The sequence below is a fragment of the Allobosea sp. NPDC055332 genome, from assembly GCF_053645455.1.
On record NZ_JBSHMO010000001.1, the window covers coordinates 1,103,394 to 1,158,422 of the forward strand.

Annotated in this window: 57 protein-coding genes (2 of these 57 running past the window's edge); 27 read left to right on the forward strand and 30 right to left on the reverse strand. The window is 66.7% G+C overall.

Annotated elements, in window-relative coordinates; translation table 11 throughout:
- Window positions 1–230, reverse strand: the 5' end (the start) of a protein-coding gene (locus ACWIGM_RS05710) for a peptide chain release factor 3 (RefSeq protein ID WP_454024935.1). Its footprint begins 1,393 nt before the window's first position; 230 of the gene's 1,623 nt are visible here — the first part of the coding sequence; its start codon is at window positions 228–230; its stop codon lies off the left edge, out of view.
- A 176-nt stretch (window positions 231–406) separates the two neighbouring features.
- Between ACWIGM_RS05710 and ACWIGM_RS05715 the strand changes: the two genes are divergently transcribed.
- The gene (locus tag ACWIGM_RS05715; protein ID WP_454024936.1) at window positions 407–2,089 is read left to right on the forward strand and encodes a methyl-accepting chemotaxis protein; all 1,683 of its coding nucleotides are present in this window, start codon (window positions 407–409) and stop codon (window positions 2,087–2,089) included.
- Between the two features lie 17 nt (window positions 2,090–2,106).
- Here ACWIGM_RS05715 and ACWIGM_RS05720 read toward each other — a convergent pair whose 3' ends face one another.
- From ACWIGM_RS05720 to ACWIGM_RS05745, 6 genes are all read right to left on the reverse strand, one after another.
- On the reverse strand, window positions 2,107–2,868 hold the full coding sequence (locus tag ACWIGM_RS05720) for an ABC transporter permease (RefSeq protein ID WP_454024937.1): 762 nt from the start codon (window positions 2,866–2,868) through the stop codon (window positions 2,107–2,109).
- Complete coding sequence (locus tag ACWIGM_RS05725) at window positions 2,865–3,791, reverse strand: ABC transporter ATP-binding protein (RefSeq protein ID WP_454024938.1); 927 nt, start codon at window positions 3,789–3,791, stop codon at window positions 2,865–2,867. Before ACWIGM_RS05725 ends, ACWIGM_RS05720 begins: the two co-directional genes overlap by 4 nt.
- Window positions 3,792–3,926: 135 nt before the next feature.
- Window positions 3,927–4,091 (reverse strand): hypothetical protein, encoded by a 165-nt coding sequence (locus ACWIGM_RS05730; RefSeq protein WP_454024939.1) that lies wholly within the window; start codon window positions 4,089–4,091, stop codon window positions 3,927–3,929.
- Complete coding sequence (locus tag ACWIGM_RS05735; protein ID WP_454024940.1) at window positions 4,088–4,588, reverse strand: hypothetical protein; 501 nt, start codon at window positions 4,586–4,588, stop codon at window positions 4,088–4,090. The genes ACWIGM_RS05730 and ACWIGM_RS05735 overlap by 4 nt, the downstream gene beginning before the upstream one ends.
- 111 nt (window positions 4,589–4,699) lie before the next feature.
- Window positions 4,700–5,326 carry a hypothetical protein gene (locus ACWIGM_RS05740; RefSeq protein WP_454024941.1) on the reverse strand — a complete coding sequence of 209 codons (627 nt, stop codon included), beginning with the start codon at window positions 5,324–5,326 and terminating at the stop codon, window positions 4,700–4,702.
- Window positions 5,327–5,400: 74 nt separating this feature from the next.
- A complete protein-coding gene (locus tag ACWIGM_RS05745) occupies window positions 5,401–7,485 on the reverse strand; it encodes a spermidine synthase (protein WP_454024942.1) in 2,085 nt (694 codons plus the stop codon).
- A gap of 185 nt (window positions 7,486–7,670) precedes the next feature.
- Between ACWIGM_RS05745 and ACWIGM_RS05750 the strand changes: the two genes are divergently transcribed.
- Together ACWIGM_RS05750 and ACWIGM_RS05755 are read left to right on the forward strand one after the other, a co-directional pair.
- On the forward strand, window positions 7,671–8,966 hold the full coding sequence (locus tag ACWIGM_RS05750) for a DUF3422 family protein (protein ID WP_454024943.1): 1,296 nt from the start codon (window positions 7,671–7,673) through the stop codon (window positions 8,964–8,966).
- Between the two features lie 226 nt (window positions 8,967–9,192).
- Window positions 9,193–10,746, forward strand: a complete 1,554-nt coding sequence (locus ACWIGM_RS05755) for an FAD-dependent monooxygenase (RefSeq protein ID WP_454025453.1) — start codon at window positions 9,193–9,195, stop codon at window positions 10,744–10,746.
- 20 nt (window positions 10,747–10,766) lie between these two features.
- Here ACWIGM_RS05755 and ACWIGM_RS05760 read toward each other — a convergent pair whose 3' ends face one another.
- The 4 genes from ACWIGM_RS05760 to ACWIGM_RS05775 all read right to left on the reverse strand — a co-directional run bounded on the left by ACWIGM_RS05760 (window position 10,767) and on the right by ACWIGM_RS05775 (window position 14,920).
- Window positions 10,767–12,002: an FtsX-like permease family protein gene (locus ACWIGM_RS05760; RefSeq protein ID WP_454024944.1), complete on the reverse strand. Its 1,236-nt coding sequence runs from the start codon at window positions 12,000–12,002 to the stop codon at window positions 10,767–10,769.
- The gene (locus ACWIGM_RS05765) at window positions 11,999–12,724 is read right to left on the reverse strand and encodes an ABC transporter ATP-binding protein (protein WP_454024945.1); all 726 of its coding nucleotides are present in this window, start codon (window positions 12,722–12,724) and stop codon (window positions 11,999–12,001) included. Before ACWIGM_RS05765 ends, ACWIGM_RS05760 begins: the two co-directional genes overlap by 4 nt.
- Complete coding sequence (locus ACWIGM_RS05770) at window positions 12,702–13,118, reverse strand: hypothetical protein (RefSeq protein WP_454024946.1); 417 nt, start codon at window positions 13,116–13,118, stop codon at window positions 12,702–12,704. Before ACWIGM_RS05770 ends, ACWIGM_RS05765 begins: the two co-directional genes overlap by 23 nt.
- Before the next feature lie 62 nt (window positions 13,119–13,180).
- Window positions 13,181–14,920: an alkaline phosphatase gene (locus ACWIGM_RS05775; RefSeq protein WP_454024947.1), complete on the reverse strand. Its 1,740-nt coding sequence runs from the start codon at window positions 14,918–14,920 to the stop codon at window positions 13,181–13,183.
- 212 nt (window positions 14,921–15,132) lie between these two features.
- On the opposite strand from ACWIGM_RS05775, the gene ACWIGM_RS05780 reads away from it, so the two are divergent.
- Entirely contained in the window at window positions 15,133–15,768 is a 636-nt protein-coding gene (locus ACWIGM_RS05780) for a class I SAM-dependent methyltransferase (RefSeq protein WP_454024948.1), read from the forward strand.
- A 154-nt stretch (window positions 15,769–15,922) separates the two neighbouring features.
- Entirely contained in the window at window positions 15,923–16,540 is a 618-nt protein-coding gene (locus ACWIGM_RS05785) for a glutathione S-transferase family protein (protein ID WP_454024949.1), read from the forward strand.
- Here the strand turns inward: ACWIGM_RS05785 and cynS are convergent, their stop codons facing one another.
- Window positions 16,541–17,029, reverse strand: a complete 489-nt coding sequence (gene cynS, locus ACWIGM_RS05790; protein ID WP_454024950.1) for a cyanase — start codon at window positions 17,027–17,029, stop codon at window positions 16,541–16,543.
- Between the two features lie 100 nt (window positions 17,030–17,129).
- Window positions 17,130–18,071, reverse strand: a complete 942-nt coding sequence (locus ACWIGM_RS05795; protein WP_454024951.1) for a pentapeptide repeat-containing protein — start codon at window positions 18,069–18,071, stop codon at window positions 17,130–17,132.
- A 242-nt stretch (window positions 18,072–18,313) separates the two neighbouring features.
- Between ACWIGM_RS05795 and ACWIGM_RS05800 the strand changes: the two genes are divergently transcribed.
- The 4 genes from ACWIGM_RS05800 to rnk all read left to right on the forward strand — a co-directional run bounded on the left by ACWIGM_RS05800 (window position 18,314) and on the right by rnk (window position 21,999).
- Window positions 18,314–18,682 (forward strand): DMT family transporter, encoded by a 369-nt coding sequence (locus tag ACWIGM_RS05800; RefSeq protein ID WP_454024952.1) that lies wholly within the window; start codon window positions 18,314–18,316, stop codon window positions 18,680–18,682.
- Window positions 18,683–18,804: 122 nt separating this feature from the next.
- Window positions 18,805–19,797 carry an NAD-dependent epimerase/dehydratase family protein gene (locus tag ACWIGM_RS05805; RefSeq protein WP_454024953.1) on the forward strand — a complete coding sequence of 331 codons (993 nt, stop codon included), beginning with the start codon at window positions 18,805–18,807 and terminating at the stop codon, window positions 19,795–19,797.
- Window positions 19,794–21,242, forward strand: coding sequence for an aspartate aminotransferase family protein (locus ACWIGM_RS05810; RefSeq protein WP_454024954.1), 1,449 nt, complete (start codon window positions 19,794–19,796; stop codon window positions 21,240–21,242). Before ACWIGM_RS05805 ends, ACWIGM_RS05810 begins: the two co-directional genes overlap by 4 nt.
- Window positions 21,243–21,573: 331 nt before the next feature.
- The gene (gene rnk, locus ACWIGM_RS05815) at window positions 21,574–21,999 is read left to right on the forward strand and encodes a nucleoside diphosphate kinase regulator (protein ID WP_126115764.1); all 426 of its coding nucleotides are present in this window, start codon (window positions 21,574–21,576) and stop codon (window positions 21,997–21,999) included.
- 6 nt (window positions 22,000–22,005) lie between these two features.
- Here the strand turns inward: rnk and ACWIGM_RS05820 are convergent, their stop codons facing one another.
- From ACWIGM_RS05820 to ACWIGM_RS05830, 3 genes are all read right to left on the reverse strand, one after another.
- Window positions 22,006–23,316, reverse strand: coding sequence for an FAD-binding oxidoreductase (locus ACWIGM_RS05820; RefSeq protein ID WP_454024955.1), 1,311 nt, complete (start codon window positions 23,314–23,316; stop codon window positions 22,006–22,008).
- Window positions 23,313–24,230 carry a UbiA family prenyltransferase gene (locus ACWIGM_RS05825; protein ID WP_454024956.1) on the reverse strand — a complete coding sequence of 306 codons (918 nt, stop codon included), beginning with the start codon at window positions 24,228–24,230 and terminating at the stop codon, window positions 23,313–23,315. Before ACWIGM_RS05825 ends, ACWIGM_RS05820 begins: the two co-directional genes overlap by 4 nt.
- Before the next feature lie 147 nt (window positions 24,231–24,377).
- On the reverse strand, window positions 24,378–25,424 hold the full coding sequence (locus tag ACWIGM_RS05830; protein WP_454024957.1) for an MBL fold metallo-hydrolase: 1,047 nt from the start codon (window positions 25,422–25,424) through the stop codon (window positions 24,378–24,380).
- A 93-nt stretch (window positions 25,425–25,517) separates the two neighbouring features.
- Here ACWIGM_RS05830 and ACWIGM_RS05835 point away from each other — a divergent pair, with 93 nt between their 5' ends.
- A complete protein-coding gene (locus ACWIGM_RS05835; RefSeq protein WP_454024958.1) occupies window positions 25,518–26,444 on the forward strand; it encodes a tyrosine recombinase XerC in 927 nt (308 codons plus the stop codon).
- Between the two features lie 80 nt (window positions 26,445–26,524).
- Window positions 26,525–27,106 (forward strand): DUF4337 domain-containing protein, encoded by a 582-nt coding sequence (locus ACWIGM_RS05840; RefSeq protein WP_454024959.1) that lies wholly within the window; start codon window positions 26,525–26,527, stop codon window positions 27,104–27,106.
- Between the two features lie 21 nt (window positions 27,107–27,127).
- Here ACWIGM_RS05840 and ACWIGM_RS05845 read toward each other — a convergent pair whose 3' ends face one another.
- Window positions 27,128–27,928: an SDR family NAD(P)-dependent oxidoreductase gene (locus ACWIGM_RS05845; RefSeq protein WP_454024960.1), complete on the reverse strand. Its 801-nt coding sequence runs from the start codon at window positions 27,926–27,928 to the stop codon at window positions 27,128–27,130.
- Window positions 27,929–28,128: 200 nt separating this feature from the next.
- Here ACWIGM_RS05845 and ACWIGM_RS05850 point away from each other — a divergent pair, with 200 nt between their 5' ends.
- From ACWIGM_RS05850 to ACWIGM_RS05870, 5 genes are read left to right on the forward strand one after another with little or no spacing between them, the layout of a single operon-like run.
- On the forward strand, window positions 28,129–28,452 hold the full coding sequence (locus tag ACWIGM_RS05850) for an ArsR/SmtB family transcription factor (RefSeq protein WP_454024961.1): 324 nt from the start codon (window positions 28,129–28,131) through the stop codon (window positions 28,450–28,452).
- Window positions 28,449–28,877 carry an SRPBCC family protein gene (locus tag ACWIGM_RS05855; RefSeq protein WP_454024962.1) on the forward strand — a complete coding sequence of 143 codons (429 nt, stop codon included), beginning with the start codon at window positions 28,449–28,451 and terminating at the stop codon, window positions 28,875–28,877. Before ACWIGM_RS05850 ends, ACWIGM_RS05855 begins: the two co-directional genes overlap by 4 nt.
- A gap of 44 nt (window positions 28,878–28,921) precedes the next feature.
- Window positions 28,922–29,137 (forward strand): hypothetical protein, encoded by a 216-nt coding sequence (locus ACWIGM_RS05860; RefSeq protein WP_454025454.1) that lies wholly within the window; start codon window positions 28,922–28,924, stop codon window positions 29,135–29,137.
- Between the two features lie 10 nt (window positions 29,138–29,147).
- Window positions 29,148–29,600, forward strand: a complete 453-nt coding sequence (locus ACWIGM_RS05865; protein WP_454024963.1) for a DUF1801 domain-containing protein — start codon at window positions 29,148–29,150, stop codon at window positions 29,598–29,600.
- Between the two features lie 16 nt (window positions 29,601–29,616).
- Window positions 29,617–30,021: a DUF1801 domain-containing protein gene (locus ACWIGM_RS05870; protein ID WP_454024964.1), complete on the forward strand. Its 405-nt coding sequence runs from the start codon at window positions 29,617–29,619 to the stop codon at window positions 30,019–30,021.
- A 79-nt stretch (window positions 30,022–30,100) separates the two neighbouring features.
- Here the strand turns inward: ACWIGM_RS05870 and ACWIGM_RS05875 are convergent, their stop codons facing one another.
- The 5 genes from ACWIGM_RS05875 to ACWIGM_RS05895 form a co-directional block, all read right to left on the reverse strand.
- Window positions 30,101–31,510 (reverse strand): amidase, encoded by a 1,410-nt coding sequence (locus ACWIGM_RS05875; RefSeq protein ID WP_454024965.1) that lies wholly within the window; start codon window positions 31,508–31,510, stop codon window positions 30,101–30,103.
- A 27-nt stretch (window positions 31,511–31,537) separates the two neighbouring features.
- Window positions 31,538–32,395 carry an ABC transporter permease gene (locus ACWIGM_RS05880; protein ID WP_454024966.1) on the reverse strand — a complete coding sequence of 286 codons (858 nt, stop codon included), beginning with the start codon at window positions 32,393–32,395 and terminating at the stop codon, window positions 31,538–31,540.
- The gene (locus tag ACWIGM_RS05885; RefSeq protein ID WP_454024967.1) at window positions 32,392–33,339 is read right to left on the reverse strand and encodes an ABC transporter permease; all 948 of its coding nucleotides are present in this window, start codon (window positions 33,337–33,339) and stop codon (window positions 32,392–32,394) included. Before ACWIGM_RS05885 ends, ACWIGM_RS05880 begins: the two co-directional genes overlap by 4 nt.
- 10 nt (window positions 33,340–33,349) lie before the next feature.
- Window positions 33,350–34,840 carry an ABC transporter substrate-binding protein gene (locus ACWIGM_RS05890; RefSeq protein ID WP_454025455.1) on the reverse strand — a complete coding sequence of 497 codons (1,491 nt, stop codon included), beginning with the start codon at window positions 34,838–34,840 and terminating at the stop codon, window positions 33,350–33,352.
- 78 nt (window positions 34,841–34,918) lie between these two features.
- Window positions 34,919–35,656, reverse strand: a complete 738-nt coding sequence (locus tag ACWIGM_RS05895; protein WP_454024968.1) for a GntR family transcriptional regulator — start codon at window positions 35,654–35,656, stop codon at window positions 34,919–34,921.
- Window positions 35,657–35,815: 159 nt separating this feature from the next.
- Here ACWIGM_RS05895 and uxaC point away from each other — a divergent pair, with 159 nt between their 5' ends.
- The 9 genes from uxaC (at window position 35,816) to ACWIGM_RS05940 (ending at window position 44,823) form a co-directional block, all read left to right on the forward strand.
- Window positions 35,816–37,219 (forward strand): glucuronate isomerase, encoded by a 1,404-nt coding sequence (gene uxaC / locus ACWIGM_RS05900; RefSeq protein ID WP_454024969.1) that lies wholly within the window; start codon window positions 35,816–35,818, stop codon window positions 37,217–37,219.
- Window positions 37,216–38,067: a 5-dehydro-4-deoxy-D-glucuronate isomerase gene (kduI, locus tag ACWIGM_RS05905; RefSeq protein WP_454024970.1), complete on the forward strand. Its 852-nt coding sequence runs from the start codon at window positions 37,216–37,218 to the stop codon at window positions 38,065–38,067. Before uxaC ends, kduI begins: the two co-directional genes overlap by 4 nt.
- Window positions 38,067–38,831: a 2-dehydro-3-deoxy-D-gluconate 5-dehydrogenase KduD gene (gene kduD, locus ACWIGM_RS05910; RefSeq protein ID WP_454024971.1), complete on the forward strand. Its 765-nt coding sequence runs from the start codon at window positions 38,067–38,069 to the stop codon at window positions 38,829–38,831. The genes kduI and kduD overlap by 1 nt, the downstream gene beginning before the upstream one ends.
- A complete protein-coding gene (locus ACWIGM_RS05915; RefSeq protein ID WP_454024972.1) occupies window positions 38,828–39,169 on the forward strand; it encodes a cupin domain-containing protein in 342 nt (113 codons plus the stop codon). The genes kduD and ACWIGM_RS05915 overlap by 4 nt, the downstream gene beginning before the upstream one ends.
- A 95-nt stretch (window positions 39,170–39,264) precedes the next feature.
- The gene (locus tag ACWIGM_RS05920) at window positions 39,265–40,248 is read left to right on the forward strand and encodes a TRAP transporter substrate-binding protein (RefSeq protein WP_454024973.1); all 984 of its coding nucleotides are present in this window, start codon (window positions 39,265–39,267) and stop codon (window positions 40,246–40,248) included.
- Between the two features lie 177 nt (window positions 40,249–40,425).
- Window positions 40,426–40,962, forward strand: coding sequence for a TRAP transporter small permease (locus ACWIGM_RS05925; RefSeq protein WP_454024974.1), 537 nt, complete (start codon window positions 40,426–40,428; stop codon window positions 40,960–40,962).
- A gap of 3 nt (window positions 40,963–40,965) precedes the next feature.
- A complete protein-coding gene (locus ACWIGM_RS05930) occupies window positions 40,966–42,246 on the forward strand; it encodes a TRAP transporter large permease (RefSeq protein WP_454024975.1) in 1,281 nt (426 codons plus the stop codon).
- A 13-nt stretch (window positions 42,247–42,259) separates the two neighbouring features.
- Window positions 42,260–43,729 carry a mannitol dehydrogenase family protein gene (locus tag ACWIGM_RS05935; RefSeq protein WP_454024976.1) on the forward strand — a complete coding sequence of 490 codons (1,470 nt, stop codon included), beginning with the start codon at window positions 42,260–42,262 and terminating at the stop codon, window positions 43,727–43,729.
- Between the two features lie 233 nt (window positions 43,730–43,962).
- Window positions 43,963–44,823, forward strand: coding sequence for a transporter substrate-binding domain-containing protein (locus ACWIGM_RS05940; protein WP_454024977.1), 861 nt, complete (start codon window positions 43,963–43,965; stop codon window positions 44,821–44,823).
- An 83-nt stretch (window positions 44,824–44,906) separates the two neighbouring features.
- On the opposite strand, the gene ACWIGM_RS05945 is transcribed toward ACWIGM_RS05940, so the two are convergent.
- Entirely contained in the window at window positions 44,907–45,335 is a 429-nt protein-coding gene (locus ACWIGM_RS05945; RefSeq protein ID WP_454024978.1) for a DUF983 domain-containing protein, read from the reverse strand.
- Window positions 45,336–45,723: 388 nt separating this feature from the next.
- Between ACWIGM_RS05945 and ACWIGM_RS05950 the strand changes: the two genes are divergently transcribed.
- Complete coding sequence (locus ACWIGM_RS05950) at window positions 45,724–46,749, forward strand: agmatine deiminase family protein (RefSeq protein ID WP_454024979.1); 1,026 nt, start codon at window positions 45,724–45,726, stop codon at window positions 46,747–46,749.
- Between the two features lie 31 nt (window positions 46,750–46,780).
- Here ACWIGM_RS05950 and ACWIGM_RS05955 read toward each other — a convergent pair whose 3' ends face one another.
- From ACWIGM_RS05955 to ACWIGM_RS05985, 7 genes are all read right to left on the reverse strand, one after another.
- Window positions 46,781–48,160, reverse strand: a complete 1,380-nt coding sequence (locus ACWIGM_RS05955; protein ID WP_454024980.1) for an aminotransferase-like domain-containing protein — start codon at window positions 48,158–48,160, stop codon at window positions 46,781–46,783.
- A 92-nt stretch (window positions 48,161–48,252) separates the two neighbouring features.
- Window positions 48,253–49,239 carry a biotin synthase BioB gene (bioB, locus tag ACWIGM_RS05960; RefSeq protein ID WP_454024981.1) on the reverse strand — a complete coding sequence of 329 codons (987 nt, stop codon included), beginning with the start codon at window positions 49,237–49,239 and terminating at the stop codon, window positions 48,253–48,255.
- On the reverse strand, window positions 49,236–49,814 hold the full coding sequence (locus ACWIGM_RS05965; RefSeq protein ID WP_454024982.1) for a biotin transporter BioY: 579 nt from the start codon (window positions 49,812–49,814) through the stop codon (window positions 49,236–49,238). Before ACWIGM_RS05965 ends, bioB begins: the two co-directional genes overlap by 4 nt.
- A gap of 388 nt (window positions 49,815–50,202) precedes the next feature.
- On the reverse strand, window positions 50,203–50,979 hold the full coding sequence (locus ACWIGM_RS05970) for an ABC transporter permease (RefSeq protein ID WP_454024983.1): 777 nt from the start codon (window positions 50,977–50,979) through the stop codon (window positions 50,203–50,205).
- 24 nt (window positions 50,980–51,003) lie between these two features.
- The gene (locus ACWIGM_RS05975; RefSeq protein WP_454024984.1) at window positions 51,004–51,804 is read right to left on the reverse strand and encodes an ABC transporter ATP-binding protein; all 801 of its coding nucleotides are present in this window, start codon (window positions 51,802–51,804) and stop codon (window positions 51,004–51,006) included.
- 225 nt (window positions 51,805–52,029) lie between these two features.
- Window positions 52,030–53,109, reverse strand: coding sequence for an ABC transporter substrate-binding protein (locus tag ACWIGM_RS05980; protein WP_454024985.1), 1,080 nt, complete (start codon window positions 53,107–53,109; stop codon window positions 52,030–52,032).
- Between the two features lie 133 nt (window positions 53,110–53,242).
- Entirely contained in the window at window positions 53,243–53,629 is a 387-nt protein-coding gene (locus ACWIGM_RS05985; RefSeq protein ID WP_454024986.1) for a hypothetical protein, read from the reverse strand.
- A gap of 187 nt (window positions 53,630–53,816) precedes the next feature.
- On the opposite strand from ACWIGM_RS05985, the gene ACWIGM_RS05990 reads away from it, so the two are divergent.
- Window positions 53,817–55,029, forward strand: the 5' portion of a protein-coding gene (locus tag ACWIGM_RS05990) for a lysine--tRNA ligase (protein ID WP_454024987.1). 503 nt of this gene lie beyond the right edge of the window; 1,213 of the gene's 1,716 nt are visible here — the first part of the coding sequence; its start codon is at window positions 53,817–53,819; its stop codon lies beyond the right edge, outside the window.

The window sequence follows — 55,029 nt, forward strand, 5'->3', positions numbered from 1 at the left end:
ACCGAGATGCCGCGCTGACGCTCGATCTTCATCCAGTCCGAGGAGGTCTGGCGCCGGCCGGCTTTGGCGCGGACTTCACCGGCGAGCTGGATCGCGCCGCCGAAATAGAGCAGCTTCTCGGTCAGCGTGGTCTTGCCCGCGTCCGGGTGCGAGATGATGGCGAAGGTGCGCCGGCGCGCATGGGGCGCCGCGGCAGCCGCCGCGTTGTCGAGGGTCGAAAGATCGGTCATGGCGTGGTCAAGACAGGATGCGCCGCGCAAGTCAATCGGGCGAGCCGTCATTACGCCATCGCGTCGCGCGCATCGCGTGCGTTCGAACCCAAATTTAACCAAGCCATGCTCTGATAGCCACTGGGTTCCCAGCCGCGCACCGTGACGAAGCCGTGGCCTCCTGACGCGCGACACAGATGGCCACCCTGCGCACGATCTCGAGCCAGATTCTCGGCGCGATCTCGCTTCTCGTCATAGCCGCCGCCCTCGCGATCAGCCTGGGCATTCATAGCCTTGGCCAATACGCCCGGGTGACGGACGAGATGCAGTCGATCACGCATCGCTCCGCCATCGCCGAGCGGATCAACGGGCTGGTCAACGCGGTCGTGATGGAATCGCGTGGCATCTACATGAGCGAGGGCGCCGTCGGAGCCGAGCGCTTCGCGCCGCCGCTGCTGCAGAACCTCGTCGAGATCGAACTATTGATGGCCGAATGGCAGCCTCTGATCGAAGAGCAGGAGCGGGCCGACTTCGACAGCCTCAAGGCGCGCGTCCAGGAATTCCTCCACTTCCGGCGCGACATCGTCCGGCTCGGCCGACAGGGCGCCACCCAGGCGGCACGCGCAGCCGGCAATGACGACGCCAACCGCGACAATCGCAAGGCGCTCAACGACACGCTGAAGCGCATCGCCGGCAGCTATGACGGACGCAGCGCCGCGCTCGACGCCAGGCTCGAAGCGATGCAGCGCGACAGCGTCAACCTGCAGATCGGCGTCGGCGCCCTCTCGATCCTGATTGGCCTTGGCCTCACCATCCTGGTCGTGCATCGCCGTGTCTCCCGCCCGCTGCGCAAGCTCGCGACGACCATGCGCAGCCTGGCGGCAGCCGAGCCGGTGACGAGCATCCCGCTCGTGCGCCGCCAGGACGAGATCGGCGACATGGCGCGCTCGGTCGAGGTCTTCCGCGACAACGCGCTCGCCCGCGAGGCGCTCGAAGCAGGCGCTGCGCGTAACGAAGCCGGACGGGCCGCGCGCCAGCAGCGGATCGCCGAAATCGTCGCCGCCTTCGACGCCAGGCTCGCCGATGCGCTCGAGACCGTCGAGACCGGCGCCCATACGCTCGAGGGTGCGGCGCGGGCGGTGAGCGAGATCGCCAGCGCCCGCACCGTGCAGATCGGCGGAGCGCAGAACGCCTCCCAGGACGCGTCCGACAAGGTCCAGCATGTCGCGGTCGCGGCCGAGGAGCTGTCGAGCTCGATCGCCGAGATCGCCGACCGCGTGACACGGGCGAGCGCCATGGTCAGCAGCGCCGCGCAGGACGCCCAGGGTGTCAGTCAGCGCGTGGACGGGCTGGCGCACGCCTCCGAACGCATCGTCAGCGTCATCGACCTGATCCGCGACATCGCCGGGCAGACCAATCTGCTCGCGCTCAATGCGACGATCGAGGCGGCCCGCGCCGGCGAGGCCGGGCGCGGCTTCGCCGTCGTCGCGAGCGAGGTCAAGACATTGGCGAGCCGCACGGCGGAGGCGACGAACAGCATCGCCGGCCAGATCGAGGCCTTCCGCGGCGAGGCTGCGAACGCCGTCAACGCGATCGTCGCGATTGCCGCGACGATCACCGAAGTCTCGCAGCACACCAGCGCCATCGCCGCCGCGACCGAGCAGCAGAAGAGCACCACCTCGGAAATCGCCCGCAGCGCCCAGGCGACCGCCGATGGCGCCGCGACCGCGGCCCTGGCGCTCGACAGCCTCGCCGCCGCCTCCGGCGAGGCGACCGGCGCCGCCGTCGACACGCTGCGCACCGCCGAGAACCTGGCACGCGAGGCGGAAGCCCTGCGCGGCGCCGTCGCGACCTTCTTCAGCCAGATCAAGGCAGCCTGAAGCGGCCTCGTCGGATTTCAGTTCTTCAGCCGGTAGCCGGTCTTGAAGATCCAGGCGATCACCGCGATGCAGGCCCCGAGGAAGACCAGCGTCATCGCCAGGCTGACCTCGATGCCGACATCGGCGACGCCGTTGAAGCTCCAGCGGAAGCCGCTGATCAGGTAGACGACCGGGTTGACCAAAGTCACCGCCCGCCAGAACGGCGGCAGCATGTCGATCGAGTAGAACGAGCCGCCGAGGAAGGTCAGCGGCGTGATGATCAGGAGCGGGATCGCCTGCAGCTTCTCGAAGCCATCGGCCCAGACGCCGATGATGAAGCCGAACAGGCTGAAGGTCGCCGCCGTCAGGATCAGGAAGAGCAGCATCCAGACGGGGTGCGCGATCTTCAGCGGCACGAACAGGAAGGCGGTGGCAAGGATGATCAGCCCGAGGATCACCGATTTCGTCGCCGCCGCCGCGACATAGGCAAAGACAGCCTCCCACCAGGCGACCGGCGCCGAGAGCAGCTCGAAGATCGTGCCGACGAATTTCGGGAAATAGATCGCGAAGGAGGCGTTGGCGATGCTCTGCGTCAGGAGCGAGAGCATGATCAGGCCGGGCACGATGAAGGCGCCATAGGGCACGCCGTCGATCGCGGCCATGTGCGAGCCGATCGCCGCGCCGAAGACGATGAAATAGAGCGAGGTCGAGATCACCGGCGAGAGGATGCTCTGCAGCGGCGTGCGCCAGGTGCGGGCCATCTCGAAGCGGTAGATCGCCTTGATTGCGTGCAGGTTCATGCGTTCGCCCTCAAAAGGCCGACGAAGATGTCCTCGAGCGAGGACTGGCTGGTGCGCAGGTCGCTGAAACGAATGCCTGCGTCGGCGAGATCCTTCATCAGCGAGGTGATGCCAGTGCGCTCGGCCTTGGTGTCGTAGGTGTAGACGAGCTCCTCGCCCTCCGCCTGAAGCGTCAGGCCGTAGTGGGACAGGGCTTCGGGAACCGCCTCCAGCCGGCTCTGCAGATGCAAGGTGAGCTGCTTCTGCCCGAGCTTGCGCATCAGCTCGGCCTTCTCCTCGACCAGGATGATCTCGCCCTTGCTGATCACGCCGACCCGGTCGGCCATTTCCTCGGCCTCCTCGATGTAATGCGTGGTCAGGATGATGGTGACGCCGCTCTCCTGCAGGCGGCGCACCAGCTTCCACATGTCCTGGCGCAGCTCGACATCGACGCCGGCGGTCGGCTCGTCGAGGAAGAGGATCTGCGGCTCGTGCGCCAGCGCCTTGGCGATCAGCACGCGCCGCTTCATGCCGCCCGACAGCGTCATGATCTTGCTGTCGCGCTTGTCCCAGAGCGAGAGGTCGCGCAGCACCTGCTCGACGATGGCCGGGTTCTTCGGCTTGCCGAACAGGCCGCGGCTGAACGAGACCGTCGCCCAGACCGTCTCGAAGGCGTCGGTGGTGAGTTCCTGCGGCACGAGGCCGATCCGGCTGCGCGCGGCGCGATAGTCGCGGATGATGTCGTGGCCGTCGGCGAGGACCGTGCCGGTGCTCGGATTGACGATGCCGCAGACGATGCTGATCAGCGTCGTCTTGCCGGCGCCGTTGGGTCCGAGCAGGGCGAAGATCTCGCCGCGCCTGATGTCGAGATTAATGGTCTTGAGTGCCTGGAAGCCCGAGGCATAGGTCTTCGACAGGCCGGATATCTGGATGATTGGTTGCATGGGCGAACGCTATACTCGCAGCACGGCAAATGGGTGAAGGCGGGATGGTGCCGTTTCGCCCTGCCGGCACGACATCCCGCGGAAGAAGAATGGCCGGGCAAGCCCGGCCATAGCAAGTCCTTCTACCAGATCCTGTCAGCGCATGAAGAACCAGAGCAGGATGATGATCGGAATCGGAACGCCCACCAGCCACAGAATGATCGAACGCATCGACGCTAACCCCTTGATTGTCATCGGATGAAGATGACGGGACAACGTCGCTAGGCCGCCGGCGGTTCCGCCGCCGGCCGTCGATCTCATTTATAGGCGATGCTGTCGATGATCGCCTTCATCGCCGCATCATGCGTCTTGTGCCCGTCGAGCGAGGCCCAATAGGTCATCATGATGATCTTGCCGCTCGCAACGTTCGGATTGATCGCGATGTAGCGGATCAGCGAATCGCCGTCCTTGCTCTTGGCCTTGAGCTCGGTGAAGGACCAGGCCTTGCCCTTGACCTCCTGCTTGATCGTCTCGGAGGCGCCGGTGATGGTGACGCCCTCCTTGTCGAAATAGCCGTTGTGCTCCTTCTGCAGCGTGTCGATCTGATCCGGCGCGACCAGCTCGAACCAGAGATAGATCTCCTCGTCCGGCGTCCTGATCTCGACGCCGCGCTTGATCTTCGCCGTCGTCCAGGCGTCCGGCACGGTGACCACGGCGACAGGATCCTCATCGGTGATCTGAAGCGCTCCGGCAAAGGCCGGCAATCCGCTGAAGCCTGCGAACGCGATCACGAGCGCGCAAACCGTCTTCCGCAACATGGGTGTCTCCTTCCCCGCCCGGATCGGCCGGGCACACGCCTTCGCGGCCGCCGATCCACGGCCGCGACGTTGCGGCAACCGGCACGAATGACAAGGGACGAAAGAGCCGTTTCAGGCCAATTCGGCCGCGCTCGGATGCCAGAGCGGTTGATAGCCGTTCACAAGCGCCGCCAGAGACGACGGCGGTGTGACGACGGCGACCGGACCAGCCGGCCGCGGCCTCTTCGCGACATAGCCGGACGGCGACCAGAGCAGCGCCTTGGCTCCGTGCAGTGCAAGGAACTCGCCCTCGCCCGTGGCGACCATCGCCCCATCCGGCAGGCTCTCTGCCGGGAGCCGGTGCAGGCGCTTGCGTTTGCCATCGCGCCGCTCGCGATCGAGCCGCTCGTCGATCGCCGGGAAGAGCGGCACCTCGGCGAGGCCGAGCCCGGCGACCAGCGCCGACCGGTAGGCATGGGCATCGGCGCGCCGGCATTCGACACAAGGCCGGTGCCCGGCGGCCAGCGCGGTCACCTCGTCGCAGAAGAACAGCTCGGTGTAATAACGGCCCCAGACATCGCGCTGCCGGCCCTTGAACGAGAGCACGCAGCAGATCCACTGCCTGGTCGCATAGAGCCGCGTCGGCAGCGCTTTGGTGGCCGGATCATGGAACTTGCCGCCACGATTGCCGAACAGCAGGCCGCGCGCCGGATCGGCGAAGAGCGAGCCATCGGGACGGATGCGGTTGGGCAGCGGCATGGTGCGGCCTTGCTTGGTCGGATGCCGTGGAGCTTCGCCCATGGCCGCGACAAGGCATGGCGGCAGCACCGCCCTCACCACTTGATGATGCTCATCAGATTGCTGTCGCGATCGGTCCAGAGCAGCTTCGAATCCGAGCGGTCGCGCCAGGGCGAGAGTGCGGCCTTCACCTCCGGCACCTGCCAGAAGCCCTTGTCGCGGGTGTAGAGCGCCCAACTGATCGGGTCGTCACAGCCCTCGACATCGGCTGATGTCTCGACCCAGTTCACCTCAAGCCCCGACGCCGCTGCGAGCCCCCGATGCAGCGGCGCGATCTCGAACGTGTCGAGCTCGAAATTGATCGCAAGAACCCCGTCCGGCGCGAGATGGGCGAGATAGACGTCGAAGGCCTCCTTCGTCATCAGATGCATCGGAGGCGAGGCACCGCGGAAGGCGTTCATGATGATCACGTCGAAGCGTTGCGAGCCGGCGAGCGCCTCGCGCTCCAGCACGAGCCGCCCATCACCGAGCGCGACCTCGACCTTGGCCCTGGAATCCCGCGTGAAGCTGAAGTTCCGGTCGACCAGCGTCTTCACCGCCGGGTTGAGCTCATAATAGCGGATGAGATCGCCTTCCCGGCCATGGGCGGCGATCATGCCGGCGCCAAGACCGACGATGCCGATGCGGATCGGCGCGTTCGGCTCGGCCCGGCGCCTGGCATTGCGGAAGATGGCGTGGCCGACACCGCTGCCAGCCGTGAAGGCGCAGGCCGGCTCGTTGCGGCGCGCCGGCGCGAGGAACTGCGAGCCCTGGTCGATGCCGGCCTGCATCATCACGAGCGAGGCTTCTTCGGGATCGTCCTGCGCCTCCCTCACCACCTTCACAACGCCGTAGAAATTGCGGATGCGCTCGACCAGTTCATGCGAGGCCGTCATCTCGCTGGCGAGCTGGAAGCCGATCGCAGCGAGGAAAACGGCGGCACTGGCGGCGAGCGCCCTGCCGCCCGCCCGTCGCAACAAGCCTGCCTCGCCGGAACAGAGCCTGAGCGCCAGCACCGCCACCGCGATGATGGCGAGCCCCTGCTCCCAATAGTCGCGGAAGACCAGCGGCGCGACCAGCGCCACAGCCAGCCCGCCGAGTGCCCCGCCGAGCGCGGTCGCGAGATAGAAGCCCGGCAGCCTGACCGGCTCCGGCTGGATGCGGACCATCTCGGCATGACAGATCATGCAGCCGGCGAACAAAGTGGCGCATTGCAGGGTGACGCCGAGCAGCAATGTCTCGAAACTGTCCGGCGTCGGCAGCGCGTAGCTGAGCGCCGCCAGCAGCAGGAAGGCGATAGTGAAGGCCGGGCGCGAATACAGACCCTGGTCGCCGAAGGCGATGACGAAGGTGAGCAGATAGAGGCTGAGCGGTGCGATCCAGAGGAAGGGCACCACCGCCGACCATTGTGTGATCTGGTTGGTGGTAGCGAGCAGCAGCACCGAGCCGAGCGCCGAATAGGCGATCCAGAGCGAGGCCGGCCCGCCTTGCGGCGCACCGACCGGCATCCCGGCCGCAGGCGCCTCGGCCGCAAGCTCCCGCTGCCGAAAGGCGAGCACGGCGCAGAGCGCGAACAACAGCCCATAGGCGATGAACGCCGTCGACCATAGCCGCGTCTGCTCCTGGCTCGACAGCACGCGTTCGAACAGGAACGGGTAGCTCAGCAGGCCGAGGAAAGAGCCGAAATTGGAGACGGCGAAGAGCCGCGACACCTCGATGCCGGAACCGCTACGAGCCAGCCAGCGCTGCAGCAGGGGCGAGGTCGTCGCCAGGAGCACATAGGGGCCGCCGACGCTGACCGCGAGCAGCGTGACGATCCGCAGCGTCGGATCGGCGGCGTCGGCCGGCTTCCAGCCATCCGAGGGCGTGATCGGCAGGAGCAGCGCCGCTGCGAACAGCAGCGCGATCTGCAGCAAAGCCTGCCCGCGAACCGGCAGCGGCCGGGTCACCGCATAGACATAGGCGTAGCCGGCGAGCAGCGCGACCTGGAAGAACAGCATGCAGACGATCCAGGTCGAGGCGCTGCCGCCGAACCAGGGCAGGATGTATTTCGCCATCACCGGCTGGACCTGGAAGAGCAGGAAACCACCTAGTCCCATGGTCGCGGCATAGAGAAAGGTGACCAGTCGCAGCGACGGCATGCGCCCCTCCGGCAACACCCGCGAGGAGTAAGGCGGGCTGCTCAGGGTGACAGGGATTTCGCGCCGTACAATGAGGCTTGCGGACTGCTTGCGACATCGTGAGGACTGGCTGTTCCGTTGACCTTGCTGCTAGGTCGAACGCAACGGGCGCCGGACGCAAACCGGCCGCATGGGGGCAGGACGGCATGACACAAAAAGCCGGCAGCGGGGATCTGCCGCTGGTCGCACACCCGTCGCGCGGCGCCATCCTCGGCGAGATCCATGCCCGCCCCTTCGCGCCGCTGGCGACGCCGCAGCGGCTCCTGCACTTCGCCTTCATGACGGATCAGGCCCAGGCCGCCGCCGATCGCGAGGCGCTGGCCCGCTTCTGCACCGAGCGCGGCGTGCCCGGCCCCGCCGAGGGCGCCAAGCACCATCGCACGAGGCTCGGCGAGACCAGTCTGCGCTGGGAGCAGCACAGCGAGTTCACCACCTATACCTGGGAGCTGCCCTCTCCCGGCACGGTCCCCTTCCTGCCGGCGAGCCCGGTCCTGCCGCACGGCATGCACGCTCTGCCGCAGCCCGGGCCGCATCTGGTCGCGGTCGACCTGCATCTGCTGCCCGAAGCGGCTGCCACCGATCTGGAAACGCTCTTCGATGCGGCCAGCCTCGCCGCCTCGCTGGTCGATGGCGAGGCCGCCATCGCGGCGACCGATTTCCGCGCCGGCGCCGGTGGCTTCGTGCGCATCCTCGTGCTCGACCGCGAGCTCACCCCGGCCAAGGCCGGCGCACTGGCGCAACGCCTGCTTGAGGTCGAGACCTATCGCGTGCTCGCTTTGCTCGGCCTGCCGGAGGCGCAGCGCCTCGCGCCCTCGGTGCGCCGCACCGAAGAGGTGCTGGTGCGCATCGCCGGCACGATGATGCAGACCGACGGGCTCGCCGCCGACAATGCCCTGCTCGACGAGATGACGGCGATCGCCGCGACGATGGAGTCGGAAGCCGCCTCGGCGAACTATCGCTTCGGCGCCAGCCGCGCCTATGACAGCATCGTCGGCCAGCGGCTGGAAGCGATCGGCGAGGCGCCCTATGGCGGCTGGCCGACCATCGCCGCCTTCCTGTCGCGGCGCATGGCGCCGGCGATGCGCACCTGCCAGATGCTGCAGCAGCGCCAGCTCGATCTGTCGCGTCGGCTCGCCCGCGCCGCCAATCTCCTGCGCACCCGTGTTGACGTCGCGCTCGAACAGCAGAACCGCGACCTGCTCGCGGCGATGAACGACCGGACTCGCTTGCAGCTCCGGCTTCAGCAGACGGTCGAGGGGCTCTCGGTCGCGGCGATCGGCTATTACATCGTCAGCCTGTTCGGCTATCTCGCCAAGGGTGCCAAGGATGCCGGCTACCTGCCGATCGATGTCGGCATCGCGACCGCCTTGTTCGTGCCGGTCGCGATCCTCGGCGTCTGGCTGATGGTCCGGCGCATCAGGCGCGGCCATAGCGACGTGTGAGCTGCCGTTGCGGAGCGATCATCGGAACGCTATATCGCCCATGTCGGAAAAGGCAGACTTGGTCTGGTAAGCCCAAGTCCTTTCGGTAACGAAAGCTCTGGTCTTTGGCTTCGTGCTCGAGATCCCCACGACGAACAGCGGACACCATCCCGGTGCCCAATCGTTCGTCCGTGAGGTTCTGAAGTTCGAGGAACGCTCCGGTCGAACATCGACCCAGGAGCAGTTCATGCATAGCCACCATTCGGCCCTCTATGATGTCGTGATTGCCGGAGCCGGCCCCGTCGGCCTGTTCCTCGCCTGCGAGCTGCGCCTCGCAAACCTCACGGTCCTCGTGCTGGAGCAGGCCGAGGATCCGCGCTCAGCTCTGAAGCGGCTTCCCTTCGGATTGCGCGGCCTCTCGGCGCCCACGATCGAGGCCTTCCATCGCCGCGGGTTGCTGGATGAGCTCGCGCCACCACAGCATGCAACGAATGCCGCGAAACGCAGCGAGATCGAGGCTGGTGCGCATTGGGCGCAGCAGCCGCGCCGCCCGGCCGGCCATTTCGCCGGCATCCAGTTCTATCTCGACGACGTCGACACCTCGAAATGGCGATACCACCTGCCAGGCCCGGCCGGCACCAGCATGGCGGTCGAGATGGAGGCTCTCGAAACCGCCCTGGCCACCCGGGCAAATGCGATGGCTGCCGAGATCAGGCGCGGCCTCGGAGTCACCGAAATCGACCAGTCGGATGAAGAGGTAGCCATCCGTGCCGGCAAGGAGGTCTTTCGCGGACGTTGGCTCATTGGCTGTGACGGCGGCCGCAGCACGGTCCGAAAGGCCGGCGGTTTTGAGTTTTCCGGCACCGAGCCCGAGTTCACCGGCTATTCCGTCGACGTCATACTGGCCGATCCGGAAAGCCTTCCCGCCGGTCGCCACTACACGCCGACCGGCATGTACACCTACGCACGGCCGGGAACGATCGCGATGGTCGATTTCGACGGTGGCGCCTTCCATCGACGGCAGATCACGCTCGAACATGTGCAGGCGGTGCTGCGCCGGGTCTCTGGCACGGACGTCACGCTTGCGGCACTGCGGCTCGCCACCACCTGGACTGACCGCGCCTTCCAGGCGAGCGTCTACCGCAAGGGGCGGGTACTGCTCGCTGGCGATGCCGCGCACATCCACTCTCCCCTCGGTGGCCAGGGGCTGAATCTCGGGCTCGGTGACGCGCTGAACCTGGGCTGGAAGCTGGCGGCCACGATCCGCGGGGATGCGCCCGCCGGCCTGCTCGACAGCTATGCGAGCGAGCGGCATCCGGTCGGGGCGCAGGTTCTCGATTGGTCGCGCGCCCAGGTCGCGCTGATGCGGCCGACAAGGAGCACGCGCGCGCTCGAAGCCATCATCCGCGATCTCATCGAGACCCGCGATGGCGCGACCTACTTCGCCGAGCGCGTCTGGGGCGTCTCCCTCCACTACGATCTCGGTGATGGCCATCCGCTCGTGGGCCGTAGCGTTCCCGATTTCGAACTGGCCGACGGAACGAGGATCGGCGAGCTGCTACATAACGGTACGGGCTTGCTGCTGGACTTCGACTCGCGCGCAACGCTCCAGGCGCTCGCCGGCCGCTGGGATCAGCGGATCGCCTATGCCGCACGCGGCGCCAAGGATCGGCTGGGCCTGAGCGCGGTACTGGTACGCCCTGACGGTATCGTGGCCTGGGCCAGTGAAGGCGTCCCCGATGAGGAAGACGCTTCCAGGGCCGCTTCGCACTGGTTCGGCGAACCCCGGAGAGGCGGCTGAAGTGCCGCCGCCTCGCGGCTTCAGCCGCGCAGTCCCGCCGTGATCGAGCGGCGATAGGACAGCGCTGCCGGGATCAGCGCCGCGAGCGAGCCGAGGAGCAGGATCAGCCCGACCTGGGCGAGCTCCGCCGACCCCAGCGCGAAGGAGAGCCGTAGGCCCGTTTGCGCCTCGAACAGGCCAGAGACCGCGAGCGTCGCGACGGCGCCGAGCGCCAGGCCGAGCACGCAGCCCGCTGCGACCAACCCGGCCATGCCGAGCCAGACCACCAGCAGCACATAGGTCCGTGGCGCGCCGAGCGCGCGCAGCACGGCATAGCGCCGCCGCCTCAAGCCCGTCACGGCGACGAGCAGCAGGAAGATCGCCGCCAGGATCAGCACCGCATTCAGCACCGAGGCGACGCTGAGCACCTGCCCGACATCGCCGAGCGTGCGATAGAGCCCGACCAGCACCTCGGCCGGGAAGAAGGCCATGGTGCCACCCTGCCGGTAGCGCGCCCTGAGCGCATAGGCGTCGGCAACCGCCTTCGGCTTCACCACCAGCGCCGGCACGCCGGGAATGCGCTGGCCGTCGAAGGGCGGGCCGAGCGCCGCACCCTCGCCGGCATGGCCGTTGCCGAGCCCATGCACCTCCCAGACGCTCTCGACCGGCACCAGGATGGCGCGATCGAAAGGCGAGCCGAGCCGTGGCAGACGGCCGACCGCGACATAGGCATGGCCTTCATGGCGATGGCTCGCCTCTTCGGCATCCGCGACGCCGCGCTTCGGCCAATGCCCGGCGATGGCGTGCGAGGGCTCGATCCGGTCGCCGAGCTTGTAGGTGACGTCGGCGCCGAGCACGGCCTCGCCCTCGCGCCCGAACAGGCGGCCCTCGCTCGGCTGCAGGCGGCCCCAGCGGCCGGCAAAGGCGAGCGTGGTGCCGATCACCGGATGGCCGCGGGCGATGTCGCCGAAGGCGAGCGGCGCGACCGCTGCGACGCGCGGATCGCGGGCAAGCTCGTTGAGCAGCCGCCCATCGACCAACGGCAGCGCCTCCGGCTGGAGATAGATCGCCGACATCACAAGCTGCGTCTGGCTGCCGGGTGCGCCGATCAGCAGGTCGAAATCATCCGCTGCCCGGGCCGAGGCCTGGCGCAGCGCCCGCTCCTGCGCCCCGATCGAAACCCCGATCGCCACCGCCAGCGCGACCAGCGCCACGATCGCCGCCGCCGTCCAGCGCAGCGCCCTGAGATCGGCGATGACCATCGGCAGCGGGTTCATGCGGCAGCTTTCAGATGAAGCGGCCCGTCACCGATCGCCGCGACCTGCTGCATCCGCGCCAGCAGCACCGGGTCATGCGAGGCACAGAGCAGCGTCGCGCCGCTCTCCCTGGCGACCTCGACCAGAAGCGCCCCGACCTCGGCCGCATGCGCCGGATCAAGGCTCGCTGTCGGCTCGTCGGCGAGGATCAAGGCCGGTGCGTTGAACAGGGCGCGCGCGATCGCGACGCGCTGCTGCTCGCCGCGCGAGAGCACGGCAGCACGCCGGCGCAGATCGGTCAGACCCATGCGCCCGGCGAGCGCTGTGGCACGCGAGAGCTGGCCTTCCGTCCGGCGCCACCGCGAGAAACTCGCCGGCAGGGTGATATTGGCGAGCACGTCGAGCTCGGGCACGAGGTGGAAATCCTGGAAGACGAAGCCGACCGTCTCACGCCGCCAGCGGTCGCGCTTCGCACCCGGCAAGGTGGAGACCGCGACATCGCCCCATCCGACGCGCCCGGTATCAGGGGAGAACAGCCCGGCGGCGAGATGCAGCAGCGAGGTCTTGCCCGAGCCGGACGGGCCGCGCAGGCCGATCAACGCGCCTGGAGGCACGACGAAGTCGGGAATGTCGAGTACCCGGAAGGGGCGCCCGTCGCCGTCGCGATGATCGACCTGGATGCCGGAGAAATGCAGGGACCGAACCGCGCCGGCCGCTCGCTCAGACACTGTGGAAGCCGGCATCGACCAGCCTGATCTGGCTGACGAAGCCGGTCTCGGCATCGGTCGAGGAGCCGATCTCGAGTCGGCCGCTGACCGCGACCTTCTGGCCGGCGCTGACCATCGGCGTCGCCGCGCGCATGAACACGACGACAATGTCGACCGGCCAGTCGGCATCCGACTGGCAGAACGGGCAGATCGCCAGGGGCTCGCGCGTCAGCACGAAGAAATGGCTCTCCGGCTTCAGCGGCGGCGCCATGTAGCCGACCATCCGGACCGGCTTGCCGCGCAGCGAAGTCGCCCGGTCGGAGAACTGGAAGCCGAGCACGCCGAAGGATTTATAGAGACCGTCGAAGGTCAGCGTCTCCGCCTCGGCGGCAGGCGCAGGCCGCGAGACGGGCAACGCCGCGAACCCCATGAGGAGCCCGCGGCGGGAGAGCGTGCGGCGCCCTTCCGGGCGCCGATCTGATGAGCGATCGCTCACTTGCCGCCGAGGGCCAGCGCCTCCGCCATGACGCGGAAGACGAAGACGTTCGGCTTGTGGCCGCGGAAGCGCTCGGCGCCCGGCCCCATGGCGGTGAGCAGCACATCGTCAGCCGCGTGGACGCCGGAGTTGGCGTCGAAGGGCAGATTGCCCTGCTTGCGGGTGGCGAGCGGACCGGTGCAGTCCTTCTCGTTGGCGATGTTGGTCTTGCCATCCGGGCCCTTCACGGCCGGGACGCGCTCGCCGTCGAGATAGGGCCGGCCGGTGTCGCAGGTGTCCGGGTAGCTGCCGAAGGCGACGGCGAGGCGACGCGAGGTGTCGACCTTGGTCGGGTAGCCGTCCGCGTCACGCGGGCCGTAATTCGGCGGCAGCGACTCGTTGTAGGTGCCGAGCTTGTCGCGCAGCAGCTGGCCGGGACGATCATCGTCATAGGTGCCGATGATCGAGATCGGATGGGCGTGGTCGGGCACGACGATGATCAGCGTGTCGTTGCGATCGCCGGCGAAGTCCTTGGCGGCCTTGACGGCGTTGTCGAGCATGATCGTGTCGAACACCGCGCGCTCCCAGTCGAGCGAGTGGCTGTATTTGTCGATGCGGGCCGATTCCACCATCAGGAAGAAGCCGTCCTGGGCGCCCTTGAGCATCTCGATCGCGGCCTTGGTCTGCTCGACCACGTCGGGCTGATCGGGGAACTTCGAGATCGAGCCCTTCTTGGCGAGGCGCAAGTCGAAGGCGCCGTCGATGTTCGAGGTGTTGTAGAGGCCGAGCATCTTCTTGGCGCCACCGGAAACCGCGGCGTTCATCTCGGTCTTGGTGGTGGCGAGCGCATAGCCCGCTTCCTTGAACTTGGCGATGAAGTCGAGATCGTCGGTGCGCTTGGTGCCCGGGGTCGACTTCGGCAGGAAGTTCGGCGAGCCACCGCCCATGATCACGTCGGGCTGCACGTCGAAGAACATCTTGACGATGTCGTTGAAATCCGAGCGGCGGCGGGTATGGGCGACCATCGCGGCCGGGGTCGCGTCCTCGATCTCGGAATTGGTGACGACGCCGATCGCCATGCCGGCACGCTTGCGCTTGATCACCTCGGAGATCGTCTCGACCTTGGGATGGTCGAGGGTCAGGGCGTTCTTGGCGCAGTAGATACCGAGCGCGTTGACACAGGATTTGTGGCCGGTGGTGTAGGCGCTGGCGGAGTTGGCGCTGTCGGTGACGATCGAGTCGGTGCCCGAGGTCGAGATCAGCGCCATGTTCGGCATGTCGTCGATGGCGAGCTCGCCGCCATAGAGGCCCTGCTCCCAGCCCTTCGACAGAATGCGCGCCGCGGTGCGGTGCGCGACCGAGAGGCCGTCGCCGACGAAGAGGATGACGTTCTTGGCCTTGCGCTCACCGGTCGCGTAGACGGTCCAGTTGACGGTCGCCTTGTCGTTGCCCTGCGTCGCCTCGACGACATATTGGCCGGCCGGCAATTGTGCGCCGCGCAGCCAGAGCGCCGAATGCTTCTGGCCTTCCTCGTTCTGGACGAACTGGACCTCGCGGCCGAAGGCCTCGGCGACGGGCTTGCCGTTGATCGTGACCTTGACGTCGGCCGATGTCGGCGCGTTGGGGAACTCGACCTTGAAATCGAAGCGCGAGCCTTCGAGGATTTCGGCGCGGGTCAGCGGGTAGATGGTCTGTGCCGTTGCCGGCGCCACGCTGGCGAGCATCGCCGCCGCCATCAGCCAGGTTCGCTTCTGCATGATCTTCTCCGCCCCATGGGAAAGCTCGGTCGCCGGAGCGTTAGGAGTGCTAGATGACAGTATGATTACTGCGGTTTCAGTCAAAATGGTACGTTATAACACTTCATTATTGTCGAGTCGGTGGCCTGGAATTTCGAACCTGCCAGTCGCATAGCGGCAACGAACTGTAACAGCGCCTGTGCTACGCCCGCATCGCGAAGGGGAGATGCAGCATGAGCACCGCGAGCGATGCCCGTTTCTGGGACAAGTCCTCGAAGAGCTACGCCAGGTCGCAGATCTCGGACCAGGCCGGATACGAGCGCACGCTGGAGCGGACGAGCGGGCTGTTGAAGCCGGACGACAGCGTGCTCGAACTTGGCTGCGGAACCGGCACGACGGCGCTGCGGCTGGCGGGCGGGGTCGATAGCTATCTCGGGACGGACATCTCCGCCGGCATGATCGCCATCGCGCAGGAGAAGCTCGCTGCGAGCCCGATCGCGGCCCTCGCCTTTCGCGCCGCAACCGCCGAGGCGCTCGCTTCCGAAGCCGCGCGGTTCGATATAGTTCTCGGCTTCAACTATCTCCATCTGGTCCGCGACCTCACCGGCACGCTGCGCAGCATCCATGCCCTGCTCGCGCCCGGCGGTGTGTTCATCTCCAAGACGCCCTGCCTCGGCGACATGAATCCGCTGATCCGGCTCGCCCTGCCGCTCATGCAGATCATCGGCAAGGCGCCCTATGCCGGCGTCTTCAATGCGCAGGAGCTGAGCGGTCTCATCGCCGCGGCGGGCTTCGAGATCCTGGGCACGGAACGGCACGCGAGCAAAGGCAAGGACAGCCGGCCTTTCATCATGGCGCGCAAGGCATAGGGGTGCGGCCGGGGTCGAAGGGAGCAATCCCCACGCACTCGCGTTTCAATCCAGACGGGTCGGTCAAGCGTAAGCTTCATCCTGACAACTGCTGACACCCAACGTCCTTATCAGCCCGTCCACCGCTTGAGGAAACGCCGAAAGGGACACCGCCATGCTGACCTTCTACCACTCGCCGCAGTCGCGCTCCTTCTCGATCCTGTGGCTGCTCGAGGAACTCGGCCAGCCCTATGAGATGGAAATCGTCGACATCCGCGCCGAAGGCGGCCCGCCGGAAAGCTATCGCGCCATCCAGCCGCACAAGAAGGTGCCGGCGATCGTCCATGACGGCACCACCGTCACCGAACGCGCCGCGATCTGCCTCTATCTCACCGAGCAGTTCCCCGAGGTTGGGCTGGCGCCGGCCGTAGGCGATGCCAACCGCCCGGCCTTCCTGACCTCGCTGGTCTATACCGACGCTGTGCTCGACCCGATCATCGCGACCTCGATCCACAAGTTCAAATACGAGGCGCGCGGCTTCTCCTTCGGCTCCCATGCCGACACGGTCGCCAATCTCGCGAGGAAGCTCGGCGAGCACCCCTACGCCGCCGGCGAGCGCTTCACCGCCGCCGACACCCAGCTCGGCGCCGGCATCCATTTCGGCATGAACATCGTCGGCGTGCTGCCGCGCCTGCCGGTGTTCGAGGCCTATATGGGCCGGATGATGGAGCGGCCGGGGCTGCAGCGGACCCTGCAGAAGGACGGCACGCTCGAGCCCGGCCAGGTGCCCTGATCAGTCTTCCTTGAAGCCGTAGTCGGGGATGCCCTGCTCGTTGCCGTAATATTTGTACGGCAGGAACTTGCCCGACATGCTGATCCTGACCCGATCGCCTTTGGGGTTCGGCTCGCGTTCGAAGGCGATGTTGAAGTCGATCGCCGACATGATGCCGTCGCCGAACTCTTCCTCGATCAGCGCCTTCCAGGCGGGGCCGTTGACCATCACCATCTCGTAGAAGCGGTAGATCAGCGGATCGGTCGGCGGCATCGGCGTACCGGTGCCGCGATACGGCACCTCGTTCAGCATGCGCTTCTCGGCCTCCGACAGGCCGAACAGCGCTGCCGCCTTCTCGGCGAGCGGCTTCACCAGCTTCATCTGGCCGAGCAGGGCACCGATCACCAGCACCTCGGACATGCCGCCGATCTCCTCGGTGATCTGTTTCCAGCTCCACCCCTTCTCGCGCTTGATATCGAGAATCTTCTCGGTGAGCTCTTCGCGCTTCATCTCGTCCTCGCCAGTCGCAGCCGCCGAAGGCGGCGGGCGGCGGGATGACTAGCAAGGCACGGGCCAGAGCGGCCGGGAGGGAGACGAGAAGGCTACGTGCTCAGCGCCGGCCGAACTGCAACTGTTCCAGCGCCGCGATCTGCTGCGCGACGGGAGAGACCTGAGCCGCCAGCGAGATCCCCTCGAAATGCCGCCGGCCGCGGAAGCGGGCACGCTCGAAATTCGAGCGGCCGTCGAAGGCGGCGTTGCTGAACCAGGCGCCACGATCGAAACGCGCGCCGGCGAAGCTCGCCATCTGCCCGAAACGGGCCTCCTCGAACCCGGCATTGCCGGCGAACTCGGCCTCGCCGAAATCGGCGGCACCGGCGAAGTTGCAGTCGCCGAAGCCTGCCTCGCCTGAATGGCGCGCCCCGCGGAACTGCGTCACGCCGTCGAAGCGCGAGCCACGGAACCAGGCATCGCCAACGAATTCCGCCTCGACGAAACAGGCCGTGCCCTCACAGCGCATGTCGCGGAACTCGGCAGTGCCGTGCAGGGTCGCCGCGCCGAAATCGGCATCGCCGGAAAAATGCGCCTTGTCGAAGAAGGCATCAACGCGGAAACTCGCATCGCGGAAGCTGGCCGGGCCATGGAAATGCGCTTCGGAAAACCAGGCATCGCCGCAGAAGGCGCTGCCGGCAAAGCGGGCGGCCGCCGGAAAGATGATACCGCCGACGTTGAAGTCGCCCTCGAAGATCTCGTCGACCAGCTCGACATCGGCGAAGAGGCGCCAGAGCGCAAGCAACGCACCATCAGTACCGATGCGGCCGCGCAGCCGCATCATCTCGCCAGCCCAGCCGTTCCAGCTTGCAGCCCCCTCGCCAAGCCGTGCCAGCACCGCCTCACGCCGCGCCGCCATGAAGGCCGAGGCCTCGGGCCCGGCCGCGCCATAGCGGGCCGCGCGCTGCGCAGCGGCAAAGCCGGCCTGGTGCGGCCGCGCCCAGGAATTCAGCTGCAGAAGTTCGGCGCGCGCATCGGGCACGAGCCGGAACAGGCTGGCCATATCGGAAGGCGCCCTCTGGTTAATGATTCATTAGCCATAAGCGAGCCGTCGAAATGGTTCAATCGCTGCTTTCGTCATCAGCGCCACGCCCCCAAGCTCCGGCCGTCGACCAACCTGCGAGTTTCATCGTTCGGCGCAGCACACTCTTAACGTTACAGGCCGATAACCTTCTGTGGCGTAAGGCATTTGAAGTATTTTCCACGCGATCAAAGGGCATAAGCCACGCGGAACGCCGAGCGCCGATGAACGCCTATCTGCCGTTGATCCTGTTCACGGTGCTGACCAATGCAGCGGCGCAACTGATGCTGAAGCGCGGCATGGGCGGCGTGGGGCACCTCGATGTAGGCCATGACGGTCTGATTCCCACCGTCTTCCGCGTCGTCTTCAACCCCTTCGTCTTCGCTGGCCTATGCACCTTCGTGGTCAGCATGGCCTCGCATCTGATCGTGCTATCGAAAGTGCAGATCAGCTACGCCTACCCTTTCCTGAGCCTCGCCTACGTCGTGGTCGCGGTCTACGCCTACTTCGTCTTCCAGGAGGATCTGAGCCCGGCCCGCATCGCCGGCATCGGCTTCATCGTCCTGGGCACCATCTTCATCGCACAGAGCTGAGGGACGTCATGGACCTGTTCGCCCGCTTCATTCTCCGCCTCGGCGCCCTCTTCGCTCCGGCCCAGCCGCAGCTGAAGCCGATCCCGGTCCCGGCGCGCCGCCCCGACCAGCGACGCTGATCGATGAAGCACATCATCATCGGCGGCGACGGTTTCGTCGGCTCGCATCTGGCGGCGGATCTCGCGGCCATGGGCGAGGACGTTCTCGTCTGCGACATCCAGAAGAGCGCTCATCCGCACTATGACAAGGTGCCGTTCCAGCGCGTCGACGTGACCGATCCGGCGAGCCTCAACGCGATCGCGCTGACGCCGGATGACCTCGTCTACAATCTCTCGGCCAAGATGCTGTCGCCGATCGTGACCCGGAAGGAGCGCTACGACTTCTTCTGGCCGGTGAACTATCACGGCACGCAGAACATCCTGAGCTGGATGGAGACGAACGGCGCCCACCGGCTCGTCCACTTCACCACCGACATGATCTATGGCCATTCGGTCACCGTCCCGCAGGACGAGGACCATCCGGCGAGGCCGCTCGGCGAATATGGCGAGAGCAAGCTCGCCACCGAGACGCTGGCCCAGACCTATCGCGACAAGGGCTTCAAGATTCCGATCTTCCGGCCGCGCCTGATCATCGGCCCCGGTCGCCTCGGCATCCTGGTCAAGCTCTTCCGCCTGATCGACATGAACCTGCCGGTGCCGATGATCGGCTCAGGGAACAACCCCTACCAGTTCATCTCGGTCTTCGACTGCGCCAGCGCCTGCATCGCCGCCTGGAAGGCCGATTTCCCGAACAGCGCCTATAATCTCGGCTCGGACGATCCGCCGCCGGTGAAGAAGCTGCTCGGCGACCTGATCCGCCATGCCGGCTCGAAGTCGATCCTGCTGCCGACCCCGGCCTCGCTGGTCAAGCTGACGCTCGACACGCTCGATGCGATCAACCTGCCGATCATGGATCCCGAGCAGTACAAGATCGCCGACGAGATCTGCATTCTCGACACCGCCAAGGCCAAGCGCGAGCTCGGCTGGGTGCCCAGGCACCGCGACGAGGACATGCTGCTGGCAGCCTACACCGAATACCGCAAGGCCAAGGACGAGCTGAGGAGGAAGGCCGCATGAGCATGCCCGCCTACAGGAGGGACGAGGCGGTTCCGCAGCCCTCGCGCCCGCAACTGATCAGCGTCGAGGCCGCCAAGCAGCTCGATGCCCAGCAGGTCAAGGAGCTGTTCACCGCCCATATCAATCCGGGTCAGGTGCATTTCCTCAAGCTGCTCGGCTTCGACCGGATCATCGTCGATCGCGCCGAGGGCATGCACTACATCACCAGGGACGGCCGCAAGATCCTCGATTTCTTCGGCGGTTTCTGCTCGGTCGCCTTCGGCCACAACCATCCGCGCATCGTCGCCGCCCGGAAGAAATTCCAGGACGAGAACCGCCATGAGATCTGCATGGCGTTCATGTCGCAATACGCTTCCGCGCTGGCCAAGAACCTGGCCACCATCGCGCCCGGCGATCTCGACATGGTCTTCCTCGGCTCGACCGGTTCGGAGGCGATGGAAGCCGCGCTGAAGGTCGCCGAGCAGGTCCAGGGACCGGGCAAATCCAAGATCCTGCACGCCGCCAACTCCTTCCACGGCAAGACCAAGGGTGTGCTCTCAGTCACCGATTCCAGCCTCTATCAGTCGCAGTTCAAGCTGGTCGAGAACCGGGTGAAGGTGCCCTTCGGCGATATCGAGGCCGTGCGCCAGGCGCTCGAGAGCGACCCTGCCATCGGCATCGTCGTGATGGAGACGATCCAGGGCGGCGGCGGCATCGTCGAGGCGCCCGAGGGCTTCTGGCGGCAATTGCGCGCGCTCTGCGACAAGCACGGCGTGCTCTGGGTCGCCGACGAGGTCCAATGCGGGCTCGGCCGCACCGGCCAGTTCTTCGCCTTCGAGCGCGACGGTGTCGTCCCGGACGTGACCGCGCTCGCCAAGGCGCTCGGCGGCTCCAAGGCGGCGATGGGCGCGATGATCGCCCGCCGCGACATCTACATGAAGGCCTATGGCAAGCCGAAGACGGCGTTGATCCATGCCCAGGCCACCTTCGGCGGCATGGGCGAGGCCTGCGTCTCGGCGATCGAGGCGCTCAACGTCCTCTATGACGAGGACCTGATGGGCAATGCCAGGCGCCAGGGCGACTATCTGATCGAGCGCCTGAACGAGCTGCGCGCCAAGCACCCGACACTGCTCAAGGAGATCCGCGGCCGCGGCCTGATGATCGGCGTCGAGTTCCAGGACATCAGCGAGACCATGCCCTTCGGCGTGAAGCACATGGTCGCGCTGCTCGACGACAAGCTGAAAGGCTCGCTCTGCGGCTTCATCGGCGCGCTGCTGCTGAAGGATTACGACGTGCTCGTCGCCTTCACCGAGTACAACCGCAACGTCATCCGGCTGGAGCCGCCGCTGATCGTCACCCGCGAGCAGTGCGACGATTTCATCGACGCGCTCGACGACCTGCTCTCGCGCGGCATCACCCGCATCGTCACCGACTATCTGCGCAAGGTCGCGGTGGCGAAGAACTGAGCCGGGTTGACTACCCCGCTTGTCGAAGGGCCGGCTCACGCCGGCCCTTTTGCTTTGGGCATGAAGCTTCAGCCAGCCTTGACAGCAAGGCCTCAGCCCCCAAGTCTATGGGTATGACGACGAAGCACCGCTCTGTATTCCGGGTCGCCCCGATCGCGGAATTCTAGCCCCGGACTCGGCCCGAGCGCGCCCCGAGTCCAGGGGTGCCGTCGATGCTGTCCCTCGTCGAAGCAGCACGACATCCACGGCGTCTCTTCCCAAAGAACCTCACGAACTTGCCGGTCGCGCTCTGTCGCCGCCGTCGCGCGCGTCATCGCAGGATACATGGCCCATGACCCAACCGACCCAGAAGACCCACCGCAAGCCGAAGATCATCGTCGGCGAGATCGACCATGAGCGCCTGACCGGCCTCGCCACCACGGCCCTCGAGCGCGTGCCCGAGGTCGCGGAGGAGCTGCTCGCCGAGATGGACCGCGCCAAGGTCGTCGCGCCCGGCAAGCTGCCGGCCGACGTCGTGCGCATGGGTTCCTTCGTTACCTTCGATTCCGACAGCGCCCAGCATCGCCGCGTCCAGCTCGTCTATCCCGGCGAGGCGGATATCGAGCAGGGCCGGGTTTCGGTGCTGACCCCGATCGGCGCGGCCCTGATCGGCCTCGCCGCTGGCCAGTCGATCGCCTGGACCGCCCGCGACGGCAAGAAGCACGTCCTGACGGTGACGGCCGTCGAGCAGGTGGAGCCCGCGCTGGCGGCCTCGTAGGCCGGATCAGGCGGCGGTCACCCGCCGCCAGAAGCTCGACGAGAAGGCCGGGTCGGTGTGGCGCGCGAAGTCGCGCCAGTGCGGGAACGAGGCCTCGAAGGTCGCAGCCGACATGCGGGCATCCTTGTAGGGATTGACCCGCCCGCCGGCCTCGATCGCGATACGGTCGAGGCCATCAAGCAGCTTCAGCGTGCGCTCGCCGCGATGCGGGAAATCGAGCGTCAACGTCGCGCCGGGGATCGGGAACGACATCATCCCCGGCGAGGGCACATCGCCGAACAGCTTCAGCACGGTAAGGAACGAGCTCTCCCCCGCCTGCAATGTCAGCCGCAGCATGGCTTCGACGGCATCCCGCGCATTCGCCATCGGCACGGCACACTGGAACTGACGCAAGCCCCTGGGCCCATAGGCGCGATTCCAGTCACGGACGCGGTCGAGCGGGTAGAAGAACGGCCGATAGGCGATACGCCGCGGCTCGGGCGTCCGCGGCTGGGCGGCACGATAGAGCGCATTGAAGGCGCGCAGGCTCAGCCGGTTGATCAGCGGGAATGGCGGCTTCAGCGGGAACGGCAGGGTCGGTCCGGCCTTTGCGGGCGGAGCGTCGGAGGCCGGTGCATGATTGGCGCGGAAGAACACGCCGCGGCCGAAATGCCGGCCTCCGGCGAGCGAGTCGACCCAGGCGACGGTGTAGTCATGCGTCGCATCGGATTCGGCGGCAATGGCGAAGAACGCGTCGAGCCCGTCGAAATGGATCGCCTCCTGCAGCATCTCGGCCGAAGCGACCGGCATCAGTCGCAGCTCGACCTGCGTAACCAGCCCGGTCAGCCCCATGCCGCCGATCGTCGCGGCGAAGAGCCCGGCGTTCCCGGTCGGCGTGCAGGTCAGGATCGAGCCGTCCGATCGGGCAAGTTCGAAGCTGCGCACATGGCGGCCGAAGGTGCCGGCGCGGTGATGGTTCTTGCCGTGGACGTCATTGGCGAGCGCGCCGCCAATGGTGACGAGGCTCGTGCCCGGCGTCACCGGCGGGAACCAGCCAGCGGGAACGCAGAGCTTCAGCAGCTCATCGAGCAGCACACCGGCCTCGCAGATGACGATCCCGGTCTCGACGTCGAAGGAGAGGATGCGACCCAGCCGGCGCGCCGCGATCAGGCCGCCACCATCGTTCAGGCAGGAATCGCCATAGGAGCGGCCATTGCCATAGGCGAGCACCGAATGATTGCGTTTGCGCCCAGCCAGCCAGTCTTCCGGTTCGATCGGAACGGAATCCTTGGCCTCCAACCCGCCCCAGGAGCGCAACGAGGCGCGCTCCCCGCTCACGGCAACACCTTCGCTCCGACCATGATGAGCACGACGACCGCGCCCATGAGCTGGCTGCGCCAATCCCGGATCATGAACATCAGCGGATCATCGGGCATATTGCCGCGCCGGGCCAGGAACCACATGCGTGCAATCTGGTAGAGGATGATCGGACAGACCAGCCAGATCATTTCGGGATGACGATAGAGCTGCTTGACCGCGGCGCTGTCGACATAGAGCGCCATGATCAGCGCGCACGTACAGCCCGAGGCCATGCCGAGCTGCGACAGCGCCTCGATATCCTCGGCCTGATAGCCGCGGCCCGCCTTCTTCAGCCCTGATTGGTCATGGGTGATGCGCAATTCGGCATAGCGCTTCATCAGGGCAAGGCTGAGGAACAGGAACATCGAGAAAGCGAGCAGCCAGGACGAGATCGGAACCGCGGCCGCCGCATTGCCGGCGATGATACGCACCGTATGCAGGGCGGCGAGGCCGAGAACGTCGACCAGGAGCTTGCGCTTCAGCACGAAGAGATAGGCGAGCGCCAGCAGCAGATAGGCGCCCCAGGCCATCAGGTAGAGATCTGGCCGCGGCAGCAGTGCCGTCAGCGCGACCGAGGTGATCAGCAGGCCCGGCACCATCGCGTAGGCCTGGCCCTTGCTGATCTCGCCGGCAGCGAGCGGACGCTTGCACTTGGTCGGATGACGCCGGTCGGCCTCGACATCCATGATGTCGTTGAGCAGGTAGATCGACGACGCCATCAGCGAGAAGGAGACGAAGGCGACGAGGCCGTAGAGCAGCGCGTTCGAGGCGAAGACGTCGTGATTGAGCAGGATCGGCACGAAGACGAGCCCGTTCTTCGCCCAATGATGCGGCCGCATCGCCCGAAGCATCGCCGGTAGAGCCATCGTCTCCGTCTTCGCCGCCTGCCGCACACATGATACGGGCCGCTCCGGAGTGTTCCGAAGCCGCCCGAGCGCTCATGGCGTGCATTAATGCAACGGGAATCCTAATTCCGCGTGGACTGGCAGATGCGCAACACCGGCGTTCTCGGATCATCCTTAATTTTTGAATGCCCGGCGTCAGCCGGCCGACCTCACGCGCATGATGCCGGCCTGTGGCTCGGCCCAGCGCAATTCGCCCAGCCGCAGCATTGCGTTCACATGCGCGAAGACCTCGCTGAAGGCGAAGGAGAGCTGGTGCGGGTCGAGCGGCCGCGTGAACATCACAGGCACCAGTTCGGCGACCGAATGCGGCCCCGTGGCGACCGCCCCGGCGATCAGCCGGCAGCGCTCGCCATGATGGGCGGCGAGCGCGGCGCAGCGCTCGGCGAGCCCGTAGAACGGCAGCTGGTGCCCGGGTAGGACCAGCGTTCCCGACGGGATCGCCTGCGGCAGCACGCTCAACGAGCGCAGATAGAGGCCGAGTGGATCGCCCTCGGGATCAACGGCCCAGACGCTGATGTTCGGCGTGATCTTGGCCAGCACCTGATCGGCCGCGAGGAAGACGTTCGCCTCCGGGCAGTGGAACATCAGTTGCTCTGGCGCATGGCCGTCGCCCGCCAGCACGAAGAAATCACGGCCGCCGATCCGCAAGACATCGCCGGCGACGATGCGGGTGAAGGTCGGCGGCAGCGGCGTCACCTGGCGTAGATAGCCATGACCCAGCGTCGAGACGACCTGAGTGACCTCGGCCGAGAGCCCGTGGCGCAGATAGAAATCCTTGTAGACCGGCGCCTCCGCCGCGCCCGGGCTGAGCGAGATGTTGAGGCAGCCGAGATAGCTCGTCTGGCTCGTCAAAAGCGGCGTGCCGAAACGCTCATGCAGCCAGCCGGCGAGCCCGATATGGTCGGGATGGAAATGCGTGACGAAGAGCCTCGTCAGCCGCTTGCCCGCGAGCGCCCCGGCCATCAGCGCGAGCCAGGCCTGCCTCGTCGCCTCGTCGCCAATGCCGGTGTCGATCACCGCGAAGCCGTCGCCGTCCTCGATCAGGTAGATGTTGACGTGGTCGAGCCGGAACGGCAGCGCGATCCTCGCCCAGAAGATGCCCGGCGCGACCTCGATCAACTGGCCGGGGACCGGCGGCTCGGGGAACGGGAAGATCAGGCCGTGCGGATCGGGAGCGTGCAATTTGGTCAGCCCTGAACAATGTCTGCAGGTTCATAGCAGGCCGAGATCACGGCGGACAACGGTTGTTAAGGCTCGCACGGCAAGATCAGTGCGATGAGCGATTTCGACACCCTCCGACGAGACTGGCTCAGCCACCTCGGCCATGAGCGCCGGCTCTCGCCGAAGACGCTCGAGGCCTATGGCCGCGACATCGATCAGTTCGCCACCTTCCTCACCCACCATCTCGATGCCCCGCCATCACTGAAGGCGGTCGCCGCGCTGAAGCCGGCGGATTTGCGCGCCTTTCTCGGCTATCGCCGTCGCGACGGCGTCGGCAACCGCACGCTGATGCGCCAGCTCGCGGCGCTGCGTTCGTTGGCGCGCTTCGGCGAACGCAGTGGCCGTTTGACCGCCGCCGCCTTTGCCGCAACGCGCGGGCCGCGTCTCGGCAAGGGCCTGCCGCGCCCGCTCGACGCCAAGGCCGCCGCGGCCGTGACCAAGGCCGACAGCCGCGCCGGCGAGGAGCGGCCCGACTGGGTGCTTGCCCGCGATGCCGCAGTGCTCTCTTTGCTCTATGGCAGCGGCCTGCGCATCTCCGAGGCGCTCGGCCTCAAGCGCTCGCAGGCGCCGGTGAGCACCGCCGATGCGCTGACCGTGCTCGGCAAGGGCGGCAAGACCCGGATGGTGCCGGTGCTGCCGGTCGTGGTCGAGTCGATCGCCGATTATCTCGGGCAATGCCCGTGGCGGTTGGCGCCGGAGGGGCCGCTCTTTGTCGGCGTCAAGGGCGGGCCGCTCTCGCCGCGGATCATCCAGCTCGCGGTCGAGGGCCTGCGCGGCTCGCTCGGACTGCCGGGCAGCGCGACGCCGCACGCGCTGCGTCATTCCTTCGCCACCCATCTGCTCGGCCGTGGCGGCGACCTGCGCGCCATCCAGGAACTGCTTGGCCACGCCTCGCTCTCGACGACGCAGATCTACACCCGCATCGATTCAGTCCGCCTGCTGGCGGCTTATGATTCCGCCCACCCACGCGCTCGGGGATAAGCTACTTACCTTCGGTAAAATCGTCTTGATTCCGTCACGTGGACCGGCCATCACGCCCGGCCTTTCCGGGGGAATCAAAGATGGCTTCAGCCGCACCAGACGTCACCGAAGAAAACCAGCCGACCAGCAAGATCAACAAGCGCATCGCGCTCCTGATCGGTATTCTCGCGCTCCTGCTCGCCTTCTCCGAGATCGGCGGCAAGAACGCCGAGCAGGACGCGCTGGCGAAGAACATCGAGGCCTCCAATCTCTGGGCCTTCTTCCAGGCCAAGACGATCCGCGGCACGACGCTGCGCACCGCTGCCGACGCGATGGAGGTCGAGCTCGCCGGCGCCACCGATCCGGCCGTGCGCGAGCGCCTGCAGAAGCGCATCGACGGCTGGAAGGCGACGATCGCCCGCTACGAATCCGAGCCGGAGACCAATGAAGGCCGCAAGGAGCTGATCGTCCGCGCCAAGGCGGCCGAAGCCAAGCGCGATATCTCCAGCGCCCGCGACGACAAATACGACATCGTCTCGGGCCTGCTGCAGATCGCGATCGTAGTCTCCTCCGCTGCGATCATCACCGGCGTCGCCCTGCTCGCCTGGACCGGCGTCGGCCTCGGTGCGCTCGGCCTCGCGCTGATGATCATCGCCGAGGTCGCGCCGACCGCGCTGTTCTAGCCAGGCGAAGGGCGCGACCGTTCAGTAGTGGATCGCGCCCTTCGAGCCGCCGCCGCAGGCGATCGCGTCGCCATTGATCGCGATGCTGCGCGGCGAGGCCAGGAAGGCGACGATGTCGGCGACCTCGGCCATGTCGACCAGCCGGCCGATCGTGACATTGGCGGCCATGCGGCGCTCGATCTCTTCGGGCGCCAGCCCTGACGCCGCCACTCGTGCCGCGACCACGCCCGGCGTCTTCTCGGTCCGCGTCGTGCCGGGATGCACCACCGTGACGTTGATGCCCTTCGGGCCGAGCTCGTCGGCGAGGTTCTTGGTCAGTGCCGCCACCGCGACATTGCGGATCGAGCCGATGGTCGAGCCGGTCAGGCGCGCTGCCAGCCCGCTGATGTTGACGATCCGGCCCCAGCCATTCGCTTCCATCACCGGCGCCGCCTCGCGGGCCATCCTGAGATAGCCCATCACCTTGACGTTGACGTCGTCGAAGAACAGCGCGTCGGTGATCTCGGCGAGCTTAGGCGGCGTCGCCTGACCGCCGGGCTTGGCCGCGGCGTTGACGAGGATGTCGAGCCCGCCCAGCGCCGCGACGGTGCCGGCGACGACGGCCTTTACCGAGGCATCATCCTGCGTATCGACCGTGAGGCCGACGATCTTGCGACCGGTCTCCTGCGCCAATTCGGCAGCGGCAGCGTCGAGCTCCGCCTGGTTGCGCGCGGCAATGACGACGTCGACGCCTTCCAGCGCCAATTGCCGCGCAATGGCGCGGCCGATCCCCTTGCTGCCGCCCGTGACCAGAGCGCACTTGCCGTTCAGCATCAAATCCATGGCGAGGTTCCTTGAAGGCATGATCGCGGGCCCACCGACGCAGGTGCTCCCGGCAGTTTCGAGAGCATCCTGCGGGAGCTGCGCGACCCGGTCCAGCGCGCCTGCCACACCCCTGCCCCGCTTTGCTCGCGAGGGAGCTTGACTAATCCATATCTCCGTGGTTATGAATTAACCCATAGCCAACGGGTTATCGATATCAGATGCCAGACGCTCACGACATGCTGTTCAGGACGCTCGCCGACCCGACGCGGCGCGCCATCTTCGAGCGCCTGTGCCGCGACGGCGAGCTGACGGTCGGGGCGCTGACCGCGCAGGCCGGCGTCTCGCAGCCGGCCGTCTCCAAGCATCTCGGCGTGCTGAAGCAGGCCGGGCTGGTGCGCGATCGCCATGAAGGCCGGCAGACCCATTACAGCGCCCAGCTCGGCGCGCTCAGCCCGCTGATCGACTGGACCAGCCAGATGGCCGGGTTCTGGGAGGCGCGGTTCGATGACCTCGAAAATTTGCTTCAGAGGATGGACCAATGACCACCGCCACGCAGACACGCTCCGTCACCGTCGAGCGCGAGATCGCCCACCCGCCGGAAAAGCTCTGGCGCGCCCTCACGCAGCCGCATCTGATCGCCGAATGGCTGATGAAGAACGACTTCGCGCCCACGGTGGGCCACCGCTTCAAGCTGCGCGGCGAGTGGGGCGGCGTGCTCGATTGCGAGGTACTCGACATCGAGCCGAACCGGATGCTGTCCTACACTTGGGACTTCGCCCATGAGGACCCCGCCTTCGATATGAAGAGCGTCGTGACCTTCACGCTCACCCCGACGCCCAGAGGCACGCTGCTGCGGATGGAGCAGGCCGGCTTCCGGCCGGAGCAGAAGCAGGCCTTCGGCGGCGCCAAAGCCGGCTGGCAGGAATTCCTGGGCAAGCTGGAAGAGCTGCTGGCACGCGAAGCGTGAACGCTCGCCCCTGCTCTCACATCAGTAAGGAGGTTCCGTTGACCTTGAACGACGCCATCCGGCAGGGCCATCGCTGGCTCGCCCTCATCTTCACCGCGACCGTCATCGCCAATTTCGTCGCCATGGCGCTGGGGCAGCCGCCGGCCTGGATCGTCTATTCCCCGCTGCCGCCGCTTTTCCTGCTGATGTTCTCCGGCCTCTACATGTTCGCGCTGCCCTACCTCGCTGGTGCGCGCGGCGCACGGCGAGCTGGCGGCTAGGAGAAGTACAATGGCCGGCAAGACCTCGAAGGTGGCAGCGAAGCCGAAAGCCGAAGGCGGGCAACCCGTCCTGCTCTCGGGCGGCAATCCGCAGATCGCCAAGGGCTATGGCGAAGAACCGGTGCAGGCCTATATCGCGGCCATGCCGGGCTGGAAGAGTGCTCTCGGCACTCGCCTCGATGCGCTGATCAGCGAGGCCATCCCCGGCGTCAGGAAGGCGGTGAAGTGGAACTCGCCGCTCTACGGCATGGAGGACGATTACTGGTTCCTCGGCATCCACGTCTTCGCAAAGTATGTGAAGGTCGCCTTCTTCCGCGGCGCCGCGCTCGATCCTGTCCCACCCGGCCCCTCCAAGCAGATGGAGGTGCGCTATCTCGACATCCATGAGGATGACGAACTCGACGAGGCCCAGTTCACCGCCTGGGTGAAGCAGGCCGCCGCCTTGCCCGGCGAGAAGATGTGAGAGGATATCCGCCCCCATGAAGCAGGCAAACGACAAGACCGGCGACGCAACCTCGGCCTCCGAGCAGATCGACGCCCGGATCGCGGAGCTGACCGACTGGCGCGGGGCCGCGCTCGCAAGGGTCCGCGCCATCATCCGGCAGGCCGATCCCGAGGTCGAGGAGACCTGGAAATGGCGCGGCGTCCCGGTCTGGGAGCATGCCGGCATCATCTGCACCGGCGAGACCTACAAGGGCGCAGTCAAGCTCACCTTCGCCAAGGGCGCTTCGCTGCCCGACCCCACCGGCCTGTTCAATTCCAGCCTCGACGGCAATACGCGGCGCGCCATCGACATCCTTGAGGGCGCTGCGATCGACGAGGCGGCGCTGACGGCGCTGGTCCGTGCTGCTGTTGCGCTGAATACGGCTGGGAAGAAGAAGTAGCGCAAGCCGTCATTGCGAGGAGCGCAGCGACGAAGCAAGCCAGGGGGACTTGGCGCCCAGCCGCTGATGGATTGCTTCGCTACGCTCGCAATGACGGTTCAGCCGGCGGCACCCTCGGCCATTCCGGCCCCTGCCCGCGCAGCCGCTCCCAGGCCCGCGCCATCTGCAGCACGCCGAGATCGTCGAAGCGCTTGCCGGTGATCTGCAGGCCGATCGGCAGGCCGGATGCGGTCATGCCGGCATGGACCGAGATCGCCGGCTGGTCCGACATATTGGCCGCCACCGTGAAGACGATGTGCTCGAAGGGCCGCTCGGGATCGTGGATCGGCGAGGCCAGCTCGGCGGAGAAACTCGGCACCGGCGAGACCGGCGAGAGCACATAGTCGAAGGGCTGGGCCGCCTTCAGCGCCGCATGGCGGATCGCCAGCATCTGGCTCATGCCGCGATGGACCTGCGCCCCAGTGAGCGAGCGACCACGCTCGGCCCAGGCGTAGATATAGGGCAGCACCTTGTCCTGCCTCTCCCTCGGCAAGGCGCCGATCTCGGCCCAGGCGCGCTGGCGCCAGAAGTCGTCGAGCCCGTCGAGCATGTCCTGCGTCAGGAAGGGCGGCGCGAGCTCGACGATCGCCCCCGCCTTGCGGAAGGCGTCGGCCGCCCTAGCGATCGCCACCCTCACCTCCGGTTCGACCGGAAGGCCGATACCCGCCTCCAGCTGCAATCCGATCCTGAGCCCGCGCGGCTCGCGCTCCAGCTCGCCCCAGGCGATCTCCTGCGGCGGCAGGCTCATCGGGTCGCGCTCATCCGGCTTCGAGAGCTCGCGCATCATCAGCGCCGCGTCGGCGACCGTGCGCGTCATCGGCCCGGCGACGCGGCCGTAATAGGTCGGGTCGATCGGCACCCGGCCGAAGCTCGGCTTCAGGCCGACGAGCCCGCACCAGCCAGCCGGCAGGCGGATCGAGCCACCGATATCGGTGCCGACATGAAAGGGGCCATAGCCGGCCGCTCCCGCCGCTCCCGCCCCGGCCGAGGAGCCGCCCGGGTTCTTCGATAGGTCGAACGGGTTGCGCGCCAGTTCGTGGAAGCTCGACAGGCCGGAGGAGAGCATGCCGTAGTCCGGCATCGTCGTCTTGGCGAGGATGACGCAGCCGGCCTCGCGCAGGCGCTGCGCCGGCGGCGCGTCGGCCGCGGCTGGGCTGAGCTCCATCGACGCCGTGCCAAGCGGCACAGCCGTGCCCTTGGTCGCGATGTTCTCCTTGATCGTGCAGGGCACGCCGTCGAGCACCAGAGCCTCGCCCCGGCGCCAGCGGCCCTCGCTTGCCTTCGCGGCAACACGGGCACCTTCCGGATCATAGGCGTAGAGCGCCTTCAGCGACGGCTCCCAGAGCGCGATGCGCTGGATCACCGCTTCAGTGACCTCGACCGGCGAGAGCTCGCGCGAACGGAAGGCCCGGAGCATGTCGACGGCGCTGAGATCGGCGAACTCGATCATGACTGAAACTCCGCAAGCATAATCACATCAATCTCGCGAGCGGCGCATGCGCGGATCGACCGCGTCGCGCAGGCCATCGCCCAGCAAATTGAAGGCCAGCACCGAAAGCGCGATCGCCGCGCCCGGGAAGATGGCGAGCCAGGGCTGCGCCGCCATGAAGGTCTGTGCCTCGTTGAGCATCCGGCCCCAGGACGGCGCCGGCGGCTGCGTGCCGAGGCCGAGATAGGACAGGCCGGCTTCGGCGAGGATGGCGAGCGCGAACTGGATCGTCGCCTGCACCACCAGCACACCGGCGATGTTGGGCAGGACGTGCTGGCGCGTGATCGCCAGCTCGGTCAGCCCGGCCGCGCGCGCCGCCAGCACATAGTCGAGCGCCCAGCATTGCAGCGCCGCTCCCCGAGCAAGTCTTGCGAAATAGGGCAGGCTGAACAGCGCGATCGCGATCACGGCATTCATCATGCCGGGGCCCCAGACCGCGCTGATCATGATCGCCGAGAGCACCGCCGGGAAGGCGTGGCTGAAATCGGCCATGCGCATGATCAGGTTGTCGAGCCACCCGTCGCGCCGGATCGCAGCGATCAGCCCAAGCGCGCTGCCGATTGTCAGGCCGAGGCCGACCGCGCCAAGCCCCACCGCCAGCGAGTTGCGGGCGCCGACCATGATCATCGAGAACACGTCGCGGCCGAACTGGTCGGTGCCGAACCAGTGCTCGGCCGAGGGCGGCCGCAAGCGCTTCAGGATCGCCATCTGGGTCGGCTCATAGGGCGTCCAGATGTAGGAGATCAGCGCCATCGCGACGACCAGTCCGCCGAGCAGCAGGCCGGCCAGGAAGGACGGCGAGGCCCACCAGCGCCGCGGGCGGGAGCGTGGCGCGACCGCGCTCATGACGCCTGCCGCAGGCGCGGATCGATCAGCCCGTAGAGCACCTCGATCGCGAAGTTGATGAAGACGACCAGCGCGGAGAACAGCATGACCAGGTCCTTGACCACGATCAGGTCATGCTGGGCGATCGACTGGAAGACGAGCCGCCCGAGCCCCGGGAGGGCGAAGACGTTCTCGATGATGATCGCGCCGGCCAGCAGCACCGAGAACTGCAGGCCGAGCACGGTGACGACCGGGATCAGCGCATTGCGCAGCACATGGCGCAGCATGGTCCGTCGCCGGCTCACGCCCTTGGCCCGGGCGGTGCGGACATAGTCTTCCTGCATCGTCTCCAGCATGGCCGAACGGGTGACGCGGGCGAGGATCGCCGCCTGCGGCAGAGCGAGCGCGACCGCCGGCAGCAGGAGCGATTTCAGCGCCGGCCAAAAGCCGGCTTGCCAGCCCGGGAAACCGCCGGCCGGCAGCCAGCCGGCACCGACGGCGAAGACCAGCACCAGCAGGAGGCCGAACCAGAAATTCGGAATCGCGAGCCCAGCCTGGGCGAAGACCATCACCGCGGCATCGCCGGCGCGGTTGTGATTGGCCGCGGCGAGCGCCCCGAGCGGGATGCCGATGGCGGAAGCGAGCAGGATCGCCATCGAGGCAAGCGGCAGCGTCACCACCATGCGCTCGCCGATCAACTGCGTCACCGGCACGCGATAGGTGTAGCTGAGGCCGAGATCGCCGGTGACGAGCCCGCCGATCCAGGAAAAGAAGCGCAGCAGCGCCGGCTGGTCGAGCCCCATCTCGGCCCGCAGCGCCGCGAGCGCTTCCGGCGCCGCATTGAGCCCGAGCGTCACCGCCGCCGGATCGCCCGGCAGGATCTCCAGCACGAGGAAGATGACGATCGCCGCGCCAAGCAGCGTCAAGGCAAACGACAGCAGCCGGCGCAGGAGATAACCCATCATCGCGGCAGCCTCAGCGCCAGCGCACCTCCGCCAGCGGCGTCAGCGGCAGCGGCCAGTCGGTCCACATGCCCTCCAGATCGGCCCTGGTCACCGTGATCTTCGGCAGGATGAAGAGGAAACCGTTGACCGCATCGCGCGCCAGCATGCGCTGGGCGTCGCCATAGAGCTTGTTGCGCTCGGCCTCATCGACGGTGCGGTCGATGGTTTCGATCAGCGCCTTGAACTCGGGATTTTTGTACTGGAAGTAGTAGTCGTCGCGGGCGTAGTTGGCGATGTCGAGCGGTTCGGTGTGCGAGATGATCGTCAGGTCGAAATCGCGTGCCTTGAACACTCGCTCGAGCCATTGCGGGAATTCGAGCGGCTCGATCTTGGCGGTGATGCCGATCTGGGCCAGCAGCGCCGCGACGATCTCGCCGCCGCGCCTGGCATAGGCCGGCGGCGGCAAACGCAACGTGCATTCGAAACCCTTCGGGAAGCCGGCTGCTGCGAGCAGGCTCTTCGCCTTGGCGAGGTCGACCGGATAGGTCCCGGTCAGGTCGACATAGGCCGGATGCAGCGGCGAGAAATGGCTGCCGATATAGTCGAGATCGAAGCCGTAGATGCCGAGCGCGATCGTCTTGCGGTCGAGCACATGCGAGATCGCCTGGCGCACCCGGACATCGCTGAACGGCGCCTTGGCGTTGTTGATGGCGAGGATGGTCTCGCCCTCGGTCTTGCCGAGCGTGACCTTGAGCTTGGGATCGGCCTTGAGCTGCGGGATCGCTTCCGGCGCCGAGAGATTTGTGAAGACGTCGATGTCGCCGGCCCGGAGCGCCGCGACCTGCGCCTGCGGATCGGAGATGAAGCGGAAGACCGCCTTGGCGAGCGCGGGCTTTTGTCCCCAGTACTCGTCATTGCGCGCCAGTTGGAGCCGGTCGCCGCGGTTCCAGCGCGCGAACTTGAACGGGCCGGTGCCGACCGGATCGGTCTTGTTGTTGGCGGCGGTCGCCGGCGAGACGATGGCCGCATCGCCCCATGAGAGCCCGTAGACGAAATTCGCCGTCGGCTGCTTCAGCTTGATGATGACGGTGACCGGGTCCGGCGCCTCGATGCTCTCGATCGGCGCGAAGATCCAGCGCTGGGCATTGGTCGAATCGGGCGCGACCGCGCGCTCGAAGGAGAACTTCACATCGCGCGAGGAGAACGGCGTGCCGTCATGGAAGCGGGCATTGGGCCTGAGCTTGAAGGTATAGGTGAGATTGTCCGCCGCCAGCGTCCAGCTCTCGGCCAGAGCCGGCCCGAGCTTGCCGGTGCGGTCCATCGCCACCAGCCCCTCGAAGATGTTCTGCAAGGTGACTTCGCGGATCGCCTGGGCCGCACCCGAGGTCGGGTCGAGCGTCGGCGGCTCCAGCGTCATGCCGATGGTGACGCTGTCCTTGGCCTGCGCGAGCGCGGCGAGCGGAAGCTGGGTTGCAAGCGCGGCGAGACCCGCTCCCGCCAGAAGATCGCGCCGCGTCGTCATCATGCCTGCTCCCTGATGTGGCGGGGCAGGATGGCGCGGGAACGAAGCGGGAGGCAAGAGCGCCGGCGCGCATCCGGGTCAGGCGAAATAATCCGGATAGCTCGCCTTGAGATGCACGAGATCGGGCAGCAGCGTGCCCAAATGCTGGCGCATCGCGACGACCGCGGCCGAGGCATCGTGCCGCCTGATCTCGTCGACGATGGCGAGATGCTCGCGGATCACCATGGCCATCCGCCCCGGCACCGGCAGCGTCATCCGGCGGCAGCGGTCGATCTGACTCTTGGCCGCCTGGGCGAGTTTCCAGACGCCGGGATAGCCGGCGATGTCGGCGAGCGCCTCGTGAAACTCCTCGTCGGCGAGGTGGAAGCGCTCCTGGTCGTTCGCCTCATGCGATTCGTGCAGCACGGCGATCGTCGCATCGAGCCGGGCGATGTCGTCTGCGCTCGCCGTCCGCGCCAGCACCTCGACCGTGGCGCACTCCAGCGCCTGACGGATGAACACCGCCTCGGGGATCGCTCCCGCCGGGATGCGGGCGACGAAGGTGCCGGCCTGCGGGAATATCTCGACGAGCCCCTCTTCCTTCAGCCGAATCAGCGCCTCGCGCACCGGGGTGCGGCTCATGCCGAAGCGGGCAGTAAGATCCTTCTCCGAGAGCGCCACCCCGGGCCGCAGCACCATGTCGAGGATCTCGCGGCGAAGCTCGTCCTGCACGACGGACGCGGCCGTGGCGCGGCCCGCGGACGCTGCGGCGAGGCGCTGCGGCTTGCGCTCGCGGCGCAAGGCCCCGGTCTCGCCTATTCCTAGCGCCTCAGACATCGTCCTATCCCGGCCATGATCACTCCCTTATTGGACCACGATGCGCGCTCCGCGGCTAATCAGGGCGTAACACGGCCGGGCAGTGCATACTAGTATATTAGTATATTGACATCACCAACGCCGGCCCTATGGTCCGGCCCGATAGAGGAAACGCCAGCGATGCTGCTGCACGACGATCGTCTTTTGCCTGCCGAACCGGTGACGCGCGGTATTGCGCGCCGCCTCTATGCCGGCGTCCGCGACCTGCCGATCATCTCGCCGCATGGCCATACCGATCCGCGCTGGTTCGCCGAGGACAAGCCCTTCCCCGACCCGGCCACGCTGTTCGTCAAGCCAGACCACTACATCTTCCGCATGCTCTACTCGCAGGGCATCAGGCTCGAGCAGCTCGGCATCGCCCGCAAGGATGGCGGTGAGGTCGAAAGCGACCCGCGCAAGATCTGGCAGCTCTTCGCCAGCAACTGGCACCTGTTCCGGGGCACGCCGACCCGGCTCTGGTTCGAGCACGCCGCCTTCTCGATCTTCGGCATCACCGAGCGTCTTTCGGCCGAGAGCGCCGACCGCATCTATGACCGCATCGCCGAGCAGCTGGAGCAGGACGCGATGCGCCCCCGCGCGCTGTTCGAGCGCTTCAAGATCGAGGCGATCGCCACCACCGAAGGCGCGCTCGATCCGCTGAAATGGCACGACATGATCCGGGACTCCGGCTGGGGCGGCAAGGTCGTCACCGCCTATCGCCCCGACAGCGTGGTCGATCCCGAATTCGAGGGCTTCAAGGACAATCTCGAGCAGTTCGGCGAGCTGACCGGCGAGGATGTCGGGAGCTGGAACGGCTATCTCGAAGCCCATCGCAAGCGCCGCGGCTATTTCATCGAGCGCGGCGCGACCTCCTCCGACCATGGCCATGCCACTGCCCGCACCGCCAACCTGACCCCGGCCGAGTGCGAAAAGCTCTTCGGCAAGATCCTGAAGGGCAAGTTCTCGGCCGAGGACGCCGATCTCTTCCGCGGCCAGATGCTGACCGAGATGGCGAAGATGAGCCTCGATGACGGGCTCGTCCTGCAGATCCACCCCGGCTCCCATCGCAACCACAACCCGCATCTGTTCGAGCAATTCGGGCGCGACATGGGTTCCGACATCCCGCGCGGCATGGATTATGTCTCGGCGCTGAAGCCGCTGCTCGACGCCGTCGGCAACGAGCGTGGTCTCACCGTCATCGCCTTCACCCTCGACGAGACCAGCTATTCGCGCGAGCTCGCTCCGCTTGCCGGCCATTACCCGGCGCTGAAGCTCGGACCGGGCTGGTGGTTCCTCGATGCGCCCGAGGCGATGCTGCGCTTCCGCGAGCTCACCACCGAGACTGCCGGCTTCTACAACACCGTCGGCTTCAACGACGACACGCGCGCCTATCTGTCGATCCCCGCGCGCCACGACGTCGCCCGCCGGATGGACTGCCACTACCTCGCCAAGCTCGTCGCCGAGCACCGTCTCGACGAGGATGAGGCAGCGGAAGTCGCCCACGATCTCGCCTATCGCCTGGCCAAGGAGGCCTACCGGCTGTGACCAGCGCTGCAAAAACCATCGACGAACGCCAGGCCGCCCATCCCCGTGACGTGCGCGGCTATGATACCGAGACGCTGCGCCAGGACTTCTTGATCGAGCGCATCTTCGTGCCCGGCGAAATCGCGCTGACCTATAGCCATTACGACCGCATGATCGTCGGCGGTGCGACGCCGGCGGCCAAGCCCCTGACACTCGACCCGTTCCCGCCGACCGGCACGCCCTTCTTCCTGGCGCGCCGCGAGCTCGGCGTGATCAATCTCGGCGGCGCCGGTTCGGTCACGGTCGACGGCGAGCGCTTCGAATTGCCCAGCCTCGATGCGCTCTATGTCGGCCTCGGCGCGAAAGAGGTTTCCTTCGCCAGCGCCGATCCGGCCAACCCGGCCAAGTTCTATCTGACCAGTGCCCCGGCGCATCGCGAAGCCAAGCACCAGCTCATCCGCAAGGATGACGCCAACACCATCCATCTCGGCTCGGCCGAGACCTCGAACAAGCGCACCATCCGGCAATACATCATGCCGAACACCACCGGCACCAACCAGCTGGTGATGGGCATGACGGCGCTGGAGCCGGGCTCGGTCTGGAACTCCATGCCCTGCCATACCCATACGCGGCGGATGGAGGCCTATCTCTACTTCAATCTCGACCCGGCCCACCGCGTCTTCCACTTCATGGGCGAGCCGCAGCAGACCCGGCATTTGCTCGTCGCCAACGAGCAGGCGGTGATCTCGCCGAACTGGTCGATCCATTGCGGCTGCGGCACCTCGAACTACTCGTTCGTCTGGGCGATGGCCGGCGACAATGTCGAGTTCACCGACATGGACGCCGCCCCGGTGGAGATGCTGCGCTGATGGCGGCGGCCTCGCCCTTCTCGCTGCACGGCCGCGCAGCACTGGTCACCGGCGCCAATACCGGCATCGGCCAGGGCATCGCGCTGGCACTGGCTGAGGCCGGCGCCAAGGTCGTCGCGGCCGGGCGCTCGAGCATGGCGGAAACCGAGAAGCTGATCGCCGACGCCGGCGGGACCTGCTTTCCGCTCCAGGCCGATCTCCAGCAGGAGGGCATCGCCGGACGCATGATGGAGCAGGCTCAGGCGCTCGCTGGCCCGCTCGACATCCTCGTCAACAATGCCGGCATCATCCGCCGGGCCGATGCGCTCGATTTCAGCGAGAGCGACTGGGACGAGGTGATGAACCTCAATCTCAAGGCCAACTTCTTCCTGGCCCAGGCCTTCGCCAAGGCCGCACTCGAGGCCGGCCGCACGGGGCGGATCGTCAACATCGCCTCGCTGCTCTCCTTCCAGGGCGGCATCCGCGTCGCCTCCTATACGGCGAGCAAGAGCGGGCTCGCCGGCCTAACCCGGCTGCTCGCCTGCGAATGGGCGGCCAAGGGCATCAACGTCAACGCGATCGCCCCCGGCTATGTCGAGAGCAACAACACGGAAGCCCTGCGCGCCGATCCCGACCGCAACGCCGCGATTCTCGCCCGCATCCCGGCTGGCCGCTGGGGCAAGCCCTCGGATATCGGCGGCGCAGCCGTGTTCCTGGCGAGCGATGCTGCGGCCTACATCCACGGCGCGATCCTTCCTGTCGACGGAGGCTGGCTGGCGCGATGACCGACCGTCTCAACTCATTCTTCCAGCATGATGCCGAGATCGCCTGGGAGCCGACCGAGCCCGGCGTGAAGCGCAAGATCATGGCCTATGGCCCAGACCTGATGGTCGTGCGCGTCGTGTTCGAGCAGGGTGCGATCGGCAAGGCCCACCAGCACCCACACCGCCAGGCTTCTTACGTCGAAAGCGGCGTCTTCGACGTCACCATCGACGGCAAGACCAGCCGGCTTGCCGCGGGCGACAGCTTCTTCGTGCCCGAGAACCTCGTCCACGGCGTCGTCAACATCGAGGCCGGGCAATTGATCGATTCCTTCACACCGATGCGGACGGAATTTTTGTGAAAGACCGCAGCGCCCGGCCGTGCCGGCGCTGCTCCCGCCAAGGGACAAGAACGACCGGAATAAGCCGGCGATTTCATTGGGGAGAGGACAAGACCATGCTCAATCGACGGAGTTTCTCCGCGCTCGCCGGCGTCGCCTTCACCGCGCTGCTCGCGACCTCGGCACAGGCGCAGAACGTCACCCTGCGCTCGACCGACATCCATCCCGACGGCTATCCGACCATCGAGGCCGTCAAATACATGGGCCAGCTGCTCGAGCAGCGCACCGGCGGCAAGGTCAAGATCAACGTCTTCCACTCGGCCCAGCTTGGCCAGGAGAAGGACACGATCGAGCAGACGCGCTTCGGCGTCATCGACCTGAACCGCATCAACATGGCGCCGTTCAACAATCTGATCCCGGCGACCAACGTCCCGTCACTGCCTTTCATCTTCCGCTCGGTCGACCATATGCGGAAGGTTATGGACGGGCCGATCGGCGACAACCTGCTGAAGGAGTTCGAGAAGCATGACCTGATCGGCCTCGCCTTCTACGATTCCGGCTCGCGCTCCTTCTACAACGGCAAGCGGGCGATCAACACGCCGGCCGACATGAAGGGCATGAAGATCCGCGTGCAGCAGTCCGACATGTTCGTCGCGCTGGTGCAGGCGCTCGGCGGCAACGCCACGCCGATGCCGTTCGGCGAGGTCTATTCCGGCCTGCAGACCGGCGTCATCGACGGCGCCGAGAACAATTGGCCGTCCTATGAGTCGACCCGGCACTTCGAGGTCTCGAAGTTCTATTCGCTGACCGAGCATTCGCTGTCGCCGGAGGTGCTGGTGATGTCGAAGCGCTCCTTCGACAAATTCAGCGCCGCCGACCAGGCCCTGATCAAGGCCGCTGCCAAGGAATCGGTCGCCAAGATGCGCGAGCTCTGGGACGCCCGTGAGAAGGCTTCCGAAGCCAAGGTCAAGGCCGGCGGCGCCCAGGTCAACGCGGTCGAGAAGCAGCCCTTCATCGACGCGATGAAGCCGGTCTACGACAAGTTCGTCACCGATGCGAAGCTCAAGGACATGGTCGCCGCCATCCAGGCGGTGAAGTGAGCTGACGATCGGGGCGGCTTCCGCGCCGCCCCATTCCGACTTCGTCATCCCGGACAAGCCGCGTGAGCGGCGCCGATCCGGGATCCATGCCTGAACCGTTCCGGCATGGATCCCGGCTACCCGCTGCACTGCGGCCGGGATGACCCGCGAGGTTTCAGCAAGGCCAGCCAGGACCCCATGCACGCATTCACCAAGACCTTTTCGCGGCTGTCCGCGCGCCTGACCCTGGTGGTCCTCATCGTCGCCGGCTCCGGCATCATGCTGATGACCGCGATGATCGCCTGGGGCGTCTTCGGCCGCTTCGTCCTCAACGACACCCCGACCTGGGTCGAGGCCGGCTCGCTCCTGCTGATGGCCTGGTTCATCTTCTTGGGCGCCGCGGTTGGTGTGCGCGAGAGCGACCATCTCGGCTTCGAGAGCCTGCTCTCCTACATCCCGGCGCGGGTTGCCGCGGGCCTTGGCCTGTTCACCCAGGTCCTGATCCTGCTCTTCGGCGCAGCCATGGTGTTCTATGGCCTGCAACTGGTCGAGAAGGCCTGGGTCGACCGCATCCCGCTGATCGGCATCGCCAAGTCCTGGGACTACATGCCGCTGGTCGCCGGCGGCGCCCTCGTCGCGCTGTTCAGCATCGAGCGCATTCTCCTGATGCTGACCGGGCTGGAGCGCTCGCCGCTCCTCGTGCAGGCCGAACGCGCCGGCGGCGGGGAGCTCTGAGCCATGGAGATCTGGATCCTGTTCGGCGTCTTCGCGACGCTGCTCATCATCGGTGCGCCGGTCGCCTTCTGCCTCGGCCTCTCCTCGCTCGCGACCGTGCTCTACATGGGCATCCCGCCGGTCGTCGTCTTCCAGCAGATCAACTCGCAGATCAGCGTCTTCTCACTGATGGCGATCCCGTTCTTCATCTTCTCGGGCGACCTGATGATCCGGGGCGGCATCGCCGAGCGCATCATCGCCTTCGCCGCCTCGATGGTCGGCCATCTGCGCGGCGGCCTCGGCCAGGTCAACGTCGTCGCCTGCACGCTGTTCGGCGGCATCTCCGGCTCGGCCGTCGCCGACGCCTCGGCCATCGGCGGCATCATGATCCCGCAAATGGTCAAGCGCGGCTATGCCGCCGACTACGCCGTCAACGTCACCGCGAACGCGGCGATCATCGCGCTGATGCTGCCGCCCTCGCACAACATGATCCTGTATTCGCTGGCGGCCGGCAGCGGCATCTCGATCGCCGACCTGTTCACCGCAGGCATCATCCCCGGCCTGCTGCTCGCCGCCTCGCTGATGGTCACCGCCTGGTTCGTCGCCGCGCGCCGCGGCTATCCGGCCGGCATCTTCCCGGGCTTTTCGGCGATCGGGCGCCATTTCGTCGTCGCCATCCCCGGTCTGATGCTGATCGTCATCATCTTCGGCGGCGTCCGCTCCGGCATCTTCACCGCGACCGAATCCTCCTGCATCGCGGTCTGCTACGCGCTCTTCATCACCGCTCTGGTCTATCGCCATCTCGACTGGACCAATTTCGTCCATGCCCTGCTCGGCGCGGTCCGCACCACCTCGATGGTTCTGCTGATCATCGGCACCGCCGGCGCCTTCGGCTGGCTGATGGCCTTCCTGCAGGTGCCGGCTGCGACCATCAACGCGATGAAGGCGATCTCGAACGATCCGCTCATCATCCTGCTGATGATCAACATCGTCCTGCTGATCCTCGGCACCTTCATGGACATGGCGCCGATGATCATCATCTGCACGCCGATGTTCCTGCCGGTGGTCAAGGCGATCGGCATGGACCCGATCCATTTCGGCGTGGTGCTGATCCTCAATGCCGGCATCGGCCTCAACACGCCGCCGGTCGGCTCGGTCCAGTTCGTCGCCTGCGCCGTCGGCAAGATCACCATCATGGAGTCGATGAAATCGATCTGGCCGTTCTACGGCGCGAGCGTAGCCGTGCTGCTGCTTGTGACCTATGTTCCGGCCTTCTCCCTGTGGTTGCCGAGCCTGTTCCGGTAAAGAGCCTGTTCCGATGACACGACTTTCTGCTGCGACGCTGGCCTCCCTGCCAGCGTCGGTCCGCCGCCCCGCTTACGACCGTGCCGGGCTCAAGCCCGGCATCGTCCATCTCGGCCTCGGCGCCTTCACCCGCGCCCATATGTGCGAGTTCACCGACGATGCGCTGGAGACCGAATTCGGCGCCTGGGGCATCATCGGCGCCAGCCTGCAACGGCCCGACCAGCGCGACAAGCTGAAGCCGCAGGACGGGCTCTACACCTTCCTTAAGCGCGCCCCGGCCGGCCCGGAGCTACGCGTCATCGGCTCAGTGCTCGACGTGCTCGTCGCCCCGGAGAGCCCGCAGGCACTGGTGGCAAGGCTCGCCGCGCCGGAGACGAGGATCGTTTCGCTCACCGTCACCGAGAAGGGCTATTGCCACGATCCGGCGACCGGCAGGCTCAAGGCCGATCATCCCGACATCGTCCACGACCTCGCCAATCCGGCTGCGCCGCGCTCAGCAATCGGCCTGATCGTCGCCGGCCTCGCCGCCCGCAAGGCCGCGGGCCTCGGCCCCTTCACTGCGCTCTGCTGCGACAACCTCCCGTCGAACGGCCATGTCCTTGCCGGCCTCGTCCGCGACTTCGCCGCGCTGCGCGACGACAAGCTCGCCGCCTGGATCGAAGCCAACGGCGCCTTCCCCTCGACCATGGTCGACCGGATCGTGCCGGCGACGACCGAGGCCGACGTCGCCGAGGTCGCGAGCCTCCTGGGTCTCGACGATGCCGCCCCGGTGATCGGCGAGCCCTTCCGGCAATGGGCGGTGGAAGACGTCTTCGCCGCCGGCCGGCCGCGCTGGGATGCGGTCGGTGCGCAAATGGTCTCGGAGGTCGCGCCCTTCGAGTTCATGAAGCTGCGCATGCTCAACGGCGCGCATTCGAGCCTGGCCTATCTCGGCTATCTCGCCGGGCACGAGACGGTCGCGGCGGCGAGCGGCGATCCGGTCTTTGCCCGCTTCCTGCAGGGTCTCTGGAGCGAGATCATCCCGACCGTGCCGGCCCCGCAAGGCGTCGACCTCAGGACCTACGCCGGCGACCTGCTCGCCCGCTTCCAGAATCCGGCGATCCGGCATCGCACCTGGCAGATCGCCATGGACGGCTCGCAAAAGCTGCCGCAGCGCCTGCTTGGCACCATCCGCGAGCGATTGAACACCGGCGCGCCCATCGATCATCTCGCGCTCGGGGTCGCAGCCTGGATGGCCTATGTCACCGGCACCGACGAGAAGGGCGAGCCCATCGACGTGCGCGACCCGCTCGCGGCCGAATTCGCGATCCGCGCCAAGGCGCTCGGCCGCGATGCCGTGGCGCTGAGCACGGCCCTTCTCGGCATCGGCGCGATCTTCGGCGACGACCTGCCGCGCGAGCAGCGCTTCACACGGGCCGTGGCCGGCCATCTCGACAGCCTGTTCCAGAAGGGCGCGAAGGCGACGGCTGCGGCGCTGGGTTAGGGACATGGCCAAACCAAGCGCGGGGAACCCTCTCCTGGAAGGAGAGGCAGGGTGAGGTGTAGGCCGTTTGACCAGTGCCGCGAGCGCTCACCGCGTAGTCGGATTCAGGTCAACGTTTCCAGTCCGAACACCTCACCCCTGCCCCTCTCCTTCCAGGAGAGGGGATCCCGCGTCACGACGACAGCGGTGAAGGGCACTTGATCGCAGCCCCACCCTGACGCCAGATACAGGCGATGTTCGCCCGCTTTGCCAACGCCCTGGCCATGAGCGCCCTCGCCGCTCTGCTGCTCCTGCCCTCAGCTGGAGCGAAGGCCCAAGCGCAGTCGGCCGCGACCTATGTCGTGCCGAACTACTGGGATCCGAACGTTCGCGTCGAGCGGCCCGATCTCGGACCGCCGCGGGTGATCCGCTTCCTCACCGACGATGATTTCCCGCCGATGCATTTCGCCACGCCCGAAGGCGGCGTCACCGGCTTCTCGGTCGAGCTCGCGCGCGCTGTCTGCGAGAAGCTGGCCCTGAGCTGCACCATCCAGGCGCGCCGCTTCGACACCTTGCTGGATTCTCTCGCCGAGGGCCGCGGCGACGTGCTCGCCGCCGCCATTCCGGTCACCGCCGAGCTGCGCACCCGCTTCGCCACGAGCCAGATCTACCACCGCTCGCCCGCCCGCCTGCTGACGACGCGCGGCAACGCCCGGGCTGATCTCGAACTGGGTAGCTTGCGCGGCACGCGCGTCGCCGTGGTCTCGGGCACCGCGCATGAGGCCTTCCTCGAGCGGCTCGCGCCATTCATCCAGCGCCGCACGGCTCCCGATCTGCAGGCGGCCCTTGCTTTGCTGCGCAGCGGCGATGCCGAATATGTCTTCGGGGACGGGGTCTCGCTTTCGCTGACCATCGCCGGGCGCGGTGGCAGCGAATTCGCCTTCGCCGGCGGCCCCTATCTTGAAGCGCGCTATTTCGGCGAAGGCGTCGGCTTCCTGCTGCGCAAGGACGACCTCATCCTGAAGCGGGCGATCGACTACGCGCTGCAAGGCCTCTGGGACGACGGCACCTATGCCAGGCTGTTCATCCGGTTCTTCCCGGTCAGCCCGTTCTGACTGTCATCCTAGAGCCGGATCCGATCAGCTTGCGTCCAACCTGATCGGTGAATCCGTCTCCAAGTTTAAAGATGGAGACCGTTTTACCGATCAGCTTGCGCTGCAAGCTGATCGGAACGGGCTCCTGCCGGCTGGCTCGGCTTGGCCAGACGCCCTTCCTCGGCCTTGTAGAAGAACTGCGAGGCGACGAGCCAGCCCTTCAGCGGCCGCAGGGGTGGGATGCAGGTCAGCAGCACCAGCGGCAGCGTCGTGACCAGATGCACCCAGGTCGGCGGCTGGTAGCTCAGCTCGAGCCAGAGCGGGAAGGCGACCGCCGGCACGCAGACGAACATCATCACGAAGAAGGCCGGGCCATCGGCAGGATCGGCAAAGGAGTAGTCGAGCCCGCAGGCCTCGCAGCACGGCTTCAGCGTCAGGAAGCCATCGAAGAGCTGCCCTTCGCCGCAACGAGGGCAGCGGCCGCGCAGGCCGGTCTTGAGCGGAGACAGTGCCGGCCAATGCTGATGTGCCATGTCGTCCTCCTGACGGTGAAGCAGCATGATTGACTGCATTCACCGGAGATTGACCGCTACATAACGCTGATATTGATTGCAGTCAATATCCGGCGACATGCAACATCGCCGCACCCGACGCGTAAAGGCAGGTCAGGCAGGCTTGCCGACCCACCGGGTGCCGCGCATGCCTTCAGTGCGCCATGCGTCACATAGCCGAACAACAAACGGCTAAATTATAACAAGATCGCTCACGAGAAGAGCCGCGCCACGTATTGATTGGCGAAAACATAAGCTCATCATCATGATCGATCGACGACGTCTGCTGCAGATAACTGGAGGGGCAGCCTCGCTGCCGCTTCTGCAACGTATTGATTTGTCAGGAACCGCATCCGCTCAGGAACGCAAAGTGACCAAGACTTCGGACTATCGCGTGCCACTCGAAAGCGATCCGCACGAACGGACTTTCATGCAGTGGCCGGCGCGCAGCCGCATCTATGGCAGCCCGAGCGCGCTCGACGAGGTGCGCTCGACCATCGCGCTGATCGCACGATCGATCGCGCGTTTCGAGCCGGTCGTCGTGCTGGCGCGCCCCGAGCAGCAGGACGCCGCGGCGAAAGCTCTGGGATCAGCGATCGAGACCTGGCCGATCCCGACGGAAGACCTCTGGTGCCGCGATTCCGGCCCGACCTTCGTCGTGTCGCAGACAGCCAAACCACTCGCCGTTTCCGATCTCGGCTTCAATGGCTGGGGTAATAAGCAGAGCCACGCCGACGATGGGCAGATAGCCAGGCGCGTTGGGGAGCGGCTTGGTCTTTCCGTCCTCGCGAATGGGCTCATCGGCGAAGCTGGCGGCGTCGAGGTCGATGGCGCCGGCACCGTGATCGCGCATGAGAGCAGCTGGATCAATCGCAATCGCAACGAGGGCGGCAAGGCTGAGGTCGAGCGCCTTCTGCTCGACGCGCTCGGCGCCGAGCGGATGATCTGGGCACCGGGCGTCAAGGGGGCCGACATCACCGATTACCACATCGACGCGCTCACCCGCTTCGTGAAGCCCGGGCAGGTCGTGATCCAGCTCGGCGATACCCTGGATCGCAGCGATCCCTGGTCGGCGGCCGCTTTCGAGACCTATGAGATTCTGAAGGCGGCGCGAGATGCCCAGGGCCGCAAGCTCGACATCGTCGTCATTCCCGATCCGGTCGACATCCGCTCGCGATCGCGCGACTTCGTCTCGAGCTATGTGAACTATTACGTCTGCAACGGGGCGGTCATTGGCGCGGAGTTCGGCGACGACAAGGCCGACGAGACGGCCAGAACAATCCTGCAGCAGCTCTATCCGGGGCGCGAGGTCGTCAGCCTGAACGTCGATCCGCTCGGCGAAGCCGGCGGCGGCATTCATTGCGCGACGCAGCAGCAGCCCAAGAGTACAGCCTGAGACGCAATGCCCGATCGGCTGATCGGGCGACCTATAGAACGCGGGCGCCGACCTCCGGCGCCTGCTCCAGCGCATGCGCCATGAAGGCGAGCACATCGCCGAGAGCCTTGCGTCCGATCGGCCCGCCGAGGCAGATGCGGGCTGCCTCCGGCGCCGGCCCTTTCGCGGCAAAGGCATCGCTGGCGACGATACCGATCCCGGTTGCCTGCATCTGTCCGACGAAAGCGGCGCGGGTCCAGGGCGGGGGCAAGTCCAACCAGAGATTGAAGCTCAGCGGATCCGTGCGGCTCAAGCCCGCCGGCAGGATCTCGGCCGCGAGCCGCTGCCGCGCCGCCGTCTCCGCCCTGAGAAAATCGAGCAGCGCATCGGCACTGCCGTCCTCGATCCAGCGTGTCGCCAACGCGGCGGTCAAGGGCGAGGCCATGATGCTGCTGGCACGCAGCGCCGCAGCGAACGGCCAGCCCGAGCGGACATCCGGCGCCGCGACATAGGCGAGCCGCAAGCCGGCCCCTAGGCATTTCGACAGACCGGCAATGTGCCAGGTCAGTTCAGGCGCGAGCGCAGCGAAGGGGGCCGGCGCTGCGCGAGGCACGAAGCCATAGGCGTCGTCCTCGATGATCACCACGCCATGGCGCCGTGCCATCGCAGCAATCTCTGCGCGTCGCCCCTCCGGCATGGTGATCGTCGTCGGATTCTGCAGGACCGGATTGAGATAGAGCGCCTTCGGCTTCAGCCGCGCACAGGCTTCGGCGAAGGCCTCGGGTTCGAGTCCGTCGCCATCCATCGCCAGCCCGGTCAGCGACAGACCGAGCTGCGCGCAGATCGAGCGGATGCCGGGATAGGTCAACGCTTCGCACAGCACCGCATCGCCCGGCTTGGCGAGGCTAGCCAGGATCGCCAGCAGCGCGGCATTCGCGCCCGGCACGACGAAAATCTGCTCGGGCGCCGGCGTCAGGCCCCGCCGGCCGAGCCAGAGCGCAGCCGCGGCCTTGTCGGCGGGCGCGCCGCCAAGCGGCTGATAGCGCAGCAGACTGATGAGCCGCTCGCCGACTTCCGCCATGCCCTGCTTCAGCCGGGCGATCAGCACGGGATCGTCGGGCTCCGGCGGCAGGGTCATCGAGAGGTCGACCAATTCCACCGCAGGCGCCCGCGGCACCGCGACCTTGGCCGGCGCGGCCTTGACGAAGGTGCCCTGCCCGACCCGCGACTCGACCAGGCCGCGCCGCTGCGCCTCGACATAGCCGCGCGCCACCGTGGTGAAGTCGACCGCAAGCGCCGCGGCCAGCCTGCGTTGCGGCGGCAATCTATCTCCCGCTGCCAGCGCCCCCGCCGCGATATCGGCGGCGATCCGATCGGCGATGGCGAGATAGCGCGGCTTGTCGCTCTGGGTCAGGTCCGGCAGCCAATCCATCGATGCCATCCGTCATGAGGCGAGCACTGAATGGATTGACTGTATATTGTTGCAGAAGGTCGTTGTCACCTGCTTGCCGAATTCGAGGCGAGTTATCCCACCCGCGCCTGCGGTCGCACCTCGGCCCGGCCGGCGATCGCCGAGAACAATTCGGCGTCCGCACCGATGCCGGCATTGGGCGCCGTCAGCAACGTCTCGCCATAGAACAGCGAATTGGCGCCGGCGACGAGGCAGAGGATCTGCGCCTCCCGCCCTAGCGAGGCCCGCCCCGCCGAGAGCCGGACCGTCGCGGCGGGCATGACGAGCCGGGTCGTCGCGACCATCCGGACGAGATCGAGCGGATCGACCGGCGGGCGCCCCGCCAATGGCGTGCCCGCGACCGGAATCAGCGCATTGATCGGCACGCTTTCCGGATGCGGCGCCAGCACGGCCAAGGCCTGTAACATCGCAGCCCGATCGCGCACGCTCTCGCCCATGCCGATGATGCCGCCACAGCAGACCTCGATACCAGCTGCCCGCACCGTCGCCAGCGTGTCCAGCCGGTCCTGGAAGGTCCGGGTCGTGATGATGCTGCCGTAGAACTCCGGGCCGGTGTCGAGATTATGGTTGTAGGCGGTCAGGCCGGCCGCGGCGAGGCGCTCGGCCTGATGCGGCTTCAGCATGCCGAGCGTGACGCAAGCCTCCATGCCGAGCGCCCTGACGCCCCAGACCATGTCGATGACGGCGTCGAACTCCTTGCCGTCGCGCACTTCGCGCCAGGCCGCCCCCATGCAGAAGCGCGACGCTCCCGCCGCCTTGGCTCTGGCTGCCAGGGCGACCACCCGCATCGGGTCCATCAATCGCTCGCGGGTCAATTCGACCTCGCGGTGATGCGCCGATTGCGGGCAATAGGCGCAGTCCTCCGGGCAGGCTCCGGTCTTGATCGAGAGCAGGCTCGCCTTCTGCACCACATTCGGATCGTGATGGCTGCGATGCACGGCATTGGCCCGGCCGATCAGCTCGAGCAGCGGCAGCTCGTACAGATCGACGATCTCCTCGACCGTCCAGTCGTGACGGATATCGCCATCGACCGAACTCATCGACACCACCATGCATTCAAGCCCGAGAGAACAGGCGGCAGCAGCACCGAGCCAGCGGCGACCACGCAGAGCTTGAGCAGGTCGCCAAGCAGGAACGGCCAGAGGCCGACCGCAGCAAGCTGCGAGACGGGCACGAACAAGGCGAGCCAGGCCAGACCGGCCACATAGACCAGCGCGAGCCCGACCAGCATGGCGAGCAGTTGCCCGAGCACGCCCCTGCCCCGTGCAAGCATGCCGACCAGCCAGCTCGCCGCCAGATAGCCTGCGAGATAGCCGCCGGTCGGCCCCAGCAGATAGGCGAGGCCGATGCCGCGCTCCGGCGAGCCGGAGAACACCGGCAGCCCGGCTGCGCCCACCGCCAGATAGGCCGCGACGATCGACACCGCCATTTGCGGACCGAGCGCCACCGCGAACGCCATGACGGCGAGCGTGTGCAAGGTCATTGGAACTGGCCAGAACGGGATTTGCGTCTTGGCGGCGAGCACCATCAGAGCAACGCCGGCGATAACGCCGAATGCACGCCGGGCAGCCGGTGCGAGCCGGACTCCCCGGCTACCTGTCACAGTGGATGACATTGCGATCTCCTAAATTATCTATAATCTTTTAGCTTAGTCGATAAATGACTCCACAAACGCGGCGACTTGGCAAGCCCTCACTTGGCGGCCCGCCAGGCCGCCAAGTGAGGCTGGAGAAAAAAAACTCGGGGATACTGAGATTTCAGCCCGACAATGGGCCAAGCGTCGGCGATGTTTCGCCAGAACCACGCCGTAATTTTTATAGATAATTTTGCCCCCGACCTTTTCTTCAGCCGGGAGAGCACCGGCTACCCGACACGAGGCGGGACAGCAGCAAGCCTTCGCAGCTCGCGCGGGAGCAAGGCATGGCCGCCTGTGCTCATCAGGGCAGCCGGAAAGAAAGGGGGCTAGAGCTCGCTCGCTACGGCGAGCGAGGCCTGAAGGAAGTTCAGCCGACGATCTCGCCCCGGAACGCCCAGCGCGTCATCCGCCGCTCGACCAGGGCACAGGCGGCGTACATCAGCACGCCCATGATCGCGATGGCGAAGAGGCCGGCGAAAGTCGTGGCGGAGTCGTTGCGCGCCCCGGCCGAAAGCATCAGGAAGCCGATGCCGCGATTGCCGCCGACCGTCTCGGAGATCACCGAGCCGATGAAGGCGAGCGTCACCGCCACCTTCAGGCTGGCGAAGAGATAGGGCATGGCGCGCGGCACGCCGACCTTGGTCAGGATCTCCCATTGGCTGGCGCCGAGCGAGCGCATCACGTCGCGCATCTCCGGCTCGATCGTGGCAAGGCCGGTGGCGACATTCACCACGATCGGGAAGAAGGAGATGACGAAGGCGGTGATGATCGCCGGCAGAGCCCCGACGCCGAGCCAGATCATCAGGATCGGCACGATCGCGACCTTCGGCACCGCGTTGAAGGCAATCAGCAGCGGGTAGAGCCCTGAATAGACGAAGGGCGAGGCGCCGACGGCGAGGCCGAGCAGCACGCCGAAGCCGATCGCCAGCACGAAGCCGATCGCCGTCGTCCACAAGGTCTCCAGGCAGTATCGCAGCAGGATGTCCCAACGCTGGACCATCACCTCGAAGATGCGCGTCGGCCTGGGCGCCAGGATCTCCGGCACGTCGAAGACGATGCAAGCGAGTTCCCAGATCAGCAGCAGGCCAGCCATGGCGAGCCAGGGCATGGCGACGAGCAGGACCTGCCTCTGCCGATCAGTCATAATCTTGGTCCTGCCGGGGCCGCATCACGCATGCTCCATATGGATGCGCTCGCGCAGATCGTGGACGATGTCGACGAATTCGGCGGTGAAGGTCGTCTCCAGCGTGCGCGGGCGCGGCAGCTCGATCTTGCTGATCTTGACGATCCGTCCGGGCCGGCGGCTCATCACATAGACAGTGTCGGCGAGATAGACCGCCTCGCGCAGATCATGCGTCACCAGCACGGCGGTGAAGCGCTTTTCCAGCCAGAGCGCCTGCATCACGCCCCAGAGCTCCTCGCGCGTGAAGGCGTCGAGCGCGCCGAAGGGCTCGTCGAGCATCAGGATCTCGGGCTCGTGCACCAGCGCCCGGCACAGGCTCGAACGCTGCTGCATGCCGCCCGAGAGCTGCCAGGGGAACTTGTCGCCGAAACCGCCGAGGCCGACCGAGGCGAGCAGCGTCTCGACCCGCTCGATATATTCGGCCTTGTTCGCGCGGAAGCGGCGCTTGTGCGGCTCGACCACTTCGAGCGGCAGGAGGATGTTGTCGCGCGTCGTGCGCCAGGGCATCAGCGTCGGCGCCTGGAAGGCCATGCCGACGCCGCGGATCGGGCCCTTGACCGGCTGGCCATGGACGCGGACCTCGCCGCCGCTCGGTGGCAGCAGGCCGGTGACCAGCTTCATCAGCGTGGACTTGCCGCAGCCGGACGGGCCGACCACGGCGATGAACTCGCCCTTGGCGATGTCGAGCGTCGCATCCTCCAGCGCCAGCATGCGCGAGGGGCCGCTGCCATAGGCGAGGCTGACCTTGCGCAGTTCAACGAGAGGCGTGTCGGTGAAAGCCGGCATGAAGGCGTCATTCTCGGGCTTGTGCCAAGGCTGTTGGATATACTTGCAGCGCCCCGCTGCTCCCTTCTCCCCTTGCGGGAGAAGGTGGCCCGAAGGGCCGAATGAGGGGTCGTACAGATCTGGAAAGTTTCCGAAAGTGCGGCGCCAAGCTAACGATCGGCGTCGCGAGACCCCTCACCCCAACCCTCTCCCGCAAGGGGAGAGGGAGCAGGTCGCGGCCATTCCTCACGGCGCGACCATGCGCTCCGCCTTGGGCGGCAGGTACTTGTTCGAGAACACCTTGTCCGGCGCCGGCGCAGCCGGCAGGCCGAAGGCGTCGGCAACGTCGGTGACCGAGCGGGCGAAGCGCGCCGGATCGACATCGCCCATGCCGTTCTCCTTCACGAAGGGCGTCAGCACGTTCATCTTCAGCGACAGGTCGAGGCGCTCGGCCTCCAGCTTCTCGTCGATCAACGGGTCGCGCTTCTTCACCGCGGCGAGACCGACGGCCGGATTGGCGGCGACCTCCTTCCAGGCCTTGGCGGTGGCGCGCAGGAAGCCCTTCACCACCTCCGGCTTCTCGGCGAAGGCCGGCGAGACGATGATGCCATTGCCGTACACGTCCATCTTGTAGTCGGAGTAGTTGAAGGAGACGATGTCCTCCTGCTTCACGCCGCGCGCCTTCAGGTCGAGCACCGACGAGAAGAAGTGCCCGCTGATGAAGTCGACCGTGCCCTGCACCATCGACTGCTCGCGCAGCTGCGGCGTCAGGTTGACGTGATTGACGGTCTTGGCGTCGATGCCGACCTTCTTGGCAAAGGCGGGAAAGAGCCGGAACGAGGCGTCGAACACCGGCGCCCCGAGCTTCTTGCCGGCGAGATCGGCCGGCTTGCTGATCCCGGTCTTCTTCAGCGTGTGCACGCCGAAGGGCGGGAAGTCATAGGCCATGAAGACGCAGAGGATCTCCTTGCCGGCATTCTTGGCGTTGTACTCGATCAGCGAGTTCACATCGGCGAAGCCGATATCGTAGGCGCCGGTGGCGACGCGCTGGACCGCGCCGGCCGAGCCCTGGCCGGGGTCCATCGTGACGTCGAGCCCCTCGGCCTTGTAGTAGCCCTTCTCCAGCGCCACCAGGAAGGGCGAGGTCGGTCCCTGGAAGACCCAGTCGAGCGTGAACTTCACCGCGGTCTGCGCCTGCGCCGGCGACATCGCGCCCAAGGCCAGCGCCGCTGCGCCCGCCAATGCGATGCGACGGGTGAGCGCCCACGCCAAACCTTCGCCGGCCGGCTGCGAGCCGGACTGCCCCCACTTCACCTCACGAACCATCGAAGCCGACCCCTGCTTATGTTGTACGACGACGCTAGCGGGGCCCGGTTCGGAGTCAATCGAGCGGCCGGGGTTGTCTGCCGCTTTTTTGGGCGCGCTCATTCGTGCCGCAGGCAGGGCGACGCCTTCCTGCTCAAGGCGAGCTCGCGCTGATGATCTTCAGCTTGAAGACATGCGGCCGGTTCGGCCGGGTCATGAAGGCGTAATCGACCAGGTCGAGCTTGTCCTGCGGCCTGAACCATGGCCGGAACTGCGGCGGCCGCGGCCGGCCGATCCAGGCATCATTGCCGAGGAAGAGCACGTCGCGCGACAGCGTCTCCTCGAGCAGCAGCGCCGGATTGTCCTTGTCCCAATGGCAGGCGCCGTTCTTCGGTCCGACCGGCCCGCCCTTCCAGTTCCAGCTATAGGCCGGAGCCTTGTTGGGCTCGATCGTTTCGTGGACTTCCAAGGTTCCGGCATGCTTGCCGTTGACGCCGTGAAACACGCTCAGCCGATCGGTTTTGATGATGACCTCCGACATGGCGAACCCTCGCGAGCTGCCCCGTCCCGGCGCCGAGCATAGACCGATCCCGGATGACCGTAAGCTGCCGAGAGCGGAACATGAGCTCGACGCGAGGGCGCCAGACCGCCGGCCTCATTGACGCCGCCCCTGCATATCTGCGAAACCGCGCGCTTCCCTGTCCTATCCAGCGAGACTTGAAGCCAAAATGCCCGTTTTCGACCCCGCGCTGATCGAAGCCGCCCGCGTCTCGGCCGCCTGGCCGTTCGAGGAAGCCAAGAAGCTCGTCGCGCGGCTGCAGAAATCGGGCAAGCGCGAGGCGGTGTTCGAGACCGGCTATGGCCCTTCCGGCCTGCCGCATATCGGCACCTTCGGCGAGGTCGCGCGCACCTCGATGGTCCGCCACGCCTTTCAGGTGCTGACCGACGGCGCCATCCCGACCCGGCTGATCGCCTTCTCGGACGATCTCGACGGCCTGCGCAAGGTGCCGGACAACGTGCCGAACAAGGAGCTGCTGGCGCAGCATCTCGGCAAGCCGCTGACCGAGGTGCCGGACCCGTTCGGCACGCATGACTCATTCGGCCGGCACAACAATGCCCGCCTCTGCGCCTTCCTCGACCAGTTCGGCTTCGACTACGAGTTCAAGTCCTCGACCGACGCCTATCGCGCCGGCGAGTTCGACGCGACCCTGCTCAGGATGCTGGCCCGCTTCGACAAGATCATGTCGATCATGCTGGCGACCCTGCGCGAGGAGCGCGCCGCGACCTATTCGCCCTTCCTGCCGATCCACCCGAAGACAAGGATCGTCATGCAGGTGCCGATCGAGGCGCGCGATGTCGAGGCTGGCACCATCACCTGGTCCGATCCGCAGACCGGCGAGCGCTTCACCACGCCGGTGACCGGCGGCCATGCCAAGCTGCAATGGAAGCCGGACTGGGCGATGCGCTGGGTCGCGCTCGGTGTCGACTACGAGATGGCCGGCAAGGACCTGATCGACTCGGTCAAGGTCTCCTCGCAGATCGCCCGCGCCATCGACGGCACGCCGCCCGAAGGCTTCAACTACGAGCTCTTCCTCGACGAGCAGGGCCAGAAGATCTCGAAGTCGAAGGGCAACGGCCTCACCATCGAGGAGTGGCTGAGCTACGGCCCGCCGGAATCGCTGGCGCTGTTCATGTATTCGCGGCCGCGCGAGGCCAAGAAGCTGCATTTCGACGTGATCCCGCGCGCGGTCGACGACTACCTGCAGTTCCTCGGCGGCTATGACCGGCAGGACTGGAAGAACCGGCTTGGCAACCCTGTCTGGCACATCCATGCCGGCACGCCGCAGCAGCCGGAGGTGATCGCCACCGGCGCAGGCGACAATGCGGTGCGCACCCAGATCTCGTTCTCGCTGCTGATGAACCTCGTCGCTGTCGCGAATT

Coding starts and splice junctions, on each gene's coding strand:
- ACWIGM_RS05715 (WP_454024936.1), top strand. CDS start 407: ATGGCCACCCTGCGCACGATCTCGAGCCAGATTCTCGGCGCGATCTCG.
- ACWIGM_RS05720 (WP_454024937.1), bottom strand. CDS start 2,868: ATGAACCTGCACGCAATCAAGGCGATCTACCGCTTCGAGATGGCCCGC.
- ACWIGM_RS05725 (WP_454024938.1), bottom strand. CDS start 3,791: ATGCAACCAATCATCCAGATATCCGGCCTGTCGAAGACCTATGCCTCG.
- ACWIGM_RS05730 (WP_454024939.1), bottom strand. CDS start 4,091: ATGAGATCGACGGCCGGCGGCGGAACCGCCGGCGGCCTAGCGACGTTG.
- ACWIGM_RS05735 (WP_454024940.1), bottom strand. CDS start 4,588: ATGTTGCGGAAGACGGTTTGCGCGCTCGTGATCGCGTTCGCAGGCTTC.
- ACWIGM_RS05740 (WP_454024941.1), bottom strand. CDS start 5,326: ATGCCGCTGCCCAACCGCATCCGTCCCGATGGCTCGCTCTTCGCCGAT.
- ACWIGM_RS05745 (WP_454024942.1), bottom strand. CDS start 7,485: ATGCCGTCGCTGCGACTGGTCACCTTTCTCTATGCCGCGACCATGGGA.
- ACWIGM_RS05750 (WP_454024943.1), top strand. CDS start 7,671: ATGACACAAAAAGCCGGCAGCGGGGATCTGCCGCTGGTCGCACACCCG.
- ACWIGM_RS05755 (WP_454025453.1), top strand. CDS start 9,193: ATGCATAGCCACCATTCGGCCCTCTATGATGTCGTGATTGCCGGAGCC.
- ACWIGM_RS05760 (WP_454024944.1), bottom strand. CDS start 12,002: ATGAACCCGCTGCCGATGGTCATCGCCGATCTCAGGGCGCTGCGCTGG.
- ACWIGM_RS05765 (WP_454024945.1), bottom strand. CDS start 12,724: ATGCCGGCTTCCACAGTGTCTGAGCGAGCGGCCGGCGCGGTTCGGTCC.
- ACWIGM_RS05770 (WP_454024946.1), bottom strand. CDS start 13,118: ATGGGGTTCGCGGCGTTGCCCGTCTCGCGGCCTGCGCCTGCCGCCGAG.
- ACWIGM_RS05775 (WP_454024947.1), bottom strand. CDS start 14,920: ATGCAGAAGCGAACCTGGCTGATGGCGGCGGCGATGCTCGCCAGCGTG.
- ACWIGM_RS05780 (WP_454024948.1), top strand. CDS start 15,133: ATGAGCACCGCGAGCGATGCCCGTTTCTGGGACAAGTCCTCGAAGAGC.
- ACWIGM_RS05785 (WP_454024949.1), top strand. CDS start 15,923: ATGCTGACCTTCTACCACTCGCCGCAGTCGCGCTCCTTCTCGATCCTG.
- cynS (WP_454024950.1), bottom strand. CDS start 17,029: ATGAAGCGCGAAGAGCTCACCGAGAAGATTCTCGATATCAAGCGCGAG.
- ACWIGM_RS05795 (WP_454024951.1), bottom strand. CDS start 18,071: ATGGCCAGCCTGTTCCGGCTCGTGCCCGATGCGCGCGCCGAACTTCTG.
- ACWIGM_RS05800 (WP_454024952.1), top strand. CDS start 18,314: ATGAACGCCTATCTGCCGTTGATCCTGTTCACGGTGCTGACCAATGCA.
- ACWIGM_RS05805 (WP_454024953.1), top strand. CDS start 18,805: ATGAAGCACATCATCATCGGCGGCGACGGTTTCGTCGGCTCGCATCTG.
- ACWIGM_RS05810 (WP_454024954.1), top strand. CDS start 19,794: ATGAGCATGCCCGCCTACAGGAGGGACGAGGCGGTTCCGCAGCCCTCG.
- rnk (WP_126115764.1), top strand. CDS start 21,574: ATGACCCAACCGACCCAGAAGACCCACCGCAAGCCGAAGATCATCGTC.
- ACWIGM_RS05835 (WP_454024958.1), top strand. CDS start 25,518: ATGAGCGATTTCGACACCCTCCGACGAGACTGGCTCAGCCACCTCGGC.
- ACWIGM_RS05840 (WP_454024959.1), top strand. CDS start 26,525: ATGGCTTCAGCCGCACCAGACGTCACCGAAGAAAACCAGCCGACCAGC.
- ACWIGM_RS05845 (WP_454024960.1), bottom strand. CDS start 27,928: ATGGATTTGATGCTGAACGGCAAGTGCGCTCTGGTCACGGGCGGCAGC.
- ACWIGM_RS05850 (WP_454024961.1), top strand. CDS start 28,129: ATGCCAGACGCTCACGACATGCTGTTCAGGACGCTCGCCGACCCGACG.
- ACWIGM_RS05855 (WP_454024962.1), top strand. CDS start 28,449: ATGACCACCGCCACGCAGACACGCTCCGTCACCGTCGAGCGCGAGATC.
- ACWIGM_RS05865 (WP_454024963.1), top strand. CDS start 29,148: ATGGCCGGCAAGACCTCGAAGGTGGCAGCGAAGCCGAAAGCCGAAGGC.
- ACWIGM_RS05870 (WP_454024964.1), top strand. CDS start 29,617: ATGAAGCAGGCAAACGACAAGACCGGCGACGCAACCTCGGCCTCCGAG.
- ACWIGM_RS05875 (WP_454024965.1), bottom strand. CDS start 31,510: ATGATCGAGTTCGCCGATCTCAGCGCCGTCGACATGCTCCGGGCCTTC.
- ACWIGM_RS05880 (WP_454024966.1), bottom strand. CDS start 32,395: ATGAGCGCGGTCGCGCCACGCTCCCGCCCGCGGCGCTGGTGGGCCTCG.
- ACWIGM_RS05885 (WP_454024967.1), bottom strand. CDS start 33,339: ATGATGGGTTATCTCCTGCGCCGGCTGCTGTCGTTTGCCTTGACGCTG.
- ACWIGM_RS05890 (WP_454025455.1), bottom strand. CDS start 34,840: ATGACGACGCGGCGCGATCTTCTGGCGGGAGCGGGTCTCGCCGCGCTT.
- ACWIGM_RS05895 (WP_454024968.1), bottom strand. CDS start 35,656: ATGTCTGAGGCGCTAGGAATAGGCGAGACCGGGGCCTTGCGCCGCGAG.
- uxaC (WP_454024969.1), top strand. CDS start 35,816: ATGCTGCTGCACGACGATCGTCTTTTGCCTGCCGAACCGGTGACGCGC.
- kduD (WP_454024971.1), top strand. CDS start 38,067: ATGGCGGCGGCCTCGCCCTTCTCGCTGCACGGCCGCGCAGCACTGGTC.
- ACWIGM_RS05915 (WP_454024972.1), top strand. CDS start 38,828: ATGACCGACCGTCTCAACTCATTCTTCCAGCATGATGCCGAGATCGCC.
- ACWIGM_RS05920 (WP_454024973.1), top strand. CDS start 39,265: ATGCTCAATCGACGGAGTTTCTCCGCGCTCGCCGGCGTCGCCTTCACC.
- ACWIGM_RS05925 (WP_454024974.1), top strand. CDS start 40,426: ATGCACGCATTCACCAAGACCTTTTCGCGGCTGTCCGCGCGCCTGACC.
- ACWIGM_RS05930 (WP_454024975.1), top strand. CDS start 40,966: ATGGAGATCTGGATCCTGTTCGGCGTCTTCGCGACGCTGCTCATCATC.
- ACWIGM_RS05935 (WP_454024976.1), top strand. CDS start 42,260: ATGACACGACTTTCTGCTGCGACGCTGGCCTCCCTGCCAGCGTCGGTC.
- ACWIGM_RS05940 (WP_454024977.1), top strand. CDS start 43,963: ATGTTCGCCCGCTTTGCCAACGCCCTGGCCATGAGCGCCCTCGCCGCT.
- ACWIGM_RS05945 (WP_454024978.1), bottom strand. CDS start 45,335: ATGGCACATCAGCATTGGCCGGCACTGTCTCCGCTCAAGACCGGCCTG.
- ACWIGM_RS05955 (WP_454024980.1), bottom strand. CDS start 48,160: ATGGATTGGCTGCCGGACCTGACCCAGAGCGACAAGCCGCGCTATCTC.
- bioB (WP_454024981.1), bottom strand. CDS start 49,239: ATGAGTTCGGTCGATGGCGATATCCGTCACGACTGGACGGTCGAGGAG.
- ACWIGM_RS05965 (WP_454024982.1), bottom strand. CDS start 49,814: ATGTCATCCACTGTGACAGGTAGCCGGGGAGTCCGGCTCGCACCGGCT.
- ACWIGM_RS05970 (WP_454024983.1), bottom strand. CDS start 50,979: ATGACTGATCGGCAGAGGCAGGTCCTGCTCGTCGCCATGCCCTGGCTC.
- ACWIGM_RS05975 (WP_454024984.1), bottom strand. CDS start 51,804: ATGCCGGCTTTCACCGACACGCCTCTCGTTGAACTGCGCAAGGTCAGC.
- ACWIGM_RS05980 (WP_454024985.1), bottom strand. CDS start 53,109: ATGGTTCGTGAGGTGAAGTGGGGGCAGTCCGGCTCGCAGCCGGCCGGC.
- ACWIGM_RS05985 (WP_454024986.1), bottom strand. CDS start 53,629: ATGTCGGAGGTCATCATCAAAACCGATCGGCTGAGCGTGTTTCACGGC.